The sequence below is a fragment of the Armatimonadota bacterium genome (assembly GCA_031459765.1).
Taxonomy (GTDB): domain Bacteria; phylum Sysuimicrobiota; class Sysuimicrobiia; order Sysuimicrobiales; family Kaftiobacteriaceae; genus Kaftiobacterium; species Kaftiobacterium secundum.
In genome coordinates, this window is record JAVKHY010000013.1 from 1 (window position 1) to 57671 (window position 57671).

The 57671-nt window shown below is 70.4% G+C and carries 48 protein-coding genes and 2 tRNA genes (1 of these 50 running past the window's edge); 18 read left to right on the plus strand and 32 right to left on the minus strand.

Annotation, left to right across the window (positions count from 1 at the left end):
• A partial coding sequence (locus QN141_12085) for a hypothetical protein (protein ID MDR7559216.1) occupies positions 1-1926 on the minus strand: 1926 nt, incomplete at its 3' end.
• A 167-nt stretch (positions 1927-2093) separates the two neighbouring features.
• On the opposite strand from QN141_12085, the gene QN141_12090 reads away from it, so the two are divergent.
• The 4 genes from QN141_12090 to QN141_12105 all read left to right on the plus strand — a co-directional run bounded on the left by QN141_12090 (position 2094) and on the right by QN141_12105 (position 7033).
• Complete coding sequence (locus QN141_12090; protein MDR7559217.1) at positions 2094-3359, plus strand: BMP family ABC transporter substrate-binding protein; 1266 nt, start codon at positions 2094-2096, stop codon at positions 3357-3359.
• Positions 3360-3479: 120 nt separating this feature from the next.
• Positions 3480-5015, plus strand: coding sequence for an ABC transporter ATP-binding protein (locus QN141_12095; GenBank protein MDR7559218.1), 1536 nt, complete (start codon positions 3480-3482; stop codon positions 5013-5015).
• A complete protein-coding gene (locus QN141_12100; protein MDR7559219.1) occupies positions 5012-6151 on the plus strand; it encodes an ABC transporter permease in 1140 nt (379 codons plus the stop codon). The genes QN141_12095 and QN141_12100 overlap by 4 nt, the downstream gene beginning before the upstream one ends.
• 6 nt (positions 6152-6157) lie before the next feature.
• On the plus strand, positions 6158-7033 hold the full coding sequence (locus QN141_12105; protein MDR7559220.1) for an ABC transporter permease: 876 nt from the start codon (positions 6158-6160) through the stop codon (positions 7031-7033).
• 4 nt (positions 7034-7037) lie between these two features.
• Here QN141_12105 and QN141_12110 read toward each other — a convergent pair whose 3' ends face one another.
• The 4 genes from QN141_12110 to iolN all read right to left on the minus strand — a co-directional run bounded on the left by QN141_12110 (position 7038) and on the right by iolN (position 11347).
• Positions 7038-7400 carry a hypothetical protein gene (locus tag QN141_12110; protein MDR7559221.1) on the minus strand — a complete coding sequence of 121 codons (363 nt, stop codon included), beginning with the start codon at positions 7398-7400 and terminating at the stop codon, positions 7038-7040.
• The gene (locus tag QN141_12115; protein MDR7559222.1) at positions 7397-9583 is read right to left on the minus strand and encodes an HD domain-containing phosphohydrolase; all 2187 of its coding nucleotides are present in this window, start codon (positions 9581-9583) and stop codon (positions 7397-7399) included. The genes QN141_12110 and QN141_12115 overlap by 4 nt, the downstream gene beginning before the upstream one ends.
• 12 nt (positions 9584-9595) lie before the next feature.
• Positions 9596-10093: a prepilin-type N-terminal cleavage/methylation domain-containing protein gene (locus QN141_12120; GenBank protein ID MDR7559223.1), complete on the minus strand. Its 498-nt coding sequence runs from the start codon at positions 10091-10093 to the stop codon at positions 9596-9598.
• A gap of 144 nt (positions 10094-10237) precedes the next feature.
• Positions 10238-11347, minus strand: a complete 1110-nt coding sequence (iolN, locus tag QN141_12125) for a 3-dehydro-scyllo-inosose hydrolase (protein ID MDR7559224.1) — start codon at positions 11345-11347, stop codon at positions 10238-10240.
• Between the two features lie 416 nt (positions 11348-11763).
• On the opposite strand from iolN, the gene tdh reads away from it, so the two are divergent.
• Positions 11764-12792 (plus strand): L-threonine 3-dehydrogenase, encoded by a 1029-nt coding sequence (gene tdh, locus QN141_12130; GenBank protein ID MDR7559225.1) that lies wholly within the window; start codon positions 11764-11766, stop codon positions 12790-12792.
• Between the two features lie 33 nt (positions 12793-12825).
• Here the strand turns inward: tdh and QN141_12135 are convergent, their stop codons facing one another.
• The 3 genes from QN141_12135 to QN141_12145 form a co-directional block, all read right to left on the minus strand.
• The gene (locus tag QN141_12135) at positions 12826-13713 is read right to left on the minus strand and encodes a DMT family transporter (GenBank protein ID MDR7559226.1); all 888 of its coding nucleotides are present in this window, start codon (positions 13711-13713) and stop codon (positions 12826-12828) included.
• Positions 13714-13736: 23 nt separating this feature from the next.
• Positions 13737-13812: transfer RNA gene (locus QN141_12140), tRNA-Phe, on the minus strand.
• Between the two features lie 7 nt (positions 13813-13819).
• Positions 13820-13898 (minus strand) — tRNA-Asp (locus QN141_12145).
• Positions 13899-14000: 102 nt separating this feature from the next.
• Here QN141_12145 and QN141_12150 point away from each other — a divergent pair.
• The 3 genes from QN141_12150 to QN141_12160 all read left to right on the plus strand — a co-directional run bounded on the left by QN141_12150 (position 14001) and on the right by QN141_12160 (position 18306).
• Positions 14001-14810, plus strand: coding sequence for a dihydrofolate reductase family protein (locus tag QN141_12150; protein ID MDR7559227.1), 810 nt, complete (start codon positions 14001-14003; stop codon positions 14808-14810).
• Between the two features lie 77 nt (positions 14811-14887).
• On the plus strand, positions 14888-16948 hold the full coding sequence (locus QN141_12155) for a HEAT repeat domain-containing protein (GenBank protein ID MDR7559228.1): 2061 nt from the start codon (positions 14888-14890) through the stop codon (positions 16946-16948).
• The gene (locus tag QN141_12160) at positions 16945-18306 is read left to right on the plus strand and encodes an HD domain-containing protein (protein MDR7559229.1); all 1362 of its coding nucleotides are present in this window, start codon (positions 16945-16947) and stop codon (positions 18304-18306) included. Before QN141_12155 ends, QN141_12160 begins: the two co-directional genes overlap by 4 nt.
• Positions 18307-18312: 6 nt before the next feature.
• Here the strand turns inward: QN141_12160 and QN141_12165 are convergent, their stop codons facing one another.
• A complete protein-coding gene (locus QN141_12165) occupies positions 18313-19851 on the minus strand; it encodes a DUF5060 domain-containing protein (GenBank protein ID MDR7559230.1) in 1539 nt (512 codons plus the stop codon).
• The gene (locus QN141_12170) at positions 19826-21538 is read right to left on the minus strand and encodes a glycosyltransferase family 39 protein (GenBank protein MDR7559231.1); all 1713 of its coding nucleotides are present in this window, start codon (positions 21536-21538) and stop codon (positions 19826-19828) included. Before QN141_12170 ends, QN141_12165 begins: the two co-directional genes overlap by 26 nt.
• A 406-nt stretch (positions 21539-21944) precedes the next feature.
• Here QN141_12170 and QN141_12175 point away from each other — a divergent pair, with 406 nt between their 5' ends.
• The gene (locus tag QN141_12175) at positions 21945-23858 is read left to right on the plus strand and encodes a phosphodiester glycosidase family protein (GenBank protein ID MDR7559232.1); all 1914 of its coding nucleotides are present in this window, start codon (positions 21945-21947) and stop codon (positions 23856-23858) included.
• On the opposite strand, the gene QN141_12180 is transcribed toward QN141_12175, so the two are convergent.
• The 11 genes from QN141_12180 to QN141_12230 all read right to left on the minus strand — a co-directional run bounded on the left by QN141_12180 (position 23834) and on the right by QN141_12230 (position 35371).
• Complete coding sequence (locus tag QN141_12180) at positions 23834-24433, minus strand: nucleotidyltransferase family protein (protein ID MDR7559233.1); 600 nt, start codon at positions 24431-24433, stop codon at positions 23834-23836. The two genes, QN141_12175 and QN141_12180, sit on opposite strands and share 25 nt — an antisense overlap.
• A gap of 40 nt (positions 24434-24473) precedes the next feature.
• Positions 24474-25598: an XdhC family protein gene (locus QN141_12185; protein MDR7559234.1), complete on the minus strand. Its 1125-nt coding sequence runs from the start codon at positions 25596-25598 to the stop codon at positions 24474-24476.
• 6 nt (positions 25599-25604) lie between these two features.
• Positions 25605-26747, minus strand: coding sequence for a VWA domain-containing protein (locus QN141_12190; protein MDR7559235.1), 1143 nt, complete (start codon positions 26745-26747; stop codon positions 25605-25607).
• Complete coding sequence (locus QN141_12195) at positions 26744-27700, minus strand: MoxR family ATPase (protein MDR7559236.1); 957 nt, start codon at positions 27698-27700, stop codon at positions 26744-26746. The genes QN141_12190 and QN141_12195 overlap by 4 nt, the downstream gene beginning before the upstream one ends.
• A gap of 60 nt (positions 27701-27760) precedes the next feature.
• Positions 27761-28207, minus strand: a complete 447-nt coding sequence (locus QN141_12200) for a carbon monoxide dehydrogenase subunit G (protein ID MDR7559237.1) — start codon at positions 28205-28207, stop codon at positions 27761-27763.
• Between the two features lies 1 nt (position 28208).
• On the minus strand, positions 28209-29123 hold the full coding sequence (locus QN141_12205; GenBank protein ID MDR7559238.1) for an XdhC family protein: 915 nt from the start codon (positions 29121-29123) through the stop codon (positions 28209-28211).
• 8 nt (positions 29124-29131) lie between these two features.
• Positions 29132-31480: an aerobic carbon-monoxide dehydrogenase large subunit gene (locus QN141_12210; GenBank protein MDR7559239.1), complete on the minus strand. Its 2349-nt coding sequence runs from the start codon at positions 31478-31480 to the stop codon at positions 29132-29134.
• 4 nt (positions 31481-31484) lie between these two features.
• Complete coding sequence (locus QN141_12215; protein ID MDR7559240.1) at positions 31485-31982, minus strand: (2Fe-2S)-binding protein; 498 nt, start codon at positions 31980-31982, stop codon at positions 31485-31487.
• The gene (locus QN141_12220) at positions 31982-32857 is read right to left on the minus strand and encodes a xanthine dehydrogenase family protein subunit M (GenBank protein MDR7559241.1); all 876 of its coding nucleotides are present in this window, start codon (positions 32855-32857) and stop codon (positions 31982-31984) included. Before QN141_12220 ends, QN141_12215 begins: the two co-directional genes overlap by 1 nt.
• A 97-nt stretch (positions 32858-32954) precedes the next feature.
• The gene (locus tag QN141_12225) at positions 32955-33392 is read right to left on the minus strand and encodes a carbon monoxide dehydrogenase subunit G (protein MDR7559242.1); all 438 of its coding nucleotides are present in this window, start codon (positions 33390-33392) and stop codon (positions 32955-32957) included.
• Positions 33389-35371, minus strand: coding sequence for an acetoacetate--CoA ligase (locus tag QN141_12230; protein MDR7559243.1), 1983 nt, complete (start codon positions 35369-35371; stop codon positions 33389-33391). Before QN141_12230 ends, QN141_12225 begins: the two co-directional genes overlap by 4 nt.
• A 123-nt stretch (positions 35372-35494) precedes the next feature.
• Between QN141_12230 and QN141_12235 the strand changes: the two genes are divergently transcribed.
• From QN141_12235 to QN141_12260, 6 genes are all read left to right on the plus strand, one after another.
• The gene (locus tag QN141_12235) at positions 35495-36931 is read left to right on the plus strand and encodes an aldehyde dehydrogenase family protein (GenBank protein MDR7559244.1); all 1437 of its coding nucleotides are present in this window, start codon (positions 35495-35497) and stop codon (positions 36929-36931) included.
• Between the two features lie 130 nt (positions 36932-37061).
• A complete protein-coding gene (locus QN141_12240) occupies positions 37062-39404 on the plus strand; it encodes a xanthine dehydrogenase family protein molybdopterin-binding subunit (GenBank protein MDR7559245.1) in 2343 nt (780 codons plus the stop codon).
• Positions 39401-40282, plus strand: a complete 882-nt coding sequence (locus tag QN141_12245; protein ID MDR7559246.1) for a xanthine dehydrogenase family protein subunit M — start codon at positions 39401-39403, stop codon at positions 40280-40282. The genes QN141_12240 and QN141_12245 overlap by 4 nt, the downstream gene beginning before the upstream one ends.
• Before the next feature lie 107 nt (positions 40283-40389).
• Positions 40390-40869: a (2Fe-2S)-binding protein gene (locus tag QN141_12250; protein ID MDR7559247.1), complete on the plus strand. Its 480-nt coding sequence runs from the start codon at positions 40390-40392 to the stop codon at positions 40867-40869.
• Positions 40866-41732, plus strand: a complete 867-nt coding sequence (locus QN141_12255) for a DUF2877 domain-containing protein (protein ID MDR7559248.1) — start codon at positions 40866-40868, stop codon at positions 41730-41732. The genes QN141_12250 and QN141_12255 overlap by 4 nt, the downstream gene beginning before the upstream one ends.
• A complete protein-coding gene (locus tag QN141_12260) occupies positions 41729-42649 on the plus strand; it encodes a DMT family transporter (GenBank protein ID MDR7559249.1) in 921 nt (306 codons plus the stop codon). Before QN141_12255 ends, QN141_12260 begins: the two co-directional genes overlap by 4 nt.
• 7 nt (positions 42650-42656) lie before the next feature.
• On the opposite strand, the gene QN141_12265 is transcribed toward QN141_12260, so the two are convergent.
• Positions 42657-43163 (minus strand): M23 family metallopeptidase, encoded by a 507-nt coding sequence (locus tag QN141_12265; GenBank protein ID MDR7559250.1) that lies wholly within the window; start codon positions 43161-43163, stop codon positions 42657-42659.
• Between the two features lie 365 nt (positions 43164-43528).
• Here QN141_12265 and QN141_12270 point away from each other — a divergent pair, with 365 nt between their 5' ends.
• Positions 43529-44668, plus strand: coding sequence for a PEGA domain-containing protein (locus QN141_12270; GenBank protein ID MDR7559251.1), 1140 nt, complete (start codon positions 43529-43531; stop codon positions 44666-44668).
• Between the two features lie 22 nt (positions 44669-44690).
• On the opposite strand, the gene QN141_12275 is transcribed toward QN141_12270, so the two are convergent.
• From QN141_12275 to QN141_12305, 7 genes are all read right to left on the minus strand, one after another.
• Positions 44691-46427 carry an acetyl-CoA carboxylase carboxyltransferase subunit alpha gene (locus QN141_12275; protein ID MDR7559252.1) on the minus strand — a complete coding sequence of 579 codons (1737 nt, stop codon included), beginning with the start codon at positions 46425-46427 and terminating at the stop codon, positions 44691-44693.
• Entirely contained in the window at positions 46424-47614 is a 1191-nt protein-coding gene (locus QN141_12280; GenBank protein MDR7559253.1) for a CoA transferase, read from the minus strand. The genes QN141_12275 and QN141_12280 overlap by 4 nt, the downstream gene beginning before the upstream one ends.
• Positions 47614-48444 carry a cyclase family protein gene (locus QN141_12285; protein MDR7559254.1) on the minus strand — a complete coding sequence of 277 codons (831 nt, stop codon included), beginning with the start codon at positions 48442-48444 and terminating at the stop codon, positions 47614-47616. The genes QN141_12280 and QN141_12285 overlap by 1 nt, the downstream gene beginning before the upstream one ends.
• 124 nt (positions 48445-48568) lie before the next feature.
• Positions 48569-49393, minus strand: coding sequence for an ABC transporter permease (locus tag QN141_12290; GenBank protein MDR7559255.1), 825 nt, complete (start codon positions 49391-49393; stop codon positions 48569-48571).
• A gap of 77 nt (positions 49394-49470) precedes the next feature.
• The gene (locus QN141_12295; GenBank protein ID MDR7559256.1) at positions 49471-50424 is read right to left on the minus strand and encodes an ABC transporter permease; all 954 of its coding nucleotides are present in this window, start codon (positions 50422-50424) and stop codon (positions 49471-49473) included.
• A gap of 50 nt (positions 50425-50474) precedes the next feature.
• Positions 50475-52094, minus strand: a complete 1620-nt coding sequence (locus tag QN141_12300) for an ABC transporter substrate-binding protein (GenBank protein MDR7559257.1) — start codon at positions 52092-52094, stop codon at positions 50475-50477.
• A 157-nt stretch (positions 52095-52251) separates the two neighbouring features.
• Positions 52252-53535, minus strand: coding sequence for a DUF1116 domain-containing protein (locus QN141_12305; protein ID MDR7559258.1), 1284 nt, complete (start codon positions 53533-53535; stop codon positions 52252-52254).
• 79 nt (positions 53536-53614) lie between these two features.
• On the opposite strand from QN141_12305, the gene QN141_12310 reads away from it, so the two are divergent.
• Entirely contained in the window at positions 53615-54154 is a 540-nt protein-coding gene (locus tag QN141_12310; GenBank protein ID MDR7559259.1) for a hypothetical protein, read from the plus strand.
• 53 nt (positions 54155-54207) lie between these two features.
• Here QN141_12310 and fdrA read toward each other — a convergent pair whose 3' ends face one another.
• Entirely contained in the window at positions 54208-56049 is a 1842-nt protein-coding gene (gene fdrA / locus QN141_12315) for an acyl-CoA synthetase FdrA (GenBank protein ID MDR7559260.1), read from the minus strand.
• 76 nt (positions 56050-56125) lie between these two features.
• On the opposite strand from fdrA, the gene QN141_12320 reads away from it, so the two are divergent.
• Positions 56126-56728 carry a DUF3105 domain-containing protein gene (locus tag QN141_12320; protein ID MDR7559261.1) on the plus strand — a complete coding sequence of 201 codons (603 nt, stop codon included), beginning with the start codon at positions 56126-56128 and terminating at the stop codon, positions 56726-56728.
• A 16-nt stretch (positions 56729-56744) separates the two neighbouring features.
• Here QN141_12320 and QN141_12325 read toward each other — a convergent pair whose 3' ends face one another.
• Both QN141_12325 and QN141_12330 read right to left on the minus strand, forming a co-directional pair.
• Positions 56745-57581, minus strand: a complete 837-nt coding sequence (locus tag QN141_12325; GenBank protein MDR7559262.1) for a M23 family metallopeptidase — start codon at positions 57579-57581, stop codon at positions 56745-56747.
• Between the two features lie 2 nt (positions 57582-57583).
• Positions 57584-57671 carry the 3' end of a P1 family peptidase gene (locus QN141_12330; GenBank protein MDR7559263.1) on the minus strand. It continues 929 nt past the right edge of the window, so only the last 88 of its 1017 coding nucleotides appear in the window; the start codon falls outside the window, past its right edge; the stop codon is at positions 57584-57586.

Below are 57671 nucleotides of genomic sequence, written 5' to 3' on the forward strand. Positions count from 1 at the left end.
CCCGAACAGGACCACGGAAACCGCGTAGGTGGGATGGCCGAGCAGGAGGATGCCCTGCTGCATCAACGGGATCTCCACGAAGAGATAGCCGGCTCCCAGGAGCAGGAAGTAGACCAGGACCGTCCCGGCCCGCGCCGGGACGGTCCCCAACCGCCGGAGCGGCCACAGGACGAGGAGGATCGAGAGGAGGAGCGTGACGGCAAAGGCGCCCAGGATCACCAGGTAGCCCCCTCCGCCGAAGGGCTGCCACGTCCGCCCCAGGCCGGCCAGGATGGCCGGCACCTGCTGACGCCGGAAGAAGTGGAAGAAGAACGGCCGGCTGTCGGTGGCCGGAGCGATGTCGAAGGGACTGTCCTCGATGTACTGCCGCCGTGTCGCAGGGGCCAGCATCGCCGTGAACGCGGCGCGGTAGACGTCGACGGGCAGCACGTTGAAGCGGTTGCTGGTCTCGGGGCCGAGCCCCGGCGCGTAGATCACATCGAACCGGCGGGAGGCGGCGAAGGCGGCCAGCCGGGCGACCTCGGCCGCCGTCCAGGGCCGGCGGCCGAGGAAGAGGGTTGCCGTGTGGAGCGAGCGGACCGCCGCGAGGTGTGCGGCGGGCGCGAGCCCCAGCTGCTCCAGGGCGACGGCGGCGGCGGCCCACACCTTCACCTCCTCGCTGGGCGGCTGCTGCAGCCAGCGGGTCACCACCAGGATGCCGTCGGCGGTCAGACGGTCGATCAGATCCCGGAAGGCCTCCACCGTATACAGGTAGTGCTCGGTAAGCGAGTAGGCTCCAGAGGCGATGACCTGGAAACTCTCGCGCGGGGGCAGATGGACGACATCGAAACGCGCCTTCTCGCGACGGAGGAAGACCCGGACGTCTTCGCGCACCACCCTCAACCGCGGATGCCGGAAGACCGACGGCGCGGCGCCGACGGCGGCCTCCAGCACCAGCGGATTGGACTCGACGACGACCACCTCCGGCATCCCGTGGCGCAGGGCGCCGAGGATTTCGAATCCCGCCCCGCCGTCGAGGACCAGGGTAGGTCCGCGGCGCAGGGCATAGACGGCCGAAGACGGGATGAATGCGGTGAGCGCGGCCTGCGCCATCCCGGGCAGCGGCCGCGGCGCGTCGCCGTCGAGCGTCAGGATCGTCGTCGGCGGCACCCGCCCGCGGTAGGCGGGGCTGAGGCCCGGGACGGCACGGATCGCCCCGCTCGCCACCACGTCCACCCTGGAGACCGCGTTCGACCGGCTGAAGGTGATGCGGGCGTCGGGGAAGAGGGCGTACTGGCTTAGGGCCTTATACGGCGAGAGCCGCAGCGGCGGGGTCACCGTCAGCGACGCGGCGAGCAGAAGCGCCGTCAGCGCACCGGCGGCGGGGACCAGACGGGAGGGTCTCGGCCACAGGCATCCGGCGCCCGCCGCTCCCAGCCCCGCCGCGGCGAGCAGCGCAGCGGGAGCCGGAGCGACCTGCAGGATTCCCACAGCCAGCAGGCAGCCGGCACCGGAACCGACCAGAGAGGCGGCGTAGACCGACCCGGCCTCCTGCGGCCGGGCCGCCAGCGCCCCGCCGACAGCCAATCCCGCGCAGAGGAAGGGGAGGACCATCGCTGCCAGCTGCGCCGCCAGGTAGGCAAACTGCACCGGCTCCAGGACGATCCGATAGGCGTCGAAGGGCACGAGGAGCAGCGCGCCGTAGGCGGCCGCAACAGCCGCCGGGAACAGACCGGCGGCGCAGGCGGACACCGTCTCCCCGGCCCGGTCCCTCCCGAGAATGGTGAGCAGGGTGCCGCTGGCCCCGTACCCCAAGAGACCGATCCCCACGGCCAGGAAGGCGAAGTGGTACCACTGCACGATGGAGAAGATCCGGGTGAGCGCGATCTCCATCAGCAGGCCCGCCGCCGAGACGAGCCCGATGCCGACTCTGGACCGCAGGCGCATCGCCGTGACCCGCAGGCACTCTTCCTGCCGCGCCGACGCCTTCCTCCGCGCTCCGCGGCGGGGAGGAGGAAACTCGCGGCACCTGTCGAAAACCGCGGCGCAGCCACGGGGTCTGAGCAGATCGGGACTCAGTGCGTCCACTTCAGGGAAACGAGGGGGAGGCGAAGATGGAACGCGCTCGTTGCAGGCGGAGGGGGCTCGCTCCGATCCGGATGGTCGTCGCGCTGTTCGTGCTCGCGGTACTGTTCGCCGGATCCGGAGGCGCGACGACGGCGCCGGCTTCGGCGGGAGCGGCCACACCGATAACGCTGGCCATCCTGCACTTCAGCGTGATCAAGGGGACGACCTGGTCCGGCGCCCATCACCGCGCCGCCCAGCGCATCGCCCAGAAGTACCCCAACGTGAAGTACGTCTACCGCGAAGAGGTGGGGCCGGACTCCACCAATCCCTTCGCCGAAGAACTCATCCGGCAGGGCGCCAACATCGTGGTGGGCAACGCGGAGTTCATGGGGCTGCCGCTCCGGGACATTGCCGACAAGTACCCCAACGTCTACTTCGCTTCGGTCGTGGCCAGCGACATCAGCACCAAACGGAACTTCATCCGGTTCTTCCCCCGGCAGTATCAGGCGCTCTACCTGGAAGGGCTGATCGCGGCGGCGCTCACCCGCACCGGCAACATCGGCATCGTCTCCGCCTTCCCCAACATCCAGGTCATCCGACGCACCGCCGGCTTCTACCTGGGCGTCCAGGACGGGGCGAAGGCGCTCAACAAGAAGGTGAACGTCTATGTGAAGTACGTGGGCGACTGGTACAAGCCGGCCGAAGAGCGGGAGATCGCCACGACCCTGGTCACCCAGTACAAGGCGGATGTGATCACCCAGCAGACGGACTCCGGCTCGCCGCTGGACGTGGCCCAGGAGCGGAAGATCTGGTTCGTGGGCAAGGACATGGACACCGTGGGGTTCTACAAGTGGTCCAGCACCGACACGGTGGCGGTCTCCTTCGACACCCGCTGGGAGGTCCTTTACGACCGCATGGTGCGCGACTTCATGGCCGGCAAGCAGAACCCGGCCAACTTCCTCTACCTCGGCATGAAGGACACCATGACGCTGGCCGACGGCACGGTGGAGAGCGCCGTGGACATCATGAACAACCTGAAGGTGGGCGTGGACGCCATCAGCCCCAAGGCCCGCCCGCTCATCCCGGCGTCGATCATCACCCTGGTGCGGCAGCGGCGCGACCAGATGATGAAGGGCACCTGGGATCCCTTTGAAGAGCACGCCTTCGTCAGCAACGGCACCGGCCTGGCGCTCAAAGATCTCCCGATCCCGGCCAAGGGGACGGTGGTGAAGAAGGCCGGGACGAAGCCCACGGACCAGTGGCTGCTCGGGAAGTTCAACTTCGACCTCGAGGGGATGACCATTCTGAAGTAGCGTCGGCGCCGCACCTGGGTTACGGCGTGCGGGGCATGGGTCTGCGCTGCCAGCACCGTTGCGGCTTCTCCGCCCGGGAGAACGGGCCCGGGCGGAGAAGCCTTTTTGGGGTGTGATGCTGTGACCGCGTCCGAGCCCATCCTCGCCGCCCGAGGGATCACCAAGCGCTTCCCCGGGGTGCTGGCCCTGGACCGGGTGGACTTCGAGGTGTACCCCGGGGAGATCCACGCCGTCCTGGGCCAGAACGGCGCCGGCAAGACCACGTTGATGAACATCCTGTTCGGCCTGGTCCAGCCGGATGACGGGGTGCTGTACCTCGAGGGACGCCCGGTGCGCTTTCGCTCCCCCCATGACGCCCTGGCCCGGGGCATCGGGATGGTCCACCAGACCCGGCGACTGGTGGCCGCGCACACCGTGCTGGAGAACATCGTGCTCGGACATCCCGCCCTGCGCGGACTGCTCAACCTACGCCGCGCCCGCGCCGAGGTCCAGGCGCTGTGCGACCGCTACGGCGTCGCCGTGGACCTCGGGGCGCGCGTCTGGCAGCTCTCCGAAGGCGAGCGGCAGTGGGTGGAAATCCTCAAGGCCCTGCACCGCGGGGCGCGGATCCTGATCCTCGACGAACCGACGTCGGTCCTGACCCCGCCCGAGGTGAAGATGCTGCTGGCCGGGCTGCGGGCCATGGTCCGCGATCAGGGAGTCACCGTGCTGCTGGTCACCCACAAACTCCCCACCGTCATGGCCGCCAGCCGGCGCGTCACGGTCCTGAGGTCGGGCCGCGTGGTGGCGCACCTGCCCACCTCCCGGGCCACGGAGGACACGCTGATCCAGCACATGATCGGCCGCGACGTGGTCTCACCCACGGGAGGCCGGTCGCCGGGGGCCGGCCCGCCGCTGTTGGAGGTGGAACACCTCGCCGCCTTCAACGACAAGGGACTGCTTTCGCTGCGCGGGATCAGCTTCGAGCTGCGGGCAGGGGAGATTTTGGGCGTGGCGGGCGTGACGGGGAACGGTCAGGAAGAACTGGCCCAGGTCCTGGCCGGCCTGCGCCCGGCGGCCGCGGGACGCCTGCGCCTGGCCGGCCGAGATGTCACCCACTCTTCGCCGCTGGAGCGCTGGCGGCTGGGCGTCGGCTACATTCCCGCGGAGCGCACCGAAGTGGCGTCCATCGCCGCCTTCTCCCTGGTCGAGAATACCGCCCTGACCTACCACTTCGACCCGGCCTTCACGCGCCGCGGTCTCCTCGACGAAAGCGCGCTGACGCATCTCACCCGGCGCATCATGGCCACGTTCGGCGTGAAGGCGCCGCACCAGCGCGTTAGGGCGCAGCACCTGTCGGGCGGGAATCTTCAGAAGCTCATCCTGGGCCGTGTGCTCTCCCGCAACCCCCGACTGGTCATCGCCCACCTGCCGACCCAGGGGCTGGACGTGGAGGCCGCCGCCTTCGTCCGCTCCGCCCTGCTGGACGCCAGGGAGGCCGGCGCGGCCGTCCTCCTGATCTCGGAGGACCTGGACGAAATCCTGTCGCTCAGCGACAGGGTGGCGCCGATCTACGAAGGGCGCCTTATGGCCGTGCTCCCCCGCCACGGGGCCGACGCGGAGGCCGTGGGGGCCATGATGGCGGGGCGGTCGATGCAGGAGGCCGGCGTGCCGTGAGGCTGGGCCGGTTTGAACTGCTGCTCGAACCCCGGGCGCAGCTGTCGGCGATCTCCGCCGTCCTCACCGCCGTCCTGGCCATCGTCCTGGCCCTGGCGCTGAGCAGCGTCCTCTTCATGTCGGCCGAAGGCGGCGTCGTCTCGGGGTACCGGGTCCTCTTCTCCTACGCCTTCTTCAACCTCTCCGGCCTGCTGGCCACCCTGCAGCGTGCGGTCTACCTCCTGTTCTGCACCTATGCCTTCCTCGTGCCGCTGCGGGCGGGGCTGTGGAACATCGGCCTGCCCGGCCAGGTCTTCGCCGGAGCGCTGGCGGCCTTCGCCGTCCCCCTCCTCCTGTCGCCGGGCCGCCCTCCCGCGCTGCCGCCCGCCCTCGTCATCGGCATCATGGTGGTCGCCGCCGCCGTCGCCGGGGCGGTGCTGGGCGGATTCTCCGGCATTCTGCGGGCCCGGCTGCAGGTGAACGAGATCCTGGTCACCATGATGCTGAACTCGATCTTCTTCTGGCTGGTCTCCTACATGATCAAGGAGGGAGGCCCGCTCATGGGGGCGACGGCCGAGGGGGAGAGTTTCAGCCTGCCGCCCGCCCTGTACGCGCCCCTCCTCGGCGGCCTCCCCTTCACGGCGCTGCTGGCGCTGGGCGCCGCGGTCTGCCTGGACCTGCTGTTCGCGAAGACGGCGCTGGGCTACCGCATCCGGGCCCTGGGCGAGAATCCGGCGGCGGCACGGTACGGCGGCATCCTCCCTGTGGCCCTGTCGCTGACGGTCTTCGTGCTGGGCGGCGCCTTCGCCGGCGTGGCCGGGTACCACTACTTCGCCGCCCTGCCGGGCCTCTACAAGATCCCGGGGAACTACGGCTTCTACGGGGACCTGGCCTTCTACGGCATCATCTCGGCGTTGATCGCGCGCGGGTCGTCGCTGGCCGCCGTCCCCATCGCGGTGCTGTTCGCCGGCCTGTCGCTGGGCGCCCGGTTCGCTCAGGGGGCGCTGCACCTGCCCTTCGGCGTGGACTATGCGCTGCTGGGTCTCCTCATGATGACCTTCGTGGGCTCGCAGGTCGTGTACAACTTCCGTCTGTCCTGGCGGCGCCTTCCGGCCGGCGCGGCGGCGGCCGTGGCGCCGCGGATTCCGGAGGCCTGAGGGCCGATGTGGGAGCTGCTGGCCCGGAGCCTGGAGGCCTCGACGATCTTCCTCTTCGCGGGCCTGGGCGAGCTCATCGACCAGCGCTCGGGCGTCCTCAATGTGGGGCTCGAGGGCGTCATGCTCTTCGGCGGCACCGCGGCGTTCATCACGGCGCAGACCACGGGCAGCTATCCGCTGGGCTTTGCCGCAGGGCTGGCCGTCGGGGCCCTGCTCGGCGTGGCCCACGGCTTCTTCTCCATCAGTTTGCGCGGCGACCAGGTGGTCAGCGGCATGGGGCTGTGGATCCTGAGTTTCGGGCTGACCACCTTTCTCGGCAGCCGATACACCGGACCGCTGGGGCTGCCGCGCATCCCCGCGGTGGCCGGCCTGTCGCCGTTCTTCCCCCTGGGCGTGCTCCTGATCGCCGCCGGCTGGGTGCTGCTCTTCCGGACGAGCCTGGGGCTGGCCGTCCGCTCCGCGGGGGAGAATCCGGCGGCGGCGGAGGCGTCCGGCGTGAACGTCGCGGCCATCCGCTACCTGTGCGTGACGGTGGGGGGCGCGCTGGCGGGGTTGTCCGGGGCCACCTACACCCTGTCCTACAACCCGGTCTGGACCTACAACTTCCTGATGGGCTGGGGATTCGTCAGCCTGGCGCTGGTCTTCTTCTCGATGTGGAATCCGTGGATTCTGCTGGCCGGCGCCACGCTGTTCGGCCTCATGTGGCAGCTCTCCCTGAGCCCGGAACTGGTGCTGCCGGGCGTCCTCTCCCGCTACATCTGGCGCACGGTGCCCTTCGCCATCACCATCCCGATCCTGGTCGTCATCTCCACGTCCTGGTTCCGCACCCGCTGGGGGCTGGCCCGCCCCGAAGCGCTGGGGCGACCCTACGTCAAGGGCTAACCCCTCACCTGCTCTTCGACCACACGATGCCCACGCGGTTCTTCATCCGGATGGATCTGCCCACCGGGTCGTAGAGGAACGCCCAGCGATACCGCTGCTCACCGTCCCGGTAGAAGACGGTGTACAGCGTCAGGGGTCCCTGACGGCGCGATTCGACCCTGTCGATCGGGTGCGACGAAGAGCCGCCCTCCCCGGTTCCGAAGACGATGGCGTCGGGCCGCAGCTCGAAATACCGGTCGGCGTAAGGCGGCGTCGGCGTCCGCCACACCCCGACCAGCTCCTCGGGCACCGTGGAGGAGCGCCGCGTCCCGCACCCGGCCGTCAGCGCCACCAGGACGACGGCCACGGCCGCCGTCACCCTGCTCATCGGGACTCCCCGGGCGCCGGCTGCGCCCCCACCGGAAGGAGACCTGCCGTCCCGGCATCCCGCGCGGAACGCCGTGCCGCCCGCTGGCCGGACCAACGCGCCGGGTCCCCGGCCACCACCTGGAGAAACGCCTCGACCACCCGCGGGTCGAACTGTGTTCCGGCGCCCTTCCTGATGACCTCCACGGCCTGCTCGGGATGCAGACCGCGCCGGTACGGTCGGCTGGAAACCAGCGCGTCATAGGTATCGGCCACAGCCAGCACGCGGGCGTGCAGGCTGATCGCCTCCCCCTTGAGGCCTTCAGGATAGCCTGATCCGTCGAACCATTCGTGGTGCTGGCGGACGATGGGCAGGCACGCCTCGAACCCGGGGATCGGCTCCAGGATGCGCGCTCCGATGGCGACGTGCGCCTGAACCTCCCGCTGCTCTTCTTCCGTCAGCTTCCCGGGCTTGTCCAGAATGTCCCCGGGGGTGCCGATCTTGCCGATATCGTGGAGCAGCCCGCCGCGACGGAGGATCTCCAGCTCCGCCGCCGACAGGCCCATCGTCCGAGCGATGGCCGTGGCCAGGTCGGTGACACGCTCGGAGTGACCCGAAGTCCACGGCGACTTGGCGTCGATGGCGCGAGCCAGGGCGGTCAAGGTACCCCAATGCAGCTGGCGGAGTTCCGCGACCAGGCGGGCGTTGGAGAGCGCCACCGCCACCTGGTCCGCGACCTGCCGGACCAGCCGCACGTCTTCTTCGGAATGGACCGGGACGGGGTGCCCCAGGCTGATGACCGCGGCGGCCGCCCCGTCCAGGAAGATGGGCGCGACGAGAAAGGAACGCATCCCGCGGGCGGCCAGCGGCGCGAGGTAGGGCGGCAGGACCTCCCGCCCGTCGGGGATCCAGACCTCGGGATGGTCGAACAGATCCCGCAGATCGCCGGGGGCCAGGAGGATCTCCAGGCGGACCTCGCCGTCGACGGCCGTACGGAGATACGTGGTCGCCCCGACCGGCGGGGCACCCTGCAGCAGGCTGATGCTGACGCCGTCGTGGGGAAGGAGGTCGCGCAGGTAGACCAGCACCGCTTCCACGATGCGCGAGGGTTCCCACGAGGAGAGAATCGCCCGGTCGATCTCATTGATCGCCTTTAGAGAGGCGAACTGCCGGCCCAACCGGGCGGTCATCACATTCAGGGAGGCAGCCAGCTCCTGGAACTCGTCGCCGCTGGTGACGGTGACGCGGGTCTGGAAGTCCTGGTTGGCGATCCGTCGCGTCGCCTCGCGCAGCTTCTCCAGCGGCACCAGGTTCCGCCTGATCTGGGTCAGGCTGAGCAGCACCACAACCCACAGCGCCAGGAAGGTGATGAGCAGGAAGAGCCGCCGGAAGTTCGCCAGGGGCGCCAGCACGTCGCTGCGGGCCTGGCTCACGACCACGACCCACCGCGGCGTGAAAAACGCGGGCCTGAGGTAGACGGTCCAGTAGTCGGCCAGGTACTCCCCGTCGTCGCGCACCCACCGGAAGCGCCCCGCCGTGGAGCGGCGCACCGCCTCCAGCGCCTCCTGCGGCAGCACGGGGGGCGGGTCGGAGGAACAGAACAGCACCCGGTTCGCCTGATCGAGGACACAGAGATCGACAAAGGCGGGAAGCCCGTCGACCTCCCACAGGTAGGCCGGCCTGATCTGGCCGACCAGCATGCCCCGCTCCGGACGCGCCGGGTCGACGTTCCGGCTCATGAAGACGCAGGGGGCGGTCTGCCCGCAGGGTGCCGTTGAAATCACGCTCCTCCCGGTCTGCAGGTGTCGGTATTCCTGGGCCGTCAGCGGCCGCGGAGTCTGGATCCGTCCCCGGAGGGGCCGCCGCCGACCGTCGGCGGCGACGAGGTCCACACCTGCGAACCGCTCCTCCAGGTCCGCCTGCAGGGCGGCCGACGGCCCGGTCGGAAAGGCGGCCACGCCGTCCAGCATGGCCGCGATCAGCCGCAGTTCGGCGTCGAGGAAGGACAGTCGCTCGAAGATGCTCATGCCCTGCGCCTTGCTGACCTGGCGGAGTTGCTGCTCGCCGTGGGCCGTCAGCTGCCCGCTGACGTGGTGGAAGGCGAGGACGGCCAGCGCACCGAGAGGCAACAGCGCGCACAGGATGAACAGGGAGAAGATCCGACCGGCGACGCGGCTGCGCAGAGAGGTCGGGTCGAATCTCATCCCCGTCTTCCCTCAGTACTGGGACGCCAGGCCCACATAGGCGCCGTCGTTGGCGCGGATGATGTCGTCCTGACTGACGCCGGCCGTCAGGGCCGGAGCGCTCTTCCCGTCCTTGCCCACGCTGTAGAGGTCGTAGGCCGTGTTGAGCGGCACCAGGAAACGGTCCTTCCGCATCTGCCCTTTGCCCTTGACCTCCGCGAAGTTCAGGTACTGATAGGGCGCACCCCAGGGATCACGGGAGCTTCTCCCGAGGTCGGCGAGCGTGCGCGGCAGCGAACCGGTGGCGAGCTCGTAGGCGCCGATCTCGGACTCCAGGGTGCGGATGTCGGCGACGGCGCGGGCGATCCGGGCCGCCTCCAGAGCGGAGCGGAGATTGGGGACGAGGATGGCGGCGACGGTCAGGACGATGGCGGCGGCGACGACGAGCTCGATCAGGGTGAACCCGTGATGTCGCGGCCCGGGACACCCCGAGTCCGGGGACGCGCGGCGGAGCTCGACCTCGTCGGGCATCGATGAATCCTCGTCTTCCCGGCGTGGCCCGGCGCACCGAGACGATCGTCCTGCCTCCACCTTCCGGCGCACGGGAAAAGTGCAGAGCCACTCCTCCCCAGGCTCCTGGAGCAAGATCGGTGCCGCAAACCGGGCGCCCCCCGACTACCGCTGCCCGAGCATGGGCAGCTCGTACACCGACTTCCAGCCCGGGCTCAACGGCTCTTTCAGGTAGGGCTCCAGCTCCGTGGGATCGCGCAGGGAGATCAGCTCGGGCGGCGGCACCGTCCCGGGCGGGTACCGCTCCAGGATCTCATCGTGCACCAGCGTCAGGTAGCGGAGGATCGCGGCCAGGGGCCGCTTGGCCTTCCACGCCTCGCCCCTGGTGGCCCGCCCCACGACGCCCTGGGGCGTCCCTTTGATCTCGATCGCGGCGTGCCCCTCGCCCTCGCTCCACCGGTGGGGACGGCGGTAGGCGTCCACCGCAGTGTCGAAGTGTCCGCCCGGCAGGAGGGCCACCGGCTCGGTATCCACGGCGTAGGCCATGTCCACCATCTCCGGGTAGAGGAACAGCGACAGCGAGGTCTCCGCCTCATCGGCGTGGACAAAGGGCGTGTCGAAGACGCCGCCCTGCTCCCGGGGGCGGAAGAATTCCCGCACCGCCCGGTGCCAGTCCACCACCCGGAACACTCCGGGCAGCCGGTACCGCCGGCAGAACTCCTGCACCGCGCCCTCCAGAACCCACAGCTGCCCGTGGTTGTTGACGATGATCTGTTTGCGGAAGCCGTCGTTCCACAGCCCCAGCATCACATCGATCATCACTTCCTTTGCCACCTCGTCCCGCAGGATGACGGTCCCGGGCATCCCCAGGTGGTGGTAGGGATGCGCCCCGTACATCAGCGGGGGCAGGGCCAGGTTGACGGGAGCGCCGCGTTTCGCCGTGTACCGTCGCACCCCCTCGCAGATCATGCTGGCATACAGCGTATCCACCGCGCTGACCATGGCCTGACCGTGGTTCTCGGTGGATCCGACCGGGATGAGCACGATGTCGTTCTTGCGGCGGTTGGCCTCCAACTGGTGCCGGATCGTGGTCTGGATGTACGCGCCGGGTGTGGCCCACTCGCACGGGGAGGGCACGCCGTAGTCGGCGAGAATGGCGTCGATCTCCTCGTCGCTGGCCTCCCAGATCGCCCGCTTCAGCCGGCCCACCGCGGTGTCTTCGAACCAGAGATCCGGAGCAGGCCGGCGTGACCCTCCTGTCGGTGCCTGGCTCATGGCAAACCTCCTCCAACCGGATTCCTCTCCCCCATTATCACGTTGCCAGGCCGGACTCCGTCATCGGGCGCGCGCCGGATGATCCGGCCTCACCGCCGCGCCCGACGCCCCGGATCGGCGACAAACCTGATGGTTCTCCTCGGACCCCTCGCGTACACTGGTAGCGGAGGTGGCTGTCATGACCCATTCCGATCTCGCCTCGGGGGCGGCGCCGGGCCGGGAGCAGCTCCTGGCCATCTGCCCGCGCTGCGGTCGTATCTTTGCCCCCACCGCCGGGGCCGGCTGCCCCACCTGCGGGTTCCCGTTGAGCGCCATCCTGGCCCGTCCGTCGGATCTCGCGCCCCGTGGGGGAAGCCCGGCAGACGACCGCGTGAGTGCCGAGGGATCCCGGGCACGGGGGAGCCGTCACTGAGACCATGCGCGCCGTCGTGAAGGCCCGGCCCGGGCCCGGACTGGACCTGGAAGAACATCCTGTCCCCGAGCCCGGGCGCGACGAGGTCCTGATCCGCGTCCGGGCGGCTTCCATCTGCGGCACGGACCTGCATATCTGGCGCTGGGATCCGTGGGCGCAGCGCCGCATCCGTCCGCCCGTGATCGTGGGACACGAGGTCTGCGGCGAGGTCGCGGCGGTCGGCAGCGACGTGACCGGGATCGATACCGGAACGCTGGTCTCGGCGGAGAGCCATGTCGTCTGCGGCGTCTGCGACCTGTGCCGGACCGGGCGGGGCCACCTCTGCCGCAACACGCGCATCCTGGGCGTGGACCGCGACGGCGGCTTCGCCGAATACGTGACGATCCCCGCCATCAACGCCTGGCCGAACCCGCCGGAGATGCCGGCGGAGATCGCCGCGCTGCAGGAGAACTTCGGCAACGCGGTGCACACGGCGTTCCAGGTGGACCTCCGCGCCAGGAAGGTGCTGGTCACCGGCTGCGGCCCCGTGGGCGTGATGGCCATCGCCGTGGCCAAGGCCATCGGCGCGCGGGCCGTTTATGCCACCGACGTCAGCCCCTACCGGCTCGACCTGGCCCGGACCATGGGGGCCGACGCCGTCTGCAACCCCACGGAGTCCAACGTGGTCCAGACCGTCCTGGACCTCACCGAGGGCGAAGGCGTCGATGTGTTGCTGGAGATGTCCGGGGCGCCCTCAGCGCTGCGGGAGGGCCTGGAGCTCCTCAAGCCCGGGGGCGAAGCGGCGCTCCTCGGCCTGCCGGGGCGGCCGGTGGAACTCGATCTCGACACCCTGGTCATCTTCAAGGGCATCACCGTGCACGGCATCGTCGGCCGGCGGCTGTGGGAGACCTGGTACCAGGCCCGCGGGCTGCTGCGGGCCCGTGCCTTCGACCTGACCCCACTGGTGACTCACCGCTTCCCGCTGGACCGGTTCGAAGAGGCCTTTGAGTTGATGGCCTCGGGGCAGTGCGGCAAGGTCGTCCTGGTGCCCTGAGGGCCCGCCGCGGTGGATGCCTGCGGGGTGGCGCTACCCGAAGAGGATGGCCAGGCTGCCCAGCAGCGAGGTCACGCTGCCCACGGCGACGCGCACCCCGATCTCCTCATCCACGGGCAGGAGCCGACGGCTGAGGAAGATGACGAGCAGCACCTGGAGGTTGTAGAGCGCGGAGACGTTGGCCACGGGGCTCCGCTGCAGCGCCATGAACAGCAGCAGGATGGCGGCGGTGTTGCTCAGCGCGCTGATCAGCACGTCACGATTCCCCAGCTCCCGACGGGGGAAGCGCGGCATCCGTACCGAGAGCCAGGTGGCCTGCCCGAGAAAGGCCACGGAGGCGCCGATGGCCGCCCCGAGTACCGGCGAGGGCGTAAGGCTGAGCCCGGCGCGCCTCAGTGAATCGCCCACGGCAAAGGCGACCGCCGAGGCCAGCGCGGCCAGGACGCCCAGGCCGTCGACGCGGGATTGTTGCTGCCGCTCCCGGCTCACCACCAGCCACAGCCCGGCGGTGACCAGGGCCGCTCCGGCCAGCTGGAGGGCCCGCGGCAGTTCCCGCAGAAACACCAGGCCGACCAGCACGGCGAACAGCGTGTTGGACAGCCGGATCGCCGTGGACCGCGAGGGTCCGATCCGCAGCACACTCTGATAGGCCAGGTTCCGCCCGATAAAAGTCCCGGCGACGCCGCCCAGGACGAAGAACACCACGGCGTGCGCGGTGAGCAGGCGATGGCTGCCCCTGGCGATCTCCCAGACGGCCAGACCGCCGAAGACCACGACGTTGGAGAGCATGCTGACGAAGACCCCGACTTCAGGAGCCACCGGGCCGCCGGCGGAGTGGCCGGGAACCATGAACCGCCGGGAATAGACAATGCTCAGGGCAAAGGCCAGGGCGGCCAGAAGCGCCAGCAGTTCCCCTCTCATCACCGTGCTCATGGACAGGACACTGGTGCCGGGGGACGGACTTGAACCGCCGACGCCGGGCTCTTCAGGCCCGCGCTCTACCAGCTGAGCTACCCCGGCACGCTGTTGGCGGGAGCGACGGGATTTGAACCCGCGATCTCCTGCGTGACAGGCAGGTGTGTTGAACCAGGCTACACCACGCCCCCGGATGGACGGCTCCCGCCCAGGGCATTATACCGTCGCCGCGCACGGCGGGTCAACGCAAAGGCGGCAGGCGTTTTCGGGACACGGCGAATAGAAGCACAGCGATGCCCGACCTCCCGGCCACATTGCGCGTCGTCTACGATGCCCGCGGCCACGCTCCGGACGAAGTCGCCCTGGGGGACGTGTACCTCGATCTCGATTTCCCAGACGTCGTGGAGCGGCCCTTCGTCTATGGCAACATGGTGCAGACCTTCGACGGACAGGCGGTGCTCCAGGGACGCGCCTACACCATCGGCAGCGCGGTGGACCACTTCCTGCTGCGCCAGCTCCGGGTGCACGCCGACGCCGTCCTCTACGGCGCCGGGACGCTGCGCCTCGACGACGTGATCGTCACGACGCACCCCCACCTGCAGGAGCGGCGGCGCCGCGAGGGCCGGCCGCCCAACCCGCCGACCGTCGTCGTCTCCGCCACCGCCCGGTTCGGCGATGAGGTCCTGCGGTCGAAGCAGTTCTTCCGGCGGACGGACTTCGACCGGATCGTGGCGACGACATCCCGCGCCTCCGAGGCGGCCCTCAGGCGCCTGCGGGAGCTGGGGGTGGCGGTGGAGATCCTGCCGGCCGGAGCCCACGGGGAGGTGGACCTGACGGCGCTGCTGCGGTGGCTGCAGGCCCGCGGGGTCCACAGGGTCCTCTGCGAGGGGGGTCCCACCCTCAACGCGGCCCTGGACCGCGCCGGCCTGATCGACGAACTGTTCGTCACGGTGGCCCTGCGCCTGGGCGGGGAGACCGGCCGGCCCCGCATCTTCGGCGCGCCGGTACCTTCCCGCAGGCTCATCCCGGTGCAGATCCTGCTGTTCGTGGACGGCGCCGGCCCGCGGGAGATGTACTTCCGACTCCGCCTGTCCCCTCCCTGACGGCCGCGGAAACCGAGCAGTCGTGGAATCCTGCGGGCATTTCCATGGAAGAAACGGGCATACCATCAGGATGGGCCATGACCACGGCAGCGCGTCTCCAGGCAGCGGGCGGCGTTGTGCGGCGCCTCAACGCGGCGGTGAAGTCCCGCCGGCTCTACGGGCCGGGCCACGCCCTCCGCACCCAGACCGTCTCGGCCTTCGTCGCCGGCGTGGCCGGCTACCACGAGCGGTTCGGCAGTTTCGTCCTGGAGACCCATCGCGACGGATTGATCGTTGAGGGCCAGCCCTTCGACGGCGGCGAGTCGGTGCACAACCTGGCGCTGCACCTCTACGCCATGGGCATCTGGCAGCTGATCATCACCCCCGGGCTCACCGAGGACGAAGTGGAACGGCTGCTGGAGGTCGTCACCCTCGACCGGGAGGAGGTCCTCGCCGCCGGCGGGTTCGTCCCCCTGCTGGCGGCGCGCCACATCAGCCATGTGCGCGTCGTCGAGCTGCGGCCCGGCGAAGAGGACGTCGCCCAGATCACCCCGCAGCTCCTCCAGGACCTCATCGCGGGACGGCTCAGTCCCTCCGATCAGGCGATGCTGTTGGGTCTGCTGCGGGCCGGTCCGGACCAGGCGGCCCGGCTGGTCAGCGTGGTGGTGGAACGGGCGAAGCAGGCCTTCCCCGACGCCACAGGCGAGGCGCTGGCCGGCCGAATCTACGAGGCCCTGGCGGCCCTGGACCGGCTGATCGCGGACACGCCGCCCGGAGAGTCCCAGGATCTGCTCAGGGCCCTGGCCACGGCCGTGGCGGACCTGGAGGATCCCACCGACGGCGCGGTGCCCAGGACGATCCTGGGCGCGGCGGCCGAAGACATGTCGGCGCGGGCGCTGCTGGCGGCGATGACCTCCGAGCAGATCGCCCGCATGGTCATCCCCTGCCTGGAAGCGGGAGAGCCCCCGCCCCAGCTCGGCCAGATCGTCCAGGGGCTGCCCTTCGATCCGGACAAGGCCCGGGAGACGCTGGCCCTGATCTCGCAGCGCACGGGGCGATCCTTCGACATCCCGGCGCTGCTGGAAGAAATTTCCGTTCCCGGTTGGATCCGCAACTTCCCCCAGGATCTGGTGGACTTCCGCATCACGGCAGACGACGTGGCCGTCACCGACGAGGAGGTCCAGGCGCTGGCGGGGGAGGCCCGCACCGATGAGGCCTGGATCGCCCGCGAGCACCTGCAGATGCTGCTGCACCTGGCCGCCGCAGAGGAAGATTCCGCGGAACGCCAGGCAGCGCTCGACCTCATCGTCGCCACCGCGATGCGCCAGCCCGGCGCAGGCCAGGGGGAACTCGCCGCGCTGGCGCTGCGCGGATTGGGCGGTCTGGCGGCGGAGGCGGGCGCCGCGGCGGAGGCGGGCCGCGCCGCTCTGAGGTCGCTGCTCTCCCGCCTGGCCCAAGCGCTGGCCGTCCGGGAGGTGTGGACCTGGGCGGACGACCATCCCCTGCTGGTGAACCTGCGCTTGGCGGCCCGCCCGGCGGCGGCCGCCCTGGTGCATCTGCTCCCGCAGGAGCACGACCCGGCGCGGCGACAGGTGTTGATCGCCCTGGCCGCCCGGCTCGGTGATGCCGCCGTCGAACCGCTGGCCGCGCGCCTGAACGACCCCAATCCGGAGCTGGTCCGGCCCATCGTCCAGGCCCTGGGGCAGATGCGGACCGCCGCGGCGGTCCGCGCGCTGCGCGCGGCCGCCGCCCACCCCGCCGTCGCCGTGCGGCGGGAGGCCATGGACGCGCTGCGGACTTCGCAACTCCCCCAGGCGCAGGACACCCTGGTCGCCTTCCTGCGCGACCCCGATCCGGAGGTCCGCCGGCACTGCATCGGCCAGCTCACTCCGGACACCGTGCGGCGGATGACCAAGGACCTGGTGGCGATGCTGGCCGCCCCCGAGCTGGCCCGCGCCCCCGAAGTCCGCCGGGCCGTGTGCGAAGCGCTCGTCCGCGGCCGGGCCGTCGAGGCCATCCCCCAGCTGCGCAGGCACGGCTCGCCTTTCAGACTGCGGGCCGCGGATCGCACCGTGGCCCGTCACGTGCGGGCGGCGGTGGCGGCGCTGGAACGGATGCAGCTTCCGACGACGGCCGCGCCGCGGAGGGCGGCCTCATGATGACCCGCAAGCCGTCGGTGACGGCCACGCTGCTGCGCTACCTGGCCGCGGCCAGCAAACACCGCGCGATGTATCCGACCGACCATCCCCTGGTGCGCCGGTCGATGGACGACCTGGTGCAGGTGGTGGACCTGCTGCTGCGCGACCGGGAAGCCGTCACCTTCCAGATCCACGAGGATACTTTCTTCCTGGACAACGTCATGCTGCCCGAGGAGAGCCTGCGCAACGCCGGGTTGCTGACGGCCTGTCTGGAGCGCGAGATCGGTCTATTCCAGTTCCGCCGGGGCGTCCCCGCTTCCGAGCTCGCCGGCTTCGTCGAGGTGCTCACGACCTCGCCCCAAGCCGTGCGGGCCGCCGGCGGTCCGGCCGCCCTTCTGCAGGCGAAAGGGGCGACCCATCTGGGGATCGAGCCGCCGCGCGCCGCCCGGCCCCACGAGGCGGAGATCGAGGTCGATCCAGGCAACGCCTACGATGCCGGCCATACCGTCGTGCAGGTCCTGCGGGCGCAGGCCGCGCGGCGGGCGCCCCTGGATATGAACAAGGCCCGGATCTTCCTGTCCGCGGCCATCGAGGTCGTCCGGGACAACCGGTTCACCCTGCTCGGCCTGACGGCAAACCGGGACTACGACGAGACCAGCAGCTACCACGCGGTGAACGTCTCCATCCTCTCGCTGCTGCTGGGGTTGCAGCTGGGCCTGCAGCACGAGGCGCTGATGGCGTTGGGAATGAGTGCGCTGCTCCACGACATCGGAAAAGTGCGGGTGCCGCAGCATCTGCTCAGTCGCGCCGCGCCAATGACGGACGAGGAACGGGCCGTCCTCCAGCGCCATCCCGTCCACGGCGCCAGCATCCTGCGGGATATGGAAGGCCTCGGCCGTCTGGCCGCGGTGGTGGCCTTCGAACACCACGCCCACTACGATCTCACCGGGTATCCGACGCTGCCGGGCAAAGCGCATCCCAATATCTTCACCCGCCTCGTGGCCGTCGCCGACGCCTACGATACGGTGACCTGCGCGCGGCGCTGCGCGGGCCGGCCGCTGCGGCCGGAACTGGGGATGAAGTGGATCGCCGCGGGGCTGGGCACGATCTTCGATCCCGTGGCCGGCAAGGTGTTCCTGAAGATGATGGGGATCTACCCCGTGGGCAGTCTGGTGGAGCTCAACACGGGGCGGCTGGCCGTCGTGATGCGCCCCTCCGAGCAGTTCGTGGACCGGCCGCTGGTCCGGCTGCTGCGGGACGGAACCCTGGAGGAGGTCGTCGATCTCGCCGCCGATCCCTCCCGGTGGATCACGGCTGGCGTCGATCCCGAAGACGTCGGGGTGGACCTGGCCGCGCTGCACCGGCAGGCCGCGGGCTAAATTTTCTTATTTCTTGAGGTGGAGCACAAGATCCCGCGCCTGCGGCGGCGTGAAGGCGCGGGCCCCCGCCCCCGCGGCGACGGTTCCGGAGCCGGCGATCGTCCCCGTCGCGGGGTCGAACCACTCGTAGCGGTACGTACCGGAAGGCAGGGCGAGGGAGAACGCCGCGCCTGTGGCGGTGTAGACCACGTATTCCGCTCCCGGATCGGCCAGGACATAGATCCGATCGCCGGAGCGGACGAGCGCGTTGGCGGGCGTCATCGTCCAGTACGGAATGCCGCGCTCCGCCCAGAAGCGCACCAGATGGCCGATGTCGGTATACTCCGGCCGGTCCAGCCAGCGCGTGGTGAAGATGGGCGCCGTCCCGTCGCAGCCCTGCAGCCCGCAGTCGCCGGCGCTGCCGAAGCCGCCGGCCAGCGCGATGCCCCAGATCGCCCGTCGGTGCTGGTCGCGATCGTAGACGGCGACCCCGGCCTGCGGCCGCTCGCCGATGTAGCCGTACTCGTCGTTGACCACCGGCATCCCCCGGCCGCGGTTGAAGAGAATGCCGGCGTGGCCCCACTCGTCGCCGTGGATGTACCGGCGGTTGCGCAGGCCGTACTGGATCACGGCGTGCACCGGCCAGGACGACCCGAAGAATTGAAAGTCGATCCGGGTCCGCTGGTGGATGGACAGCGGCCGCAGGAATCCCCCGCGGCGCATCCACGGATCTTCGTTGCGCACGATGGCGCCGATTGCGTTCCAGTATTCCTGCGGCCGGTCGGTGTACTCCCACTCGTTGGTCAGGGTCCAGATGACGTGGTGAAAGGCACCGTAGCGGGCCAGGGCGTACCGCACGTACCGTTCGTCCTGGGCCGGCGTCCCAAAGGCGCCGGGCGCGTCGGTGAAGAGGATCACGTCGGCCACGAGCCCTGCGGCTTCGAGGTAGCGGATAACGGTATCGAAGGCGCGCCAGTAGGGCAGATCCAGGGTGTCGTGGTCGCCCCCGGCGAAGGGCGCGGCGCAGGGTACGCCGACGCGGCGACCGGCGCACCAGGTGGTCAGGAGGAGTCGAATCTTGTTCATGCCGTGGGCGGCCGTGGCATCGACCGCCGCACGCCACGGATCGCCGGCCAGCGCGGCCAGGACCATCTGGTAATAGGTCTGGCCCCACATGAAGTACCGTGTCCCGTCGTCCCAGACGAAACTGTGGGGGTGGGCCTCGTCACGGCGGAGAAAGCCGTGGTTCCCGGCCGGGGGTGGACCGACCTGCAGGATCCCTGTCGTTTCTAGCCCGGCATCCGGCGGCGAGGACGCCGTACTGTACCGCCACTCCCCCTCCGCGGTGGGCGTGAACCTGATTCGGTACGTCGCTCCGCCGTCCCAGAAGCCGCGTACGGTCATCCGCTCCCCGCTGGGCCCGGTGAAGGTTGCGGTGACCGTGACGTCGCGATAGGGATCGGCGACGGGACGGATCGCGGTGAGCGAGATCTCGTGCACCGTCCACTTCGGGACGGCCACCGGGGTCGCGGAAAAGAGATCAGTGGGTCGTGAGGCTTCGATCATGGCCCATCCGAGAAGGCCCAGGAGGATACCCGCCAGCAGGCCCGGGCGGTACAGCATCAGGAAGCCGCGGTGAGACTTTCGACTTTCTCCACGGCGAACTCTCCCCCTGGTCACCCTCTCCGTCCCCCTCATACAGGGACACTCGGGCGGCGCCCGGCAGGATGTCGACGCGCACCAGCCCGTCGATGCGCCCCGCCGGAAAGGGCTCGTCTTGGGTCCATCCGTAGACGAACCATACTCGAGGGTTCTCCCGAACATACTGTTCGAGCCGACGGATGTCCTCCTCCGTCATCTGCCGCCCCAGAAGCCACTCCGCCCTTCTCAGCTCACCTGGCCTCCCGGGAAAATCCGCGGGAATCCCACGGCGGATCACGTCGGGCCCACCGAATCTCACGTAGTAGTAGTCGAAGAGGATGACGCCCGAGGGCAGGTAGAAGACCACGACGTCTCCCCGCTTGGCACGTTGGGCTATGTGGCGCGCGATCGTCTCCTTCCTCGCCTTCGGATGACGGAAGTAGCTTGCGGCCCCGGCCAGATTCAGCGTCAGCAACCCGATCACGGCGGTAGTCGCCAGCTTCTTGGGGTACGCGACCACAGCGCGGGCAATGGCCACGGCCGCCGGGATGCTCGTCCAGATCACCGCCCTGGCCGCTCCATCCCACCGCAAGGCGCGGTGGAAGACGAAGGGACCGACAGCGAACAGGAGGAGCGGGGCCACCAACCACAGGACCGCCACGGCCACCCGCTCCCAGCGAGGATCCCGGATGGTCTGCCAGAGGACATGGCCCGCCAGCGCGGGCAGGATCAGTGCGACCAGCGGCGGCTCCCAGCGCGGCGGCAGGGGGAGCCCCTGCAGGGGAAAGTAGAGCCGTTCCAGCGCCGTGAGGGCATCGCCGACCGCCATGGTAGTGGTTCCACGATCGGTGAGAATCTGCTCTATCGCCGGAATCATCCACGGACTCCACAGGGCCAGCACGGCCAGCTGCGCCAGGGCGTACCGGAGGAGGAAACCGGCCCGCAGGGCCTGCCGGCCGAACCCGGCGCTGAGCAGCAGGACAGCGGCGACGGCCCAGAAGAGGACTGCCGCGTCATGACTCCACAGGGCGAGCGCCGTCCCGCCGACGTAGGCCAGCCATCCCCGGCGACGGAGACCGCCTCCGCTCGGCTGGCCTGCCGCCTGATCAATCGCCGCCGCGCCCCACATCGCGAGGAGACAGGCGAAGGCAAACAGCGCGTACATTCGCGCCTCCTGCCCGAAGTAGAGATGGAAGGGGGACGTGGCGATGAGTGCGGTGGCCAGGAGGGCCGCCGTGTCGCCCGCCAGCCGGCGCCCGAGCGCGTACACAAGCGGCAAGGCAGCGATACTGATGGCCGCCGACGGAAGACGGAGGATCGCCTCGTGGTCCCCGAACCATCCCGTCCAGAGGTGCAGGAGGCCGTAGTAGAGCGGGGGGTGGAAGTCGATGAGCCGGCTCAGACGCCAGATGTCGGCCGCCGTCCGGCCCGCCATCCACCAGCTGAAGGCCTCATCGTACCAGAGGGTCTTGCGGCCGATGGCCGATAGCCGCAGACAGGCGCCAGTAACGATGACCAGCGCGAGGAGAAGCTCGCGCCCGACGGCGACCCGTTTCCAACGGAAAGCGATCTTCTTGGCAAGATGGCCGGGTGGCCGGACAAGAATATCCACGGAGGACAAGGTCATACTAGTATGAGAGTTTGTTGTCCGTACATCTGTCTCCGGACGGATTATGGCGGGCACGCCGCTGGAGGTGTGACTCCTCCGCCGAAGTTCCACCCGGACCCTCGGGAAAAACAACAAGAGACGGTCGCGAACCGTCTCTTGTCATCAACGCAGTCGTGAACGCCTGCGTCGGGTCTACTTCTTCTTCTTCTTGGCCGCCTTCTTCTTGGCCATTGACCACCCTCCCTCTTGCGCCTCCGCGCGCGGATCTGGACGGCTGCGTGCCGTCACGCACAATAGTTCGCCACCACATATAGTTCTCCTCCTCCCTCCGGCCACTATTTTTGGTGGCGGAGTTGAGGCAACGGAGGATGGAGCGCGGGACGGCCGAAGGAAGGGGAAAGGTCGGACCATGCGGACGCTTGCCGTTCTGGTGCTCATCGCGGCCACCCTGCCGACGCGGACACCGCCGGCTTGGGCCCAGCCTCCGAATGACGTGGCGGGGCACTGGGCGGCGGAACGCATCGCCCTCCTGCTGCGACGCGGAATCGCACCCCCGGGAGCCGACCAGACCTTTCGTCCCGATGACCCGATCAGCCGGGCGGAGTTCCTGCGGTGGGTGATCGCCGCCGCGGGGCTGCCGGTGCGTCCCGGCGCCCTCACCTCCTTCGTAGACGTCCCACCCTATCATCCTGCGTCGCCCTTCGTGGAGGCGGCGGTGGCCCGGGGCATCATCCCGCGGACGCCGATGTTTCTCCCCGACGCCCCGGTGACGCGCCTGGAGGCCGCGATGATTGCCGTCCGCGCCATCGGCTACGCGGCGGAAGCTGCGGCGCTGGCTCTGCAGCCTCCGCCCTTTGAGGATGCGGCGACGCTGGCGGAGGCGGAGCGCGGCGCCGTCAACGCGGCGCTGCGCATGGACCCGCCGCTGCTGGCCGAACCGGCCGCCGCGACCTTCCGGCCCCAGGACCCGATGACGCGCGCCGAGGCGGCGTCGCTCGCGGCCGGCGTCCTGCTCGGCGTGGAGAACGGCGTGCGGCTGCGCGCAACGATCCCGGTCGCCCCGGGCCTGGAGTTGCTGGTGGAAAAGCGGGGTGTGCTGCGCGCTCCGGTCCTGTGGCGGGTACAGGTCGGCGCCTTCACCAGCGAGAGCAACGCCCGCCGTCTGGCCCTGCGCCTGCAGGAGCGCGGCCTGCCGGTGGACGTGGAGTTCCAGGACGGGTTCTACAAGGTCCGCGCGGGCAACTTCGCCAGCATCGTGGATGCCCAGGCCCTGAAGGAACGGCTGGGCCGCGAGGGATACGCCACCTGGGTGGTGCAGACGCTGCCGTCCTTCGAAGGACTGGCCGGTCCTTCGCGTGAAGCGGCCCTGTTCCTCGATCCCACCTCCGGGGCCCGGCTCGTCCCCGCGGTGGGCGACGGCGGCCGGATGCGCCGGCAGCGGGTGAGCGAGATCGCCAGACGCACCGGAGCGCTGGCCGCGGCCAACGGCGGCTACTTCTCCGCCGCCGGAGACCCCCTGGGCTGCCTGATGATCGACGGCGAGTGGGTGAGCGAACCCGACGTCCGGCGCTCCTGTGCCGGGATCACGGCGGAGGGGACGGTGCTCTTCGACCGGCTCCATGCGGAGTTCACGGCGCTGGCCGGGGAGGCCTCGGCCCGGATCGACGGGCTCAACCGCGAACGGCGTGCCGACGAGCTGATCCTGTACCGGCCGATCTACGATGCGAGCACGCGGACCAACGCCTTCGGCGCCGAGGCGGTGGTGAGCAACGGCGTCGTCGTCTCCGTCGCGGACCAGCGGGGAAACTCTCCGATCCCGCGGGACGGATTCGTGCTCTCCGGACACGGGCGGGCGCGGCAGTGGATCCTGCGCGCCCTGGCTCCGGGCCTGCCGGTCGTCGTGCAGACCGTGCTGGTTCCCCGCGGGGCGGATTCGCGCTGGCAGCAGATCGTCCACGCCGTCGGCGGCGGGCCGCGGCTGCTCAGCGGCGGCGAGTGGACACCGCCGGAGGATTTCCCCGCGGCGCTCACCGACCGTCGTCACCCGCGCACGGCGATCGGAGTGCTGGCCGACGGCCGCATCCTGCTCCTGGTCGTCGACGGCCGCCAGCCGACCCACAGCCTGGGCATGACGCTGCCGGAGCTGGCCATCGCCCTGCGGCGGCTGGGGGCGGTGGAGGCGATGAACCTGGACGGCGGCGGATCGTCGACCCTGGTCGTCGGCCACCGGGTCGTCAACCAACCCTCCGACGAAACCGGAGAACGGCCGGTGGCCGTGGCGCTGCTGGTCCTGGGCCCTCAGGCTCCCGCACCGGGCCCCTGAAGTCTCTCGAGGTCCGCCGGCAGATCGATGTCCAGGGCGGCCTCGGGCGGGATCTCGACGGTGGCCACCTCGCCCCGATGGGTCTCGATCACCTGGCGCGCCCCCTGGTCCCCCTCCAGCAAGAGCAGCTCGATGAACAGGCTGCGGTCGAACAGCGTCGGCGCGCCCAGCACGGCGCCGTAGCGGCAGGTCACGATCCGCTTGCCCGTGGCCCGGTAGGCGGCGATCAGGCGGCCCACGATGCCCGCGTCGATGCGCGGCTGGTCGGCAAGGAGGATCACCGCGGCCTCGGCGGAGGCCGGCAGCGCGCGGACGCCGGCGCGGATGGAACTGCCCATTCCCTCGCTGTGGTCGGGGTTCAGGACGGCGCGCGCCGGGACGCTCCCCAGCAGCGGCAGGTAGCGGTCGCGGTCGGCGCCCAGCACGACGAGGATGCTCGAGCACCCGGCACCCGCCGCCGCCTCCACGGCGCGGAGGAGCAGCGGTCGGCCCTCATAGGACAGGAGGAGTTTGGGCCGTCCCATCCGCCGGCTGCCGCCGGCGGCAAGGATGATGGCGGCAACATCTCGCGGCACAGTGGCATCGCGCCGCAGCCCGCTGTTGCCGGTCCCCGGTTCAGGAGGCCCCGGCCGCCCGCTGCGTTTCGTGGATAGGCCCTCGCCGCTCTCTCAGAAATCCGCCCCGCCGCCCCGCCTCCACCGCCTGGATCTCCGCCAGCAGCGCCAGGGCGATCGCCTCCGGACCCTCGCCCCCGATGTCGAGACCCACAGGACCGAACAGGCGCGCGCGGTCCTCCGCGGTGAGGATCACGCCCTGCCCACGGAGCTCCTCGAGGATCTTCTCCGTGCGCTGGCGCGGTCCCAGCATCCCGATGTAGCGCACCGGCGTGGCCAGGAACCCGCGCAGGAGATCCCGGTCGTGAAGGTAGTTGTGGGTCATCACGACGACGTAGGTCCGATCGTCGATCGCCACCCGTCCCGCAGCCTCCTCGGCCGAAGCCCGCACGAACTGCCGGGCCCCGGGAAACCGCTCCGGGGTGAGGAATCGTTCCCGCGGGTCCACGACGACGACCCGCCAGCCCATCGCCGAGGCGAACTGCACCACGGGGATCGCGTCGTGTCCCGCCCCGCAGACGATCAGGCGGATCGGCGGGCGGATCACCTCGACGAAGGCCCTTCGGTCTCCCCCGGCCGTCGGCAGGACCACCAGCCGGGAGGCGCCTTCGGCCAGCGCGGCCTGCGCGGCCCGGACGGCGCGGGTCTCCGCCTCCGGATCATCCAGTCTGCCTTCGCCCGCGCCGTCGGGACGGACGGCGATCCACCGCCCGGCCGGCGGCCCGTCCAGGAGTTTCACCAGGGCGATCGTCCGCTCCCCTTGCAGGGCGGCGCGGAGGAGGGGCCACTGCGCCGAGGCCGGATCCACCGGCTCGACGAAGAGCTCCACCGCGCCGTTGCAGCCCAGCCCCAACCCCCACACCGCGTCGTCGTCGGCGGTGAGGTCGTAGGTCACCAGCCGCGGGGTGCCGCTGGCCATCACCTCGTCGGCCACGACCATGAGGTCGCTCTCCAGACACCCGCCGCTGATGTTCCCCACCATCTCCTGGGAGGCGCTCATGAGCAGCCGCGCCCCCGCGCGCCGGTAGGTCGACCCGCGGACGCCCACGATCGTGGCCAGCGCCAGGCGCTCGCCGCGCCCGGCAAAGGTGTCGATGGCCGTGAGGATGTCCAGCAGCTCTCTCATTAGGCGCTACCTCCGCCGCGCCGCAAGGTGCTTCTCGAGCCGGCGCAGGCTCTCCAGGTTGTGCGCCGAGGCAAAGACATCGACATAGGGCAACGCCGCGCGCATCCCCTGGCAGATCGGCTCGTAGCCGGGGCTGCCGAGCAGCGGATTGAGCCAGATCACCCGCCCCGCCCGGCGGTGCAGCTCGGCCATGGCCTGTTCCAGGATCTCGATGTCGCCGGTGTCCCAGCCGTCGCTGATCACCAGCACCACCGTGTGGGGCGTCAGGAGCCGCGCACCGTAGCGGTCCAGGAACGTCCGCAGGCTGGCGCCGATCTTCGTCCCTCCGGACCAGTCCGGGACCTGCCTGGCCACCTCGTCCAGCGCGGTACGCAGGTCGTCCTCCGACATTGCATCGGTGATCCGGGTCAGCGACGTGCTGAACACCATCGTCTCGACCCGCCCCAGGGCGTGCTGCAAAGCGTAGATGAACTGGATCAGGAAGCGGCTGTACAGGTCCATGGAGCCGCTGACGTCGGCCAGCAGGACCACCTGCACGCGCTGAATTCTCCGCCGCCGGTAGGCGAGATCCACGATCTCGCCGCCGCGGCGCAGACTGTGGCGAATCGTGCGACGCAGATCCACCCGCGCGCTGTGTCGGGCGGCACGGGTGCGGCGGGACAGCCGCGTGGCCACCCGCCGGGCGATGGCCACGACCAGCCGGGTCACCTCGTGCAGCTCGTCGGCGGTGAAGGTGCTGAAGTCTTTCTGCACCAGGACCTCGACGGGACTGTAGGCCGGCAGCGGCTCGTCGCCCTCCGCCGGCGGCGCGTCGTCCAGCCACTCCGCCAGTGCCGGAGGCGGCTGCACGCCGTCGCCGGCGGCCTCGGCGTCCGGCGCGGACTGGGCACCGGAGGCGCCGTCGGGCGGTGGGGGATTCCAGTACTCTTCGAACACCTCGTCGAAGACGGCCAGGTCGTCACGTCGCGAGGTCAGCACGGTGCGCAGCGCGAGATAGCACTCCCGGCGGTCGCCCACGTCCACCGCACCGAGGGCGCGCAGGGCGTCGGCCGCCTCCCGCGGGCCGACCGGCACCCCGCGCGCGCGGAGGCGCCGGCAGAAGGCCACGACGTGGGCGGTGAGGTTGCCGAAGCGGCGCGGCGCGTTCATCGGCGGGGCAGCCCGACACCCTGGCCGGCTACCCGATCGATCATCTCCTGCGTCCACGGTCGCGGCTCCCGGTCCAGGGCGGCGACGCTGGCCAGCAGGTGGTCCAGCCACTGGGTGCGTACCCGCTCGGCGTCGTCGCGCTGTTTAAAGAGGACCCCCAGCGTCTCGGCCACCGCGGCCTCGTCCAGGTGGTCGTGGTGCAGCGCCATGAGGGCCAGACTCCAGTCCAGCGTCTCGGCGATCCCGGGCGTCTTCTCCAGCTTCGTCTTGCGCACAAACTGCATGAAGGCGGCGATCTGCTCCGCCAGGCGGTCGTTGATGGCCGGGACCTTGCGCCGGACGATGGCCAGTTCCTTGTCGAAGGCCGGGTAGTCGATCCAGAGGTACAGGCAGCGCCGTCGCAGCGCGTCGCCCAGCTCCCGGGTGCGGTTGCTGGTCAGCACCACGTAGGGGATGTGCTTCGCTCGGATCGTGCCGATCTCGGGGATCGTCACCTGCCAGTCGGAGAGCACCTCCAGGAGAAAGGCCTCCCACTCCTCATCGGCGCGATCGACCTCGTCGATGAGCAGGACCGGGGCCCGCTCATGGGTGATCGCGGCCAGCAGCGGCCGCTTCAGGAGGAAGGGTTCGCTGAAGATCTCCCGCTCGCGGATCTCGACGGGCAGATCGCTGTGCTCCTGCAGCCGGATGTGCAGCAGCTGGCGCTGGTAGTTCCATTCGTACAGCGAGGTGGTGGCGTCCAGGCCCTCGTAGCACTGGAGGCGGATGAGGTCCGTGTCCAGGGCCCGGGCCATGACCTTGGCCACTTCCGTCTTGCCAACGCCGGCGGCGCCTTCGATGAGCAGAGGTTTGCGCAGCTGGATGGCCAGGTAGACGGAGGTGGCCAGACTCTGGTCGGCCACATACCCCTGGTCCTCGAGCATGGACTGGATGCGGACGATCTCGGGGTGCATAATTTCATCATACGGGAACGCTGCAGCAGCGACCAGAGGGACCGACCGTGGCCGGGAGGCTCACGCCTCCAGCTGCGCCTTCACGCACTCGAACAGTTCCGCGGTCTTCCGTTCCACCGTACTGTCCAGCAGTCGGGCGCCCACGGTGGCCAGGGGACCGCTGACCACCACGTCCGCCGTCCAGCGGAGCTCCGTCACGCCGCCCTCGCCGTCGGCCAGATCCACGGTGCTCGTGACGTCGACCCCGCTACCCAAACCGCTCCCCCGGCCGGCGATCACGGCGTGCGCCGGTTCCTGGAGGTCCCGCATGGTGACCTCAAAGGTGAAGTTCCCCCGGATGAAGGCCACGCCGACGCGGACCACCGCCCGGAAGCGGCCCTCCCCCAGGACGTCCAGGCTCTGGACATCGGGCAGGCAGCGGCTGACCCTGTGGGGATCGACCAGGAACCCCCAGACCTGACGGCGCCCGGCGCGGATGGCCAGCATTCCCTCGTAGTGCAGCGGCATGCTAGGCGCCCGCGGCGGCGTAGGCCGCCGGGTCGCGCTCAAACGTCTGGCGGCAATGCGCGCTGCAGAAGTAGTAGCGCATCCCGGCGAACTCGACCGTGTGCTGCGCGGTCCCGGGGGTCACGGCCATCCCGCAGATGGGATCGATGGCCGCGGCCGGCGCGGGGGCGGGGGCGACCGGAAGGGTCCGGCCGCGCCGGATCTGCACGAGCTCGGCGAGAATGCTGAGGGCGATCTCTTCCGGGGTCACCGCCCCGATGTCCAATCCGGCCGGCACCTTGATCCGCCGGATCTGCGCCTCCGTCATCCCCCGGCCGCGCAGGTAGGCGGCTACCGCCTCGGCCCTCCGCCGGCTGGCCACCAGCGCCACGTAGCCGGCGGGCGAGCCCAGGACGCGCAGGAGGGCTTCCTCGTCGTAGGTGCCCATGGTGGCCACGACGACGGCGGTGTCCGGGGTGATCCGCTCGGCCAGTTCCTCCAGCGAGTGGGGCAGGCCGGCCATCCAGACGTCGAAGGCGAGCAGCCGGCCCATCTCGGCCAGCGCGGCCACCAGAGGGGCGTCGCCGATCAGGAGGAGCACGGGGCGGGGGAGCACCGGTTCGATATAGATCTCCAGGCTGCCGCCGCTGTGGCAGGTCATGACATGGTGGATCACCCCCGGCCGTTCGGCAGGCGGTGTCGGGCTGAGGCAGATCAGCCGCGGGATCCCCTCCCGCAGCGTCTGGAGCGCTTCGGTCAGCACCACCGGATGGGCGCAGCTGCCCCCGACCCATCCCTCCAGTGTGCCGTCCGGCAGGATCAGGGCCTTCATCCCCGCGCGGGCCGAAGACGGTCGCTCCGCCCGGACGACCGTGGCCACAGCGAAGGGCAGCCCCTTCGCCCGCAACGCCGCCGCCCGCTCGAGAAGGTCGCCCATCAGCGGGCCTATTCCGAAACCCCGTGCTCGCGGAGCGCCCGCCACACTTTCCAGGGGGTGATCGGGATGTCGATGTGGCGCACCCCTAGATGCCACAGCGCGTCGATGACTGCGTTGGCGATGGCCGCCGGCGCGCCGACCGTGGCCGACTCCCCGACGCCCTTGGCGCCGAGCGGATGGTGGGGCGAAGGCGTCACCGTCTTGGCCGTCTCCCAGCGCGGCGTCTCCACGGCCGTGGGGAGCAGGTAGTCCATGAAGCTCCCCCCGCGGATGTTGCCGTCCTCGTCGTAGGTGATCTCCTCGTACAGGGCCGGGGCCAGCCCCATAGTCAGCCCGCCGTGGATCTGCCCTTCGACGATCATCGGGTTGATGATGTTCCCGCAGTCGTCCACCGCCACGAACCGCCGGATCTTGACCTCCCCCGTGCCCCGATCGATATCCACGACGCAGATGTAACTGCCGAAGGGGAAGGTCATGTTCGGCGGATCGTAGTAGGCCACCGCCTCCAGGCCCGCCTCCAGGCCCGGGGGGTGGTTCGTGTAGGCGGCGAAGGCGATCTCCTGGATGGTCTTGGCCCGCTGCGGCGACCCCCGGACGAAGAACTTCCCCCGCTCCCACTCCAGGTCGGCCTCGCTGGCCTCCAGCAGGTGCGCGGCGATCTTCTTTGCTTTCTCCCGAATCTTGCGCGCGGCGACGGCCCCGGCGGCCGCGGCCACCGGCGTGCTCCGGCTGGCGTAGGTCCCCAGCCCGTAGGGGGCGGTATCGGTGTCGCCTTCCTCCACCACGATGTCGTCCTCGGGAATGCCCAGCTCGTGGGCGATGACCTGCGCGTAGGTCGTCTCGTGCCCCTGCCCCTGGGACTTGGTTCCAAAGCGCGCCACGGCCTTGCCCGTGGGATGGACGCGGATCTCGGCGCTGTCGAACATCTTCAGGCCCAGGATGTCGAAGGTGTGGGACGGACCCGCGCCGACGATCTCGGTGAAGCTGCTGATCCCGATACCCATCAGCTCGCCCGCGCGGCGCTTCGCCTGCTGCTCCCGGCGCAGGGCGGCGTAGTCCACGATCTCCATGGCCTTTTTCAACGCGGCGTGATAGTTCCCGCTGTCGTAGGTCCACCCCAGCGCGGATTTGTACGGAAAGGCTTCCGGCCGGATGAAGTTCTTCAGCCGGAACTCCGCGGGATCCATGCCCAGCTCGTGGGCCATGAGATCCACCATCCGCTCGATGGTGTAGGAGGCCTCGGTGACGCGGAAGGAGCAGCGGTAGGCGATCCCTCCCGGCGGCTTGTTGGTGTAGACGCCATCCACCTCGACGAAGGCCGACCGGAAGTCGTAGGAACCGGTGCAGATGGAGAACAGGCCGGCCGGGAACTTCGAGGGGTTGGCCGCGGCGTCAAAGGCGCCGTGGTCGGCGATAGTCTTGACGCGCAGGGCGGTGAGGGTGCCGTCGCGCGTCGCCGCGAGCTCCGCGGTGATGTGGTAGTCGCGGGCAAAGGAGTCGGCCTGGAGGTTCTCCATGCGGTCTTCGATCCACTTCACGGGCTTGCCCGTGAGCACGGAGGCGGCCACGGCGAGCACATAGCCCGGATAGACCGGGACCTTGCCGCCGAAGCCTCCGCCGATATCCGGGGAGATGACCCGGATCTTGTGCTCGGCCAGCCCCAGGTGTCCGGCCACCAGGGCCACCACCGTGCGGATGGCATGGGGGGCCTGGGTGGTCATCCACAGCGTGAGCTTCCCCTCCACGGCGTCCCACTGCGCCACGCACCCGCAGGTCTCAATCGACGAAACATGGATACGCGGGATGTAGAGGTCCTGGGCGACGGTGACGTCGGCCTGGGCGAAGGCCTGCGCCGTGGCCGCCCGGTCGCCCACCTCCCAGTGCCAGATGTGGTTGGTCTTCTGCTCGCGGTCCGCGCGCAGGATCGGGGCGTCGGGCCGGAGGGCCTTCCTGGGATCCACCACCACCGGCAGGGGCTCGTAGTCCACCTCGACGGCGGCGACGCCGTCCGCGGCCAGGTAGCGCTCCGTGGCCAGCACGGCCGCCACCTCCTGCGCTTGATACAGCACGGTGTCAATCGGCAGCACCATCTGCCGGTCGGACATCAGGGTCGGCATCCAGGCCAGCCCGTACTTGTCCAGATCCCTGCCGGTGATCACGGCCAGGACGCCGGGGATGGCCAGCGCCTTTTCCGGGCGAATGGCGGTGATCCGGGCATGGGCGTAGGGACTGCGCACGATGTCCAGGTACAGCATGCCCGGGAGTTTAAGGTCGTCGATGTAGGTCCCCTTGCCGCGGATGAAGCGGGCGTCTTCCTTGCGCCTGACGGCGTGCCCCATGCCGTGGGCCTCGGCCATGTCTTCAGCTCCTTCCCCCGACCGCAGCCGGGCCGGTGCGAAGTTTCTCCGCCGCGTCCTTGATCGCGGCGACGATGTTGACGTAGCCGGTGCACCGGCAGAGGTTGCCGGCGATGCCCCAGCGGATCTGCTCCTCGGTCGGGTCGGGGAGGCGCTGCAGGAGGGCGTAGGCGGCCATCATCATCCCCGGCGTGCAGAAGCCGCACTGCAGGCCGTGCTGCCGGTGGAACGCCTCCTGAATGGGGTGGAGCTGGCCGTCCCGGGCCAGCCCCTCCACCGTCATCACCGCCCGGCCGTCCGCCTGGACGGCGAAGATGGTGCACGACTTCACGGCGCGGCCATCGAGCAGGACCGTGCAGGCGCCGCAGTTCGTGGTGTCGCAGCCGATGTGCGTGCCGGTCAGGCCCAGCACCTCCCGGAGGAAGTGGACCAGCAGCAACCGCGGTTCGACCTCCGCTTCCCGGACGGTCCCGTTCACCGTGACGGCGATGCGATGTCCCATCAGGCACCTCCTCTGGCGCGCTGCACGGCCAGCCGCAGCGCCCGCAGGGTGAGGACCCGCACCATGTCGCGCTTGTAATCGGCCGGACCGCGCAGGTCGTCGGCGGGATCGCACTCTGCGGCGGCCGCTTCGGCCGCCCTGGCCAGCACCGATTCCTCGGGTTTCCGACCGCTCAGCAGTCGGGAGGCCTGCGCCGCCCGGAGGCTGATCGGCCCCACGTTGCACAGGCCGATGCCGACCTGCTGGCAGGTCCCGCCGCCGTCGAGCAGGAGCCCGACACCGACTGCGGCGATGGCGAAATCCCCGACCTTGCGCTCGAGCTTGAGGTAGGCGCCGCCCGCGTCCTTCGCCGCCCGCGGGAGGCGGATCTCGGTCAGGACCTCGTCCGGCCGGAGGGCGGTGACGAACGTCCCTTCGAAGAACCCGTCGATGGGGATGGTGCGCGTCCCCCCCGGACCGACGGCGACGACCTCGGCCCCGGCGGCCAGCATGGCCGCGCCCCAGTCTCCCGCCGGGTCGGCGTGCGCCAGCGAGCCGCCGATGGTGCCCATGTTGCGGACGAGGGGATCGGAGATGACCCGGGCCGCGTCGGCGAGCAGGGGGTAGCGGGCGCGGATGAGCTCCGAGTGCTCGATCTCGGCGTGGCGGGTCAGGGCGCCGAGGCGGAGGACGCCGTCCTCCTCCCGGATGTAGCTGAGTCCGTCGATGCGGTTGAGGTCGATGATGTACCGGGGGGCGGCCAGGCGGAGCTTCATCAGCGGCACGAGGCTGTGCCCTCCGGCCAGGAGCTTCGCCTCGGGGCCGTAGCGGGCCAGGAGGTGCACGGCTTCGGGAACGGTCCGGGGCGAGAAGTACTCGAACGAGGCCGGGATCATCACCCAACACCCCCTCGTGCCGTCGAGCTATGGACCCCTGTCCAGGCAAGCGACGGGAAATTCGGAGGTTGATTCTCCGGAATCTCCGGATTCCCTTCTAGCGGGGAAGTTCCCTCTCCACGGCCTTGAAGAACTCGCCGGCGATCTGCCGGGCCACGCCGCCGATCAGGCGGTGGCCGACGCTGGCGATGAGGCCGGTGATCTGCGCCTCGCCGGTGTAGTGCACGACGGTCCGGCCGTCCTGTTCCACCAGGCGGAGCTCCCCGGTGGCCCGGATCGTCCCGGGCCGCCCGCCCCCTTCTACCCGCAGGGTCATCCGCTCCGGCGGAGCCTTCTCGGTGATGCTGACCGTCCCGTCGTACACGCCCCTGACCGGTCCCACCGCCAACTCGATCCGTGCCGCGTAATGGTCGGGGCCCTGGGGGGTGAGCGTCTTCACGCCAGGGGTGGCGCGGGCCAGGACGGCCGGGTCGTTGAGCAGCGCCCAGATGCGCTCGCGGGGAGCAGGGAAGGTATAGGTGCCTTCGACTTTCATCGCTTCTCCTCAATCTGGCCGGCCAGGTCGTCGCGGATACCGACGAAAAAGTCCAGCGCCTGGGGATTGATCAGCGCATCGCGGTTGACCACGGGCCGGCCGTTGATGATGTTCGTCACCGCGCTCTCCACCTTCTTCATGTTCAGCGTATAGGGGATGTCCGGCGCCTCCAGAATCACCGCCGGGACGTGCCGCGGGGAAGCCCGCCTCCGCAGGTCGTCGCGGATGCGCTCCCGGAGGTCATCGGTCAGCGCCCGGCCCGGTGCGAGCTTGACGAAGAGGATGATACGCTGGTCCCCCCGCCACTCCTGTCCGACGGCGAGACTGTCCAGGATGCCCGGAATGCGCTCCACGACGTTGTAGATCTCGGCCGTGCCGATGCGTACGCCGGAGGGTTTGAGCACGGTATCCGACCGGCCGTGGAAGGTGATCCCTCCCGTATCGCTGTGGATGGTGATGTAGTCCCCGTGGCGCCAGACACGGGGACGGTCATAGTAGGCGAAGTACGCCTCGAAGTACTTCCGCCCATCGGGATCGTTCCAGAAATACAGCGGCATCGAGGGCGCGGGCGCCTCGCAGACCAGTTCGCCCGGTCGATCGCGAACCGGCCGCCCTTCTTCATCGTAGGCGTTCACCTTCATGCCGAGCGCCGGTCCCTGCAGCTCTCCCGCATAGACCGGACTGATGGGATTGCCGGCCGCGAAGCACCCGTTGATGTCGGTGCCGCCCGAGATGGAGTTGAAGTGGAGGTCGGACTTGATCTCGCGGTAGACGTACTCGAATCCTTCGGCCGACAGCGGGGATCCCGTCTGCGAGATCTCCTTGAGCGAGGAGAGATCGTACTCTCGACCGGGATGAGCGCCCTGCGTTCGCAGCGCGTGGAGATAGCTGGCGCTGCAGCCGAAGACGGTGATCCGTTCGTCCTGGACCATCCGCCACATCGCCCCGGCGTCGGGGTAGGTCGGGCTGCCGTCGTAGAGCACGACCGTCGCCCCCACGGCCAGCGCGCTCACCAGCCAGTTCCACATCATCCAGGAACACGTCGTGAGATAGGTGATCCGATCCTCGGGGGTCAGGTCCGTGTGTAGCAGCAGCTCCTTCAGGTGGTTGATGAGCACCCCGCCCGCGCTCTGGACCAGGCACTTGGGCTTGCCGGTGGTCCCGGAAGAGAACATGATGTACACCGGGTGGCCGAAAGGCAACGGCTCAAACTTCAGTCCCGGCGCCGGACCTCCGCCGAGTAGCTCGGGGTACGGGATCGCCCCGGGAATGGCGCTCAGATCCGGCCGCTCCTCCAGGAACGGCACCACCACCACCCGCCGCAGGCCCGGGATGCCCCGCGCCACCTCGGCGGCTTTCTCCCGTGTGTCATAGCGCGTCCCTTTGTACCGGTAGCCGTCGGCCGTGAAGAGCACGGCGGGTTCCACCTGTCCCAGACGGTCCAGCGCCGCGGCCGGACCGATGTCGGTGGCGCACGACGCCCACAGTGCGCCCAGGCTGGTCGCGGCCAGCATCGCCACCACGGTCTCCATGAGGTTGGGCATGTAGGCGGCCACGCGATCCCCCGGCCCGACCCCCCACCCGCGCAGGGCGGCGGCTACCCGGGCCACCGCGTCGTAGAGCTGGGCGTGGGTAAGCGCCGCCCGCTGCGCCGTCTCTCCCCGGAAGATGAGCGCGGGGCGGTCGTCGCGCCAGCGCAGCAGGTGTTCGGCGAAGTTCAGCCGGGCGCCGGGGAACCAGGAGGCGCCGGGGAAGCGCGTCAGGTCGTCGACGACCGCGGTGTAGGGGGCGGTCGAGCGGAGGCCGGCGAAGGTCCAGACCTGGGCCCAGAACTCCGGGAGATGCTCCACGGACCACGCCCACAGTTCGGGATAGGTCCGCACGCCCGGACGATGGGTGGCATTGACCTGCGCCATGAAGGCGGTGATATTGGCTTGGTGCCGGCGCCGCTCGTCCGGCTCCCACAGAGGCTGCTTCATCGCTGTCCCTCCTTCCACTATAGCGTTCCACCCTGACCGAAGGCGTCCCCGGCGCCTTGCCGAAGAGACAGGGTAGAGGCGCCGGAGCTCCGGCAGCCGTTCCCTGCGGGAGTGTGATCTGGTATGGCTGTGCAACAGGTCGATCGGAAGCTGTATATCGGAGGACGGTGGACGGGCGGGGGCGAGGTGATCCCCGTCCGCAACAAGTACAGCGGCGAGATCATCGGCACGATCCCGTCCGCGACACGCGATGATGTGGATGCCGCCGTCGCCGCCGCGCTCCGGGCGGCCCCCCTCATGGCGGAGATGCCCGCCCACCGCCGGGCGGCGATCCTCCAGGCCGCGGCGGCGGGGATCCGGGCCCGACGCGAGGAGTTCGCCCGCACCATTGCCGCCGAAGCCGGCAAGGCGCTCAAGTACGCCCGCATCGAGGTGGACCGGGGCATCAGCACCTTCACCTTCGCCGCGGAAGAGGCCAAACGACTGCACGGCGAGACGGTGCCCCTGGATGCCGCGGCCGCCGGAGAGGGCTACTTCGGCTTCTTCGTCCGCCGACCGGTCGGGGTGGTGGCGGCGATCACCCCCTTCAACTTCCCGCTCAACCTGGTGGCGCACAAAGTGGCGCCCGCGCTGGCGGCGGGGAACAGCGTCGTGCTGAAACCGGCCTCCTGGACGCCGCTCACCGCCGTCCTCCTGGTCGAGACCCTCATCGAGGCCGGGTTGCCCCCGGGGGCGATCAACCTTGTCGCCGGGCCGGGGGGCACCGTGGGCGAGTGGCTGGTCACCGATCCCCGCGTGGCCAAGGTGACCTTTACGGGCAGCGCGGACGTCGGCCGGCAGATCGTCTCCCGCGCCGGGATCAAGAAGATCACCCTTGAACTGGGCAACACCTCGCCGGTGATCGTCGCCCCCGATGCCGACCTGGAGTTCGTGGCCCGGCGCTGCGCCGTCGGCGCCTACTACAACTCCGGGCAGGTCTGCCTCTCCGTGCAGCGCATCCTGAGCGACCGGACCGTCTACGATCCGTTCCTGGACCGGTTCACCCGGGCCGCGGAGGCGATGGTGGTCGGCGACCCCCTGGATGAACGGGTGGACGTCGGTCCGATGATCGACGAGGGCGAGGCGGTGCGCATCGAAGGCTGGGTCGCCGAGGCGGTGAACGGCGGCGCCCGGGTGGCCACCGGCGGACGGCGGGAAGGACCCGTCTACTGGCCCACGGTCCTCACGGATGTCCGGCCTGAGATGACGGTCGTGGCCCGGGAAGCCTTTGCGCCCGTCGCCTCCGTGATGCCCTACGACGACTTCGAGGAGGCGCTGCATCTGGCCGACGCCACGGAATACGGGCTGCAGGCCGCCGTCTTCACGCGCAGCCTCGACCGCCTCTTTCAGGCCATGCGCCGGCTCAACTTCGGCGGCATCATCGTCAACGACGCCCCCACTTTCCGTGTGGACCACATGCCCTACGGCGGCAACCGGCAGAGCGGGATCGGCCGCGAGGGGGTGCGCTACGCGATGGAGGAGATGACCAACATCCAGATCATCGCCATCCGCCAGGGGTAGCGGCCGTCCGGAGCCAGACCGGGCTTTAGACGGTTTCCGCCGCACCAACCGCATCGTCTCTTCCGGGGGCTGGAACCGCCGGGCAGCAGGCGACACGCCGGTCTCCGTATAATATGAACCCCTGTTTCCCATGGGGACGCGCTACTTCGGCGAACGCGTCAAACGCAGCGAAGACCCGCGGTTGCTGACCGGCCGCGGGCTCTACGTCGACGACATCCGACCGCCCGGCGTGGTTCACGCCGCCTTCCTCCGCAGCCCTCACGCCCACGCCCGTATCCTCCGCATCGATGTGTCCCGGGCGCGGGCCGCGCCCGGGGTGGCGGCGGTTTACACCCGGGCCGATCTGCCCCCGGCCCTGGCCGCGCCGCTGCCGAAACTCATCCCCCACCCGGCGCTGCTTCACCACAAGACGCAGTACGCCCTGGCTCCCGAGAAGGTCCGTTACGCCGGCGAGCCGGTCGCGCTGGTCATCGCCGAGAATCGCTATGTGGCGGAAGATGCCGTGGAACTCATCGAGGTGGAATACGATCCGCTGCCCGCCGTGGTGGATCTGGAGCAGGCGGCGCGACCGAACGCGCCGCTGGTCCATGAGGACATCGGCACCAACGTGTGCGCGCACTATACCCAGCGCGTGGGCAACGTAGAGGAGGCCTTCGCCCGCGCCGCCCACGTCTTCCGGGAGCGGTTCGTCTTCGACCGCGGGGCCTCGGCGCCCCTGGAGTGCCGCGGGATCGTGGCGCAGTGGGAGGCGAAGCTGCGCCAGCTGACGGTGTGGGACAGCACCCAGGCGCCGATCCGCATTCGCAACTACCTCAGCCAGCTCCTGGGGCTGCCCCAGCAGGACGTCCGCGTCATCGCCCCCGACATCGGCGGCGGCTTCGGCCCCAAGATCATGATGTGCTATCCCGAAGAGGTCCTCATCCCCTGGGCGGCGATGCAGTTGAACCGGCCGGTGAAGTGGATCGAGGACCGACGCGAGCACTTCGTCGCCACCAACCAGGAGCGGCTGCAGATCCACGACGCGGCCATCGCCGTCGACGCCGACGGCCGCATCCTGGGGGTGCGGACGGAGTTCCTCTATGATTCGGGAGCGTACATCCCCTATGGGATCATCGTCCCCATCGTGGCCAGCACCACCCTGCCCGGCCCCTACAAGATCCCCAACTACCACTGCGAGTTCAAAGCCGTCTTTACCAACAAGACCATCGTCAGCCCCTACCGCGGCGCGGGCCGCCCCCACGGTGTCTTCGTCATGGAGCGCCTGCTGGACCGCGTGGCGAGGGAACTCGGGCTGGACCGCGCCATCGTGCGGGAGCGCAACTTCATCCAGCCCGACGAGTTCCCCTACGAGGTCGGACTGATCTACCAGGACAACGCACCGGTGGTCTACGACAGCGGGGACTACCCGGCGACACTGCGCAAGGCCATGGAGATGATCGACTACGCCGGGTGGCCCGAGCGGCGGAAGCAGTTCCGTCGCGAGGGCAGGTATGTCGGGCTGGGTATCGCCTGCTACGTCGAGGGCTCCGGGATTGGGCCGTACGAGGGATGCCGCGTCACCGTGGAGCCGTCGGGCAAGGTCTTCGCTGCCACCAGCGTCGGCACCCAGGGACAGGGCCACTACACCTCGTTCGCGCAGATCGTGGCCGACGCGCTCACCGTGCCGGTGGAGGACGTCACGGTGGTGACCGGCGACAGCGGGGCGTTTTCCTGGGGCACGGGCACCTTCGCCAGCCGCGCCGCGGTGGTCGCGGGCAACGCCGTCTACCTGGCGGCCCAGGCCGTTCGCGAGAAGGCCCTCCAGGTGGCCGCGACGAGGCTGGAGGCCCGGGTCGAGGACCTGGAGATGGCCGACGGCAAAGTCTTCGTCCGCGGCACCCCCGGCCGGGCGATGACGCTGGCGGAGATCGCTGTGGCCGCCAACCCGCTGCGGGGCACCATCCCCAGGGAGTGGGATCAGCCCGGCCTGGAGGCCAGCCGCTACTTCGCCCCCTCCGGCGGGACGTGGCCCAACGGCGCTCACGCCTGCCTGGTGGAGGTCGATCCGCAGACCGGAATGCTCTCGGTCCTGAAGTACGTCGTGGTGCACGACTGCGGGCGGGTGATCAATCCCCTCATCCTGGAGGGGCAGATCCGGGGCGGCGTGGCGCAGGGGCTGGGCGGCGCCTTCTACGAACGGCTCGTCTACGACGAGAGCGGACAGCTTCTGACGCAGACCTTCATGGACTACCTGCTGCCGACCGCCGCCGAAGTCCCCGTCGTGGAGATCGGCCATCTGGAGACGCCGTCTCCGCGCAACCCCCTGGGGGTCAAAGGGGCCGGCGAGGCCGGCGTGATCCCGGTCGGCGCCCTCATCGCGCAGGCGGTGGAGGACGCGCTCCAGGAGTTCGGGGTGCGCATCACCGAGATGCCCCTCTCCCCGAGCCGGCTCCTCGAGATCATCACGGCGGCGTTGGCGGTGGGCGCGCGATGAAGCCCGCGCCGTTCCTCTACGCCGCTCCGGAGACGCTCGACGACGCCGTGGCGCTGGTCCACCGCTACGGAGCCGAGGGCAAGGTCCTGGCCGGCGGACAGAGCCTGGTCCCGTTGCTCAACATGCGCCTGGCCCGCCCGCGCGTCCTGGTGGACCTGAACCGGGTCCGGGAGCTGGACTACATCAAGGACGGAAAGGAGATCCGCATCGGGGCGATGACGCGGCAGCGGACCGCCGAAACCTCCCCCGTCGTCCGGCAGAAGCTTCCCCTGCTGGCCGAGGCGGTGCGCTGCATCGGTCATCCTCAGATCCGCAACCGGGGAACGATCGGAGGCAGCATCGCCCACGCCGATCCCGCTGCAGAGCTGCCGGCGGTGCTGGCCGCCCTGGACGGTACGGTGGTCCTGCAGAGCCGTCGGGGGAAGCGGACCCTGCGGGCGGAGGCGTTCTTCTTGAGCTACCTCACCACGGCCGCGCTGCCCGACGAACTCCTGGTGGAGGTGCGGCTGCCCGCCCACCAGCACCTGGGCACCGCCTTCCTGGAGGTGGCGAGGCGCCACGGCGACTTCGCGCTGGCCGGCGTGGCTGTGGCGCTGGAACGAGACGGCGACGCCGTCCGCCGGGTGCGGATGGCCTTCACCGGCGTGGGGGCGACACCGACGCGCGTGGAGGAGGCGGAGGAAGCGGTCCTGAAAGGCGGCCTCAACGATCGCGCCTTCGCCGAGGCCGCGCGTATCGTCACCGCGCGGTTGACCCCCGACAACGACATTCACGCCAGCGCGGAGTATCGCCGGCACGTCGCCGGCGTCCTCACCGAGCGGGCGCTGCGTCTGGCCGCCCGGCGGGTGGAGGGACAGACCTCGGGAGGCAGGGGATGAACCGACCCCCCGGCGGCCCGCGCGGCAGACGCGGCTCCAGGTCATCGTCGGCCACCCTGCGCCCGCGGCGGCCCGGCAGGACGGCGCCCCGGCGGTCTGGGCAACCCGTGGACCGGCGCACCATCACCGTCACCGTCAACGGTGCGATCCACACACGGGAGGTGGAGGTGCGCAGGACCCTGGCGGACTTCCTCCGCGAGGACCTCGGCCTGACCGGGACCCACCTGGGGTGCGAGCACGGGGTCTGCGGGGCGTGCACGGTCCTGCTGGACGGCCGGGCGGTGCGCAGTTGCCTGCTCTTTGCGGTGCAGGCCGACGGGGCGGAGGTCGCCACGGTGGAGTCGCTGGGGACACCGGAGCATCTCCACCCTCTGCAGGAAGCGTTCCGCGACCACCACGGCCTGCAGTGCGGCTTCTGCACGCCCGGCATCCTGATGAGCATGGTGGCCTTCCTCCGCGAGACGCCGGCGCCCGGCGACGCTGAGATCCGCGAGGTCCTCGCCGGCAACCTCTGCCGCTGCACGGGATACCAGGGCATCGTCGACGCCGTCCGGGACGCCGCCGCGCGCCTGCGCAGCGGGGCGTGAGCGCGTCGATTTCGGCCCGCTGGATCGGCTCGACGATCGCCGACTTGCTGGAGCGCCCTTCTTCGGGAACCACGGTGGCGGTCTTCTCCCGCAGCTGCTACCTCGAGCTGCGGGGCCGCATCGTCGCCCTGGTTTCCCCCGCCCTCGGCCGCGGGCCGCTGAACATCGTGGCCGAGCCCCGGGCCGGATTTTCCTTCGGCGCTTTTGCCGTCGGGGCCGCCGTGCGCCTTGCGCCGCCGGCGCTGACGGTCGATCCCGACATCCGGATCGACCTCTCCGACGCCGCGGTGTGGAACGCCGGGCTGGCCGCGCTCAGCGCAGGAGATCGTGCCCGGGCGTCGCGGTGGCGGTGGGCCGCAGGCCACATCGCGGAGGTGCTGGCGGAGGCCCCGGCGGCGAGTCTCGCCCATCCCGCCTCACGATCCGCCCGCGCCGCCCGGGGTATGGACGCCCTCTTCGCCGGCCTGCGGACCGGAGACCGGACGGCGGCGGCGACCGGCACCGCGCTGCTGGCGGGGCTGGGAGCGGGTCTCACCCCGTCGGGCGACGACGTGCTCCTCGGCGTCCTGGTGGCCGCCGCCCTGGCCGACCGCGCTCGCGCCTCCGCGATCGGGGCGGAGGTGCTGAAGGCGGCGCGCGGCCGCACGACGCGAATCAGCCTGGCCTACCTGGAAGCGGCCTCCCGGGGTGAGGTGGGCGAGGCCTGGCACCTCCTGGCCCGCGCCCTGGAGGGGGACTCCGACGACGCCGTCCAGGAGGCGACCCGCCGGGTGCTGGCGACGGGCGAGACCTCCGGAGCGGACATGCTGGCGGGATTCCTCCTGGGCCTCCGGGCGTGGGCTCCGGCGGGCCCTCGCCGATGACGCGGACGGCGCCTGCTTCCGGGAACCTGCGGGGATACCTGGCCGTGCTCGGGGCGGCGACCCTGTGGGGAATTTCCGGCGTCGTGGCAAAGACGCTCTTCAACCGGCGGATCGAGCCGTGGACGGTCGTCGAGATCCGCCTGACGGGGGCGTTCCTCGTCCTGCTCCTGGTGCTGTGGCTGCGCCGCCATCCCCTGCGGGTGGCCCGCGAACACCTCGTCCCGCTCGGGGTGCTGGGTGTGGTGATGCTCTCCACCCAGTTCCTGTACTACTTCACCATCAGCGTCACCGACGTCTCCACCGCCATCTTCCTGCAGTACACCGCCCCGGCGTTCGTCGCCCTCTACGGCCGTCTGGCCGAGCGCGAGGCGCTGTCCGGTCTGAAGAGCGGCGCCATCGCCGTCGCTGTGGCGGGGAGCTACCTGCTGGTCACCGGCGGAGGAGGCATGCGAGTTCGTCCCCTGGGGCTGGCCACGGGCTTCGCGTCCGCGGTGATGTTCGGCGTCTATGCCGTGCTGGGCCGGAGCCGCGTGCACCGGGTGGGGTCGGTGACCGCCCTGCTGTATGCGCTGGGGGCCGCCTCCCTCGTCTGGAGCGTCATCGTTCCGCCGTGGAAGGCGTTCGCCGGGCACGCCCCACAGGAGTGGGCGCTGTTCGGCTACATCGTCGTCTTTGCCACGATCATGCCCTTCTGGCTGTTCCTGACGGGCCTGCGCACCATCACCTCGAGCATGGCCAGCCTTACGGCGACCTTTGAACCGGTGGTGGCGAGCGCCGCCGCCTTCGCCATCCTGGGCGAACGGCTGTCCCCGCTTCAGGCGCTCGGAGGCGCGGCCATCGCCGCTGCCGTCGTGTTGATCCAGGTGGCGGACATCCGCACGGAGGCGCGGGGCATCCTGCCTCCGGCGCCGGATTGAGCCGGAGTCAGCGGCGGAGGAACCTCAGCGGGTCCAGGGGCGTATTGTGACGGCGGATCTCGAAATGCAGGTGCGGGCCGGTGCTGCGGCCGCTGGTCCCCACCGCGCCGATCTCCTCCCCGCGCTCCACCCACTGCCCGACCAGGACGCGCGTCCCGCTGAGGTGGCCGTACAGGGTGGCCCAGCCGCTCCCGTGGTCGAGGTAGACGGTGCGCCCGTACCCGGCGTACCAGCCGGTGAAGACCACGACGCCCGGCGCGCTGGCCAGCACCGGCGTGCCGACGTCCGCCGCGATATCGATACCCCAGTGATGCTGCCACATCGTCCGCCGGAGGGGATCGAGACGCCACCCCTGCGGTGAGCTCAACCAGCCCCAGGTCGGGGTGAGGAACAGGGGGTGGCCGGAGGCCGCCACGGCCTCGGCGCGTGAACCCGGCGCCGGCCGGCCCGCCAGGACGAGCGTCCCGGCCAGGAGCGCGACGCCGATCACCATGCGAACGGCCCGGTGTTCCATCGTTGCACTCCGCAGGGGGGGACGCGACAACCACTTCACATCTGCCCCCTTCCGGAGGCGGCCAGACCGGGGACCGGAAGGATTCGGCGCTGCACATCGCGCCGGGCGTCCTCCGCGGCGGAATCCGCTCATCCACCGTCCGTCGCTCCCGTGGTCATCCCTGCGGTGCGGCATCGGGTGCGCCGCTCGCCTCGTCAGACTGCCTGCCCCGGCATCGAGTTCCCCAGGCTCCGGCAGACGTTTTGGCCGCACCGACACAAAGTTCCACGGAGTTTGCAAGGCTCTGGCAGGCGGCTTGCTTGTTGCAGATCGTCGGACCTGTCCGAAAGCATGCCGGTTTGGGCAGGTATTCAGGGGAGTTGACGATGAGCCTTGCGAAGTCGTCGCTGAAGAAAGCGCAGATGTGCCCGATGTGCAACACGCCTCTGCCGGCGGGCGCACTGTTCTGCGAGACGTGCGGGACGGATCTCTCCCGGGCCAGCGTCGTTCTCTCCGCCTACGTGCGTCCGGTCTCCCGGAGCCGTTTCGGCGGCGCCCGAATCGGGCGCGTGGTCGGGCTTGCCGCCGGCGTTCTGGCCGCCTTTAGCCTGGCCCTGGCGGGGCTGGGCAGCATTCCGGAGGTCAGTGCCCGTGTTCCGGTGATCGCCCGGCTCGGCGAACCGATCCGCGACGCCTTCAGTGAGGTGATCTCCTGGGGCAGTCGGGGCGGGCAACCCCGGCCGGCGCCCGTCGCGGCGCCGGTCCCTCCGCCCGTCGTCAGCGCGCCGCCGCTTCCTCCTCCTGCGCCCGTGCCCTCGACGGCGTCCCTGACCGTGCAGTCCACGCCGGCCGGCGCGGACGTCTTCATGGACGACGAGCGGGTGGGGAAGACGCCGCTCACGCTGAAGCAGCTGCGGCCGGGCAGTTATGTCGTCCGCGTGGCGCGGAAAGGCTATGTGGCGACATCAAAGAAGGTCGACCTCAAGCCCAACACCGGGCTGACCGTGACCCTCAACCTCAAGCCGGCGGCCCGGCCGGCCGCCGGCCCGACTCCGAAGTCCGCGGCCAAACCTAAGCCCGCGGCCAAACCTAAGCCCGCGGCCGAACCTAAGCCCGCGCCGGCCTCACGTCCTCAGGCGAAGCCCGGGGCGCAGCCGGCGATGCCGGTGGGAGCGGAAGCGCCCGCCTTCTCCCTGAAAGACCGGCGCGGCGTCATCTACCGCCTGTCCGATTTCCGGGGACGCAACGTCGCGGTGTTGTTCATCTGGGACCTGGACCAGCGCGGCGCCGCGGCGGCCCGCGCCTTCGCCGCGCGCACGGCGGGACAGGAAGCGGTGATCGTGCTGCTGCGGCCGAACCGGGTCGCCCTCCGCCGGTTCCTGAGCGCGGAGAATGTCAGCGTCCCCATCTTGCTGGGCCATCCGGGCCTGGCCCAGCGGTACCGGATTCCCGAAGGGGCGTCCGTCGTCTTTCTGATCAACGACCAGGGCCGGATCCGGCACCGGCAGATCGCCGCGCACTCCTGATGGACCGCCCGTCGGCGGACGATCACCGCTCCCGCCGGAGCAGCCGGTCGCCGACCCCTTCCAGGAGCTCCTGCATCTCCCGGCGCACGACCTGGCGCCAGTACACTCCGACGCGGCCGATGTGCCGGTACTTGGCCGCCCGGCGCCGGAGCAGCGTCGGCAGCGGCACCCGCCGCAGGCGGCGCACGGCGCGGACCACGGCGGCCCGCAGCAGGTCGGCGGCGAGATCGTGGTCGGCGTGCGCCCCCTCGGGCGGTTCGGGCACGATCTCGTCGATCACCCCGAGACGCAACAGGTCGGAGGCGGTGATCTTCAGCCCCTCGGCCACTTCCGCGGCACGGCCGGCGTCGCGCCAGAGGATCGCCGCCGCGCCTTCCGGCGAGATCACGGAGTAGATCGCGTGCTCCAGCATGAGCACATGGTCGGCCACCCCCAGAGACAGCGCCCCGCCGCTGCCGCCCTCCCCGATCACCGCGCTGACCACGGGGGTGGGCAGGACCGCCATCTCCATCAGGTTGGCCGCCAGGGCCTGGGCGATGCCCCGCTGCTCGGCCTCAAGTCCCGGGTGCGCGCCCGGGGTGTCGATCAGGGTGACCACCGGAAGGTTGAACTTCGCCCCCAGGCGCATCAGCCGCAGCGCCTTGCGGTAGCCTTCGGGCAGGGCCATCCCGCGCCGCCGGAACTCCTGCTCCTCGGGCGTCCGGCCGCGCTCCTGCGCCACGACCACGACGGTCTGATCGTCAAGCTCCCCCAGGCCGGCCACGACGGCCGGATCGTCGCCGAAGTGGCGGTCGCCATGGAGCTCGACGAAGCGGGCAAACAACCGGTCGATGAAGTCCACCGCGGTCGGCCGCTGAGGATGCCGGGCCAGCTGCACCGTCTGCCAGGACCGCACCGGCCCGGTCCGCCGCCGGGGGAGCGCCGGCATCCGGTGGGCCCGGGGCCGCCTGAGACCCGCTTCCGGACTGAGGTGGCCGATCAGGTAGGCGATGGCGGCGCGGAGGTCCTCCCGCGGCACGATCAGGTCGATCATCCCCGCGGCGAAGAGGGACTCGGCGCGGTGTGACTCCGGAGGCAGCTGCACGCCCAGGGTCATCTCGATCACCCGGGGCCCGACGAATCCCACCAGCGCCCGCGGCTCGGCGATGATCACGTCGCCCAGCGAGGCGAAGCTGGCCGCGACGCCGCCGAAGGTGGGGTTGGCCAGCACGGAAATGAACGCCCCGCCCGCCCGGTCGTGGGCGGCCCGGGCGGCGGCGGTCTTCGCCATCTGCATCAGGGACAGCATCCCCTCCTGCATCCGCGCGCCCCCGCTGCTGCTGACGGTGACCACGGGCAGGCGCCGCCGCGCGGCGTGCTCGAAGGCGTCGGCCAGCTTCTCACCGACCACCGAGCCCATCGTCCCGCCCATGAAGTCGAAGTCGAAGACTCCCAGGACGACGGCGCGCCCTTCGATGCGCGCCTCGCCGGTGACCACCGCTTCGCGCAGCCCCGTCCGCGCCCGCGCCTCGGCCAGCCGGTCGCGATAAGACCGCTGGTCGGTGAACCGCAGGGGATCGACGGAGACCAGGCCGCGGTCGAGCTCCCGGAAGGAGCGCGGGTCGGCGAGCATCGCGATGCGCACGGAAGCCGGCACGGACAGGTAGGTCTGGCAGCGCGGGCAGACGTAGAGGGCCCGGATCAGGACGGCGGGCTCGTGGGCAGTGCCGCACGAGGGACAGGACACCGGCGCCTGCAACCGCGGATCACGCCCGCTCACACCACACGGTCCTCGCGCAGCCTGGTGATGGCGGCCGGATCGTATCCGAGCTCCCCCAGGATGGCCTCGGTGTGCTGCCCCAGGGTAGGCGGGGGCAGACGGAGCCGGCCGGGCGTGGCGGAGAACTTCACCGGGAGGCCGGTCTGCCGGAGCGGCCCGACGGTGGGATGGTCCACCTGCTGCAGCATCCCGCGATGGCGCACCTGCGGATCGGCGAACACCTCCGCCACCGTGAGGATCGGTCCGCAGGGGACGCCGGCGGCGTCCAGCGCCTCGGTCCACTGCCGGGTCGTCTTTTTGAGGAACAGCCCCTGAAGGTGATCGATCAGCGCCCGGCGATGCGCCACCCGGTCGCGGTTGGTGGCAAAGCGGGGATCGTCCAACAGGGCGGGATCCAGCAGCTCGGCAAAGCGCCGCCAGATCGCTTCGCTGCCCACCGCGACGTTCAAGTACCCGTCCGCGGTCTGGAAGGCCTGGTAGGGGACGATCGTCGGATGGGCGCTGCCCAACCGGCCGGGGTTCTCGCCCGTCGCGAAGTAGTAGCCGGCCGCGTAGGTGAGCCAGGAGACCTGGCCGTCGAGCAGGGCGACGTCCACCAGCTGGCCCTGGCCGGTGCGTTCACGGACCCGGAGGGCGGCCAGGATGCCGTAGGCGGCGTACATCCCCGCGCAGATGTCGGCGATGGCCACCCCCACCTTGACCGGCGGCCCGCCTTCTTCGCCCGTGATCCCCATCACCCCGCCCATCCCCTGGAGGATGAGGTCGTAGGCCGTGCGCTCGCGGTACGGCCCGTCCTGCCCGAAGCCGGAGATGGCGGCGTAGATCAGGCGCGGCACCTCCTCGTGCAGCGCGGTGTAGCCGAGCCCCAACCGCTCCATGACCCCGGGTCGGAAATTCTCCACCAGCACGTCCGCGCGTCTCAGCAACTGCCGCAGGATCTCCCGCCCCCGCGGGTCCTTGATGTTGAGGGTCAGGCTCTCCTTGTTCCGGTTTACACTGAGGAAGTACGCGCTCTCCTCCCCGACGAAGGGCGGCCCCCACCCGCGGGTATCGTCCCCGCCCTCCGGCGTTTCCACCTTGATCACGCGGGCGCCCAGATCGCCCAGCATCACCGTGCAGAACGGCCCGGCCAGGGCCCGGGTCAGATCGACGACCAGGAGGTCGTCGAGGGGTGGCTGCTGCCCCATCAGGCCTCCACGAAGGCCACGAAGCGGCAGAAGGCCGCCTCCCCGCCCTTGAAGCGGAAGGGGAAGCAGCCCACCCAGACCTTCTGATCGAGGATCAGGTCGATGTGTCCGCCCACGTTTTCGACGTGGAAGACCCCTTTGGGGAAGAGCATCGTGTGGGTGGCCTGGTAGTCCCGCGGCCAGGGGAAAGCCTCGTCCATGGGCATCTTGATCTTCTTCTCCACCTCGGGGATCAGGTCGCGCCGCGCGTCCCGCACCTTGGTGTTGAAGGGATGATCGGTGCTGATGGCGTCGATGGCCATCCAGCGGATGCCGCGGTCCAGGACCCACTGACAGAACTCGGCCCGGGGGCCGGGATGACGGAGGAAGGCCCGCGGGAGATCGGCCCGGGCGTCCGGGTGGCGTTCCTTCGTATGGGGGGACCAGTCCTCGTTGTAGTAGGCGTGGTAGCCGGTGTGGATAACCAGGATGTCTCCCTTCTCGATCTTGAGGTTGTACTTCTTCTCCCACGCCTCGAAGTGCTCGGGGCCGTAGATGTCGTAGTCGCCGATCCCGAACTGCTGCAGGTCCACGACGCAGGCCGGGCCGACCAGCGTCTCGATGGGGATGCCGGCCACATCGGGCCCGGGGTCGTTGAAGTGCAGCGGAGAATCGAGGTGCGTGGCGATGTGGTTCGTCGTGCTGATGTGCTGGGCGTTGACGCCTTCGAAGGCCATCTTCTTCACCCAGGTGATCTTCGGTCCTTCGTAGTAGGCGAAGGGCGGGGAATCCATGCTGAAGTTCTGGCTGAGGTCGAGGACACGGCACCGGCTGAGATCGAACGCCTTCATCACGATCATCTCCTCCGCGGCAGTGGACCGGGGCGAACCGCAGTCGCCGACCGGCGCGACGCGCCGGCCGACGGATCCCGCTTCACAACTACGACGCCTCCCAGGTGAACCCTGCGCACCCGAGCTACGTCCGCAGCCGTGGATCGAAGGCGTCGCGCAGCGCGTCTCCCAGGACGTTGAAGGACAGGACGGTGATGGTGATGGCCAGACCGGGGAAGATCGCCATCCAGGGCGCCCGGGTGGCGAAGTCCACTGCCGCCCCGCGCAGCATCAGCCCCCAGGCGGGCGTCGGCTCGGAGACGCCGAGGCCGAGGAAGGAGAGCGAGGACTCCAGGAGGATGGCCTGTCCGAGGGACGCCGTGAGCATCACCAGGTAGGGCGCCATGACGTTCGGCGCCATGTGGCGGAAGATGACTCGCCAGGGACCGGCACCGATGGCCTGCGCCGCTTCGATGTAGGTCATCGCCCGCACGCCCAGGGCGCTGCCCCGGACCACGCGCTCCACCCGGGGGACGAAGGACAGCGCGATGGCCACGATCAACTTGTCCGTCCCCGTGCCGATGATCGAGACGATGGCCAGGGCGACGATGATGATGGGAAACGAGAGCAGAACATCCACCAGCCGCTGCACCAGCAGGTCCGTCCGGCCGCCGAAGTAGGCGCTGGCCACGCCGATCACCGCGCCGGCTGTGGACCCGAGCAGCGACGCGCCGAAGCCCACCACCAGGGCGGTGCGGGCGCCGTAGATCACCCGGCTGAGGACGTCGCGCCCGAAGGCGTCGGTGCCGCCCCAGTGCCGGAGACTGGGCGGCCGGAACATCGCGCTGAAGTCGTTGGCCACGGGATTATAGGGGGCCACCCAGGGGGCGAGGAGGGCCAGGACCAGGAGCAGGAGGATCACGAACAACCCGCCCGCCCCCAGGGGGTGACGGCGGAGCAGGCGCAGCACCGGATGACGCCGCCCGGGCCCCGGGGCCGGCGTTCGCTCCGCGGGCCGGCGGGCCGTCACCAGCGCGCCCCCGCCGGTCACTGGTAGGTGATGCGGGGATCGAGCCACGCGTAGATCAGGTCGACGAGGAAGTTGACCAGGAGGTAGGCCAGGGCCACCAGCAGCATCAGCCCCTGGATCAGCGTGTAGTCGCGCTGGCTGATGGCCTCCACGACGAGCTTGCCGATGCCGTTGAGGTTGAAGACCTGTTCGGTGACCACCAGGCCGCCGATGAGGAAAGCGAACTCGAGACCGATCACGGTGATCACGGGCAGCAGCGCGTTACGCAGGGCGTGTCGACGCACGATGATCCGCCGGGCCAGCCCCTTCGCCCACGCCGTCCGGACGTAGTCCTCCCGCAGGACCTCCAGCAGGGCGGACCGCGTCATGCGGGTCGTCACCGCTGAGTAGCGATATCCCACGGCCAGGGCCGGCCAGATGAGCTGCTCCAGGTTCGCCCGCGGGTTCTCCAGCAGCGGGGTAAAGGTGAGCGGAGGGAGGTAGCGGAAGACGCCCAGCAGGAACAGGATGAACAGGATCCCCAGCCAGAAGGAAGGGACGGCCAGTCCGGCCACGCTGATCACCTGCACGACGTGGTCGATCCAGCGGCCGCGATACAGCGCGGCCAGGGTGCCCAGGGGGATGGCCAGGGCCGTGGCGATCAGGGTGGCCATCACCGCCAGTTGCAGGCTCAGCGGCAGGCGGATGGCGATCTCCTGGGTGACGGGATTTCCGGACCACATCGAGGTGCCCAGGTCCGCCCGGAAGATCCCCACCATCCACTCCAGGAACTGGGCCGACAGGGGCCTGTTCAGGCCCAGACGCTGGCGCTCCGCTTCGATCACACCGGGGGTGACGAAGCTGCCTCCGGAGACCAGCCGCAGCTCGACGATGTCTCCCGGGACGATCCGGACCAGGATGAAGATCAGCACGGCCACGGTGACCAGCGTGGGAACCATCAGGGCCAGTCGCGTGAGTACGTACCGGGTCATGACCGTGCCGGCACCGGGGGGCGGGCCGCCCGCCCCCCCCCGGTGCGCCGCTACTCCGCCAGCCAGTACTCGGCCAGGTCGGGCTCCACGTAGTGGTTCGTCGTGGTCTTGTAGCCGCGCAGGGTCTTCCAGTAGGGGATGATGCGCTGCCACCACAGCACGTAGAAGGCGTAGGCCTGCTCGTCCAGGACGCGGCGCTCGAACTGGTGGACCAGGGCGGCGCGCTGTGCCTTGTCCGGTGTCCGGCTCTGCCGGACGTAGAGGGCGTCCAGCTGGCGGTCGATGTAGCCTCCGTAATTCACCGGGCTGACGTCGGCGGAGAGGAACTTCAGCAGCTGCACGTCGGGATCGTCGATGAAGTCGCAGGCGAAATCCACGACCAGGTCGTAGTTCCCGGCCCGCTGGTCGGCGAAGTAGCGGCCGGCTTCGACCTGTTCGTGGCGGACGTTGAGGCCGATCTGGCGCCACTGGTCCACGAGGTACACGCCCACCGCCTCATAGGGCATGGAGATGTCGCGGTTCTTCAGGGTGAAGGAGAAGCCCTCCGGCACCCCGGCCTCGCGCAGCAGCGCCCGCGCCTGCTGGCGCGCCTGCGCGATGTCGCGGCCGTACCCGGCCAGCCGGGCGAGCTCGGCGTCGCTCATCGCCCAGGCCCCGCCGGGAAGCATCATCGCCCCCACCGGTTTGACGAAGGCGATCTCCGAAAGGGCCTGCGACCCGCCCCAGCGGTCGATGGCCAGGGTCAGCGCCCGGCGCACGCGGGGGTCGTCGAAGGGCTTCTTCTTGGTGTTGATGGCCACGGTGTTGTTGCACTGCCAGGGCGAGGTGCCCACCGCGACCTTGTCGCCGGCGCTGCGCAGGATGTCGGCCAGCTCCGCCGGTGAGACGCCGCGGAACTCGGTGAGGGCCTGGCCGCTCTTGATCGCGGCCAGCATCGCGGAGCGGCTGGCGATGAACAGCACCCGGTAGCCGTCCAGGTAGGGCTTCCCCCGTTCGTAGTAGTCCTCGAAGCGCCGCCCCACCCAGTGCGACCCCCGCACGTACTCCACGAAGCGGAAGGGGCCCGTGCCCATGATGTTGCGTTCGTACCAGTGCGGGTCGCGCTCCAGGATCTCCGCCTTATAGACAAAGTTGAAGGGCGAGGCCAGCTTCTCCAGGAACCCCGGCGTGGCGTACTTCAGGCGGAAAACCACGGTCTGCGGATCGGGGGCTTCGACGGCCCGGACGCTCTGATACATCGCCTGGCGGGCGCTGACCACATCCCCCTTGGGGAAGATGATCTTGTCGTAGGTGGCCTTGATGTCGCGGGATGTCAGCGTCGAGCCGTCGTGGAACTTCACACCGCTGCGGATCTTGAAGGTCCACGTCAGGCCGTCCCGGGAGGCCGTCCAGGACTCGGCCAGATCCCCGACAACCTTGGGGTAGTTCTGCGTGTCGAACTTCACCAGGTAACTGTAGTGCGGTTTCACGGGATGGAGCATCGCGAAGGTCGTCTCGCGGTGACCGTCGAAGGACGGCGGTTGCGCGGTCGAGATGTAGACCAGGGTCCCGCCGCGTCGAGGCTGCTGGGCCGGGGCGGCCGGGGCCAGAACCGCCGCCACCAGCACCGCGATCGCCAGCCATCCCGGGACCGCCCGGACGGCCCGGACTCTCCCCACGGCTCCTGCCATCGCTCTCCCCTCCCCCGTTGGACTTATCCTGGGAACTACGACGCGTCCCCGGGGGCCCCTGCCCGGCCGGAGCGATCCGGGCGCCTCTCTACGACCTCCGCGGTTGCCGTGTCACCGCAGGCGCGGGGCGGGACTGCAGAGGGTCGTTACACCGGCATCATCCACCCGGCTCCTCCAGCGTCGCCACCATCGCCTCGACGGCCTGCTCGAAGCAGGCCAGCGGCGGGCGGACCAGGCCGGCGCCGATCTGGCCCACGCCGGCGCGGCGGTGCGCGATCCCCGTGTTCACCCGCGGGGTGATGCCGGTGCGGACGACCTTGCGGATGTCGATCCCGGTGGGCGTGCCGCGGAACTCCAGCTGGGGGATGCCGAAGGCGGGGTTCTCGGCGACGGTGATCTCGTACATCTCCAGCGTCGCCTCCAGAGCCATCTTCGCCGTGCCCCCCACGAACTTCACGATCGCCGGCGCGGCGGCCATGGCGAAACCGCCGATGCCCGCGGTCTCGGTGATGGTGCTGTCGCCGATGTCGGGGTTGGCGTCGTCCTGGGTGTAGCCGGGGAAGAAGAGGCCCACGGGAATCTCCGCCGGCGCGGTGAACCAGCGGTCTCCCAGGCCGCTGACGCGGATGCCGAAGTCGGTGCCGTTCCGGGCCATCGCCGTGACGACGGTGCTGCCGGGGACTCCGTGCGCGGCGTCGGTCATCGCCTTGCAGGCGGCCATGACGGGATTGAGAATGGCCAGGTCGTTTCCGGCCAGGTACTCGAACACCGCGGCCAGGTCCTCGCTCCGCGCGCCGGTGCGGGCCAGGTGGGGGGCCAGCAGGCGCGCGAACAGCGCCGAGCCGGCGCGGTTGCGGTTGTGGCCCTCGTCGCCCATCTGGATCTGCTGGGCGATCATGGTTTTCATGTCGATCCCGCCGGAGCGCTCCAGCGCCCGGCCGGCGATGGGCGCGTAGACGTCGCGCAGCCAGCGCAGCCGGGCCAGCACATCCTCGCCGTAGGCGCCGTAGCGCAGGACCTTCCCGTACCCTTCGTTGAGGGTGGAGTAGGCGCGGTTGCCCGCGGCGCGGTTCTCCACGATGTACACCGGCATCGAGGCGGTCGTCACCCCCGCCATCGGCCCGACGGTCTGGTGGTGGTGACACGGGGCGAAGGTCACGTCGCCCCGCTCGACGATCGCCACCGCCTCCTCCTCGTTGCGGGCCAGCCCTTCGTAGATCAGCCCCCCGATCACCGCGCCGCGGAGCGGGCCGGACATGCGCGCCCACTCGATGGGCGGACCGGCGTGCAGGACGAGATTCCGCCGCATCCTCGGAATGACCTCACCGGCCGGCGCAATGCCGGTCAGGACGGGAGTGGCTTCAAGGATGCGCTGGACTGCGGTGCGGTTCGCCTCGTCGATGTTCATGAGTTCTGTATTGGCCGCCGGCGCCGCGTCCACCTACGGTGCCGGCTCCGGGATCCCGACGGCCCGCCCGCGGAGAGGACGCCTGCCGGAGGGGCGGGGAAACAGACAGGCGATGGGGAGAATCCTCAAAGCCGCGGTGCTGTCCGTCCTGCTGGCCGCCGGGTGGCCGCAGGGCCGGGGCTTTGCCGCCAGCACCTACCGGGCGTGCTCGCTGCTGACGACCGCGGAGGTGGAAGCGGCGCTGCGGGGGCGGGTGACCGGGAGCAACGAACGGGACGCGGTGGTCTCCACGGGTCCGTACCGGGGCGAGACGATCTCCGGCTGCACCTGGATCGTCGGGTCGGCCTATCTCTCGGTGAGCGTGGTGCGCCGGAAACCCGCCGGGGAGCCGGAGCAGGCAGCCGCGGTGAGGACACTCCGACGGGCGCTGGACGACCTGCGGCGCAAGCGATGGACGATCGCGCCGGCGGACGTGGCAGGGGCAGAGTGCCACGTCGCGCAACCGCCGGCGCGCGACCGGCGCGTCGGCCCGGTCGTGGCCTGCTTCATGGAACGCAGGGGGTTTGCCTTCGGCCTCTATGCGGTACGGACCCGCCTCGCCGCGGAGCAGGTCAAGGCGCTGGGCGACCTCGTCGCCGGGCGGCTCCCTTAAAAGGGGGCGTCCTGCCGGAACCGTTCCCGCGGGGCCCCTCCCGCCGGCCCGGTTCAGGCCCCGAGTTTGTCCAGCATCTCCAGCAGCCGCTGCCTGCCTCCGGCCGGCGGCTGCCAGTCCACCGAGACGACGTCGACCCCCTGGGTGCGCAGACTGTCGGCGAACAGCTCCAGCCCGACGTTGACGACCTTCGGCGGATGGGCCAGCAGCGGGATGATCCCCGCCGCATTCGGGAGCGTCACCGCCTCCGCCGCCGGCGGAACCGCAGTCGGTGCGCAGGGCTCGCCGCGGCTTCCCGCGGCCTCGGCGATCAATGCGGCCAGACGGACCCCCTCGACATGGCTGGAGGGCACCAGGGCGCCGGCGTCGATCAGGGCCTGGACCTGATCGTCGTAGGACTGCGGGTCGAGGTCGGTCCCGGTCACGCTGACGATGATCGGGAGCCACCGCCCGGCCGACCGGGCCGCCTCCCGCGCCCGACGGATGACGGGCGCGAACTGCCCCGCCGGATCCGGGTGGGCCCCCCACCCCAGCACCACGTCCATCAGAATGACGGCCACCTCGGGGTCGGCCGCCTCGCGCAGCAGCCGCTGCTGGCGCAACTCCGGATCGAGCATGGGATGCAGCCGCCCCACGGTGAACTCGTCGCTGCCCATGTCGATCACGGTGTGCTCCCGGCTCTGCAGGGCGGAGGACAGCAGGCGATCGGGCCGCAGCGGCGTGTTGGAGTAGACGGGACCGATGTGCCGCTCCAGGACCGCCAGGGCCTCGTAGCACAGCGTCCCGCCGCTGTACAGCCCGCGGATGTAGCGCTGCCCACGGGCCAGGCGCAGCGCCTCCTGCGCGGGGAGCGCGCGGCGGCGCGGCCAGGACGGCGCCGATCCCGTGGCCAGCCGCACGGCGGTCTCCGCGGCGTCCTCGAGCGTCGCGGCGCCGAAGAGGCGGCCGGACGAGGGCACGGCGGCGCCGATGAAATTCACAACCACAGGCTTCCCCGTGGCCTGGGCCGCGGCCAGCAGCGTCGAGGCGACCCGGGCCGCCGGCGGCTTGGAGATGAAGACGATCACGTCGGTGTCGGGATCCGCGGCCAGCGCGGCGAGTGCCCACAGCGCGGTGGCGCCGCCCACGGCGGCGGAGAGGTCGCGGCCGCCCGTCCCGACGGCGTGCGAGACGCCCGACCCGCCGCGGTGGATCAGCGTGCTCACCTCCTGGATTCCGGTCCCCGCGGCGCCGACGATCCCGATCGGACCGCGCCGCACGCCGTTGGCAAACCCCAACGCCGCTCCGCCCAGGATCGCCGTCCCGCAGTCCGGGCCCATGACCAGCAGCCCGCGGGAGGCGGCGGTGCGTTTCAACTCCACCTCGGCCTCCACCGGCACGTTGTCGCTGAAAAGCATCGCGTGCAGGCCCGCGGCCAGGGCCTCCCGGGCCACCCCGGCGGCGAACCGCCCGGGGACGGAGATCAACGCCAGGTTCGCTCCGGCCAGGGTCCGCGCCGCGGTGGCGACGGTCTTCGGCCGATAGGCGCCTGCGGTCGGGGTCGCGCGCCGCTGCGCCAGCGCCTCGTCGGCCCGCGACAGCGCCGCCTCGGCGGAGGCTTCGTCCTCCGCCTCCACCGCCACGATGAGGTCGTCGGGACGCGCCGACGCGGCGACCTCCGGAGCGAGCAGCCCGGCCTCCCGCAGCAACTCCTTGTTGGCGTCGGTGCCCATCACCACCCCGGCCTCGCGCACCCCGGGCAGGGTACGGATCTCCCGCTGCACGAGCATCAGCGTCACGGAATCGAAGTAGGCGCTGGTCTTGATCCGGCTGCGGAGCACCTCTTCACCTCGGATCCCGGCTCCGGCGGCGTCGTTGTGGGTGTTCCACCGCAGGCCGCCGTTCCCTTGTCCCATCGCCGGCGTATTTGCTAAACTGATTCAGCTTATGGGCAAAACCGGCAGGAAAGAGGCGCGCCGCCAGGCACGGCTCGTGCGCCGGGCATCCGAAGCGGAGCAACGCGAGCGCCGCAGGCGGCGCGTCTTCGTCTACGGCGGGATTACGGCCGTGGGTGTTCTTGTGGTAGTCGCCTGGGCCCTCCGGGCCAACCTGCGGCCTGAGCCCGCGGCGGTGGCCACCGCGGTCCGGGGAGCTTCCGGCCGTCCGGCCGCGCCAGCGCCGCGCCCGCAGATCGTCAAAGTGGCCGACCAGGGTCGGGCTCACGTCCTACCCGGCGCGCCGCACCCTCCCTACAACTCCAATCCCCCGACGTCCGGCTGGCACTACGCGACGACCGCAGCCTGGGGCTTCCACAACGCCGAGCTGCCCGACGAACTCATCGTCCACAATCTCGAGCACGGCGGGATCTGGATCAGTTACAAAGATGCCGAGGATGCTGAGGTCGTCGACGCCCTGGTGGGATTGAGCCGGGAGTATCGGACCAAGGTAATCATCACCCACCGCCCCCGCAACGACAGCCGGATCGCCGTGGCCGCCTGGGGGCATCTCATGAAGCTGGACCGCTTCGACCGCGCCGCCATCGTCAACTTCATCGCCCGCTTCAAGAACAAAGGCCCCGAGTTCGTCCCCGACTAGATTCGATCCATCGCCACTACGGGGCCCCCTCTGCGCTCCAGGGCAGCGGATCCACGTACAGGCCGTTGATCCGAAGGGCCCAGTGCAGGTGGGCGCCGGTGGTGACGCCGGTGCTTCCCACACGGCCGACGAGGTCTCCTCGACGCACGCGCTGCCCCGGCGTCACCAGGATCCGGGACATGTGAAAGTATCCGGTGAGCACGCCGAGGCCGTGGTCTACGAAAACGGCGTCCCCCGACAGGGGCAGGGGCTCGGCGAGACGGACGATCCCGTGGTTGGCGGCGCGCACAGGCGTCCCCTCGGGCGCCGCAAAGTCCGTCCCGCGGTGGAACCCGCGGACCGTGCCGTTGTAGACGCTCTGCACCCCGTAGGGCGAGGAAACCGGCGCATCCACCGGCAGGAGGAATGCCCCCTCCCACCGCTGCCGTGGTTCCAGGACCTGCAACGCGGCGGCCACCTTGCGCTGCTCCTCGGCCACCATCTCGGGGGTGAACAGCGCCGCCTTGTCGGGATCCAGGCTCAGGCGGCGCTGGCGCCAGGCCACCCATCTGACCCGGACGGTCCGCCGGGCCAGAACCCGGTCCTGCGCCACGACGCTGAGGGCATAGGCCCCCGCCGCGGTGCGGGCGTCGGCGGCGACATAGGTAAGGTGAAGACCTCCGGCGCCGTAGAGCGGCCAGCGGCGGCCCGCAAACCGCACTTCGGTCCCGTCGGGAAGGGTCCCGCGCACGGTCACCCGCAGCGCCCGCCCCTGGTCGATGATCGCATCGCTCAACTGGAGCAGCGGCGCGGCCTCGCCCGGAGGGAGCGCGGACAGCAGGAGGAGCAGGAGGAGAACCGCCAGCCGGAGCACGGTCAGTTCACCGTCACGCCGTGGCGGCGCAGGATCTCGAGGACCCGTGGAATCGGCAGCGCGGGCATCTCGTGGCCATCGCGCCCCGTC

Excerpts from the sequence above, each read along its gene's own strand:
- QN141_12090 (MDR7559217.1), top strand. The coding sequence starts at position 2,094 with ATGGAACGCGCTCGTTGCAGGCGGAGGGGGCTCGCTCCGATCCGGATG.
- QN141_12105 (MDR7559220.1), top strand. The coding sequence starts at position 6,158 with ATGTGGGAGCTGCTGGCCCGGAGCCTGGAGGCCTCGACGATCTTCCTC.
- QN141_12110 (MDR7559221.1), bottom strand. The coding sequence starts at position 7,400 with ATGAGCAGGGTGACGGCGGCCGTGGCCGTCGTCCTGGTGGCGCTGACG.
- QN141_12115 (MDR7559222.1), bottom strand. The coding sequence starts at position 9,583 with ATGAGATTCGACCCGACCTCTCTGCGCAGCCGCGTCGCCGGTCGGATC.
- QN141_12120 (MDR7559223.1), bottom strand. The coding sequence starts at position 10,093 with ATGCCCGACGAGGTCGAGCTCCGCCGCGCGTCCCCGGACTCGGGGTGT.
- iolN (MDR7559224.1), bottom strand. The coding sequence starts at position 11,347 with ATGAGCCAGGCACCGACAGGAGGGTCACGCCGGCCTGCTCCGGATCTC.
- tdh (MDR7559225.1), top strand. The coding sequence starts at position 11,764 with ATGCGCGCCGTCGTGAAGGCCCGGCCCGGGCCCGGACTGGACCTGGAA.
- QN141_12135 (MDR7559226.1), bottom strand. The coding sequence starts at position 13,713 with ATGAGAGGGGAACTGCTGGCGCTTCTGGCCGCCCTGGCCTTTGCCCTG.
- QN141_12150 (MDR7559227.1), top strand. The coding sequence starts at position 14,001 with ATGCCCGACCTCCCGGCCACATTGCGCGTCGTCTACGATGCCCGCGGC.
- QN141_12155 (MDR7559228.1), top strand. The coding sequence starts at position 14,888 with ATGACCACGGCAGCGCGTCTCCAGGCAGCGGGCGGCGTTGTGCGGCGC.
- QN141_12160 (MDR7559229.1), top strand. The coding sequence starts at position 16,945 with ATGATGACCCGCAAGCCGTCGGTGACGGCCACGCTGCTGCGCTACCTG.
- QN141_12165 (MDR7559230.1), bottom strand. The coding sequence starts at position 19,851 with ATGATCGAAGCCTCACGACCCACTGATCTCTTTTCCGCGACCCCGGTG.
- QN141_12175 (MDR7559232.1), top strand. The coding sequence starts at position 21,945 with ATGCGGACGCTTGCCGTTCTGGTGCTCATCGCGGCCACCCTGCCGACG.
- QN141_12185 (MDR7559234.1), bottom strand. The coding sequence starts at position 25,598 with ATGAGAGAGCTGCTGGACATCCTCACGGCCATCGACACCTTTGCCGGG.
- QN141_12190 (MDR7559235.1), bottom strand. The coding sequence starts at position 26,747 with ATGAACGCGCCGCGCCGCTTCGGCAACCTCACCGCCCACGTCGTGGCC.
- QN141_12195 (MDR7559236.1), bottom strand. The coding sequence starts at position 27,700 with ATGCACCCCGAGATCGTCCGCATCCAGTCCATGCTCGAGGACCAGGGG.
- QN141_12200 (MDR7559237.1), bottom strand. The coding sequence starts at position 28,207 with ATGCCGCTGCACTACGAGGGAATGCTGGCCATCCGCGCCGGGCGCCGT.
- QN141_12205 (MDR7559238.1), bottom strand. The coding sequence starts at position 29,123 with ATGGGCGACCTTCTCGAGCGGGCGGCGGCGTTGCGGGCGAAGGGGCTG.
- QN141_12210 (MDR7559239.1), bottom strand. The coding sequence starts at position 31,480 with ATGGCCGAGGCCCACGGCATGGGGCACGCCGTCAGGCGCAAGGAAGAC.
- QN141_12215 (MDR7559240.1), bottom strand. The coding sequence starts at position 31,982 with ATGGGACATCGCATCGCCGTCACGGTGAACGGGACCGTCCGGGAAGCG.
- QN141_12220 (MDR7559241.1), bottom strand. The coding sequence starts at position 32,857 with ATGATCCCGGCCTCGTTCGAGTACTTCTCGCCCCGGACCGTTCCCGAA.
- QN141_12225 (MDR7559242.1), bottom strand. The coding sequence starts at position 33,392 with ATGAAAGTCGAAGGCACCTATACCTTCCCTGCTCCCCGCGAGCGCATC.
- QN141_12230 (MDR7559243.1), bottom strand. The coding sequence starts at position 35,371 with ATGAAGCAGCCTCTGTGGGAGCCGGACGAGCGGCGCCGGCACCAAGCC.
- QN141_12235 (MDR7559244.1), top strand. The coding sequence starts at position 35,495 with ATGGCTGTGCAACAGGTCGATCGGAAGCTGTATATCGGAGGACGGTGG.
- QN141_12240 (MDR7559245.1), top strand. The coding sequence starts at position 37,062 with ATGGGGACGCGCTACTTCGGCGAACGCGTCAAACGCAGCGAAGACCCG.
- QN141_12245 (MDR7559246.1), top strand. The coding sequence starts at position 39,401 with ATGAAGCCCGCGCCGTTCCTCTACGCCGCTCCGGAGACGCTCGACGAC.
- QN141_12260 (MDR7559249.1), top strand. The coding sequence starts at position 41,729 with ATGACGCGGACGGCGCCTGCTTCCGGGAACCTGCGGGGATACCTGGCC.
- QN141_12265 (MDR7559250.1), bottom strand. The coding sequence starts at position 43,163 with ATGGAACACCGGGCCGTTCGCATGGTGATCGGCGTCGCGCTCCTGGCC.
- QN141_12270 (MDR7559251.1), top strand. The coding sequence starts at position 43,529 with ATGAGCCTTGCGAAGTCGTCGCTGAAGAAAGCGCAGATGTGCCCGATG.
- QN141_12280 (MDR7559253.1), bottom strand. The coding sequence starts at position 47,614 with ATGGGGCAGCAGCCACCCCTCGACGACCTCCTGGTCGTCGATCTGACC.
- QN141_12285 (MDR7559254.1), bottom strand. The coding sequence starts at position 48,444 with ATGAAGGCGTTCGATCTCAGCCGGTGCCGTGTCCTCGACCTCAGCCAG.
- QN141_12295 (MDR7559256.1), bottom strand. The coding sequence starts at position 50,424 with ATGACCCGGTACGTACTCACGCGACTGGCCCTGATGGTTCCCACGCTG.
- QN141_12300 (MDR7559257.1), bottom strand. The coding sequence starts at position 52,094 with ATGGCAGGAGCCGTGGGGAGAGTCCGGGCCGTCCGGGCGGTCCCGGGA.
- QN141_12310 (MDR7559259.1), top strand. The coding sequence starts at position 53,615 with ATGGGGAGAATCCTCAAAGCCGCGGTGCTGTCCGTCCTGCTGGCCGCC.
- fdrA (MDR7559260.1), bottom strand. The coding sequence starts at position 56,049 with ATGGGACAAGGGAACGGCGGCCTGCGGTGGAACACCCACAACGACGCC.